We start from the raw sequence: 41969 nt of genomic DNA on the forward strand, positions 1-41969 counted from the left end.
AGCTGGCGCGTGCTGAACCCAGTGCAGCGATGATTATCGAAGCCGAACTGTCGCTCGAAGCCCTACAGGAATACCGCGAGGCGTTTCCGGCGTGGCGCGATGCTGACCGCTTTCAGCATCAAGAGTAATAGCAACAGTGATAAAAGCGCTGTTTGATCAAAAAAGCCTGAGAAGTCGTCGCCATCGTGGCGGCGATAATCAGGCTTTTGCGTTAATGATTCTGATGTTTGCAAAGTGTAAAGCTTTCTCTTTCTGCGCCAGCTGGTGTAATTCTTGCATCCAATACCCCCTGAAAATCATCTGACAGAGGGTAATTCATGACTATCACTTTTATTGCACACACCACACCTGAACCGGCTTTTTATGGTGCGCTGGCGGCGATATTTGCTGAATCACGGGCATTGCCGCTGTGTCACTTGCCGGTCAGCTATGACAGCAAACGTTTCATCAATGCGCGTCAATATATCTCCGCCGAGGGCGAGCAGGTCAGCAGCGGATTACTGTGGCTCGAGCGAATCAGCGGTCACGGCGCGGCGGCGGAATCCGACCTGCAATCTCTATTAAATCGGGCAGTTAAAGAAGATATTGTTGTCCCGCTTTCGCAGTCACTCACCTCGCCGTGCTATCAGGATCTGATCCGCACGATCGCTGAAAAAGGGATCGCGATCGACTCCCTAAAGGTGGTCAAAAGCGGCGATCTTTATCAGCTCGAAGAGTGTGAAGGCGGCAAAATACGCAGCCAAAGCTGGGCAAGAGATAGCTTTGGTCGCTGGGTTTCCCGCACCATGAATCAGCCGGTAATGCGCGCCGGCAAGCACCTGCGGCTGGCATTATTGGGCGAAGCCAGCGAGCATCGCGACAGCTATCCTGCCACTTTGGCTGCACTCGGAGACGCCGCCGATGCACTGGCAATGAACATTGAGGTTATTTACCTTTCGTCTTCGCTGGTCGGCAGTCAGTTGGAAAGCACGCTGTTTGACGTCGATGGCATTATTTTGCCGGGTCTTGTAGTTCAGGGGGGCGAAAACAGTCAGGCCAGCATCGCCAGCCAGCTCACGGTGGCGAAATGGGCGCTGGACAACCAAACGCCGATTTTAGGCCTTAACGGCGGCATGCACCTGCTGGTCGCGGCGCTAGGGCAGCAGATTCTGGGTGAAGAGGCGATCGCCATGCCCGGACCTTCGGCGCTTAACGCGCGACCTTTCAGCCTGCCGCTCGAGCACGAAGCTACGCATCAGGGCAACTATCGCGTGATATTTCAAGCGGGCAGCCGAATGGCGAAGATGATGGGTAAAGAGGCGAAACTGCGCTACAACCAGCGCCGCAGGCTGAATCCGCAGCTGCTCGACGAGCTCGCCTGCGCGGGTTTGCAGGTTAGCGGTAGCGACGAAACGGGCCTGTCGGCAGAGTCGGTCGAGCTGGAAGGTCATCCGTTTTTTGTCGGCGTGCAGGCAAATCCAGAGTTGCAGTCACGGCGCGAACGTCCGCATCCTCTGCTGATGGCGCTGTTGCAGCAAATGCGCCAGACCAACAGAGAGCGGGACGTGAGCCACGATGCGTTTACTAAGAGTGTGCGGTTAAAGCATCCACATTTTTTAATGGGTTAAACAACGCGTTCAACGTCAGTGCTGCCAGGCAGGCGGCGCTAATGCCCGAATGCAGCAGCGTTTGCACCCACGTCGGGAACTGATCGTAGAAACTTGGCATCACGATCGGGATCATCCCGAAGGCGATAGACGTCGCCACCACCACCAAATTCATATTGTCTTTATAATCGACCTTCGACAGCGTGCGAATTCCGCTGGCCGCCACCGATCCAAACAGTACCACGCCCGCCCCGCCCAGCACCGGCGAAGGTATTGCCGCAACAATCGTGCCTAATCCGGGCAGCACGCCGAGCGCCACTAAAATTACGCCACCGGCCGCCACCACGAAGCGACTTTTCACGCCGGTCAACGCCACCAGCCCGATATTTTGTGCGAACGAGCTCTGCGGGAAGGAGTTGAAAACCGGTGATAACGCGCTGCTCAGCATGTCGGCGCGCAGGCCTTTGGCGATGCGTTTTGAATCGACCGGCGAGCCGACGATTTCGCCGATCGCCATTAATCCCGCCGTGGTTTCTGTTAATAAAACCATAACAATCAACAGCATCGACAGAATTGCCGCCAGATTAAACGTCGGCAGGCCGAAAGCAAACGGCGACGGCATCGCTAACATTGGGCCATGACCCAGCGTGGAAAAATGCGTTTTGCCGAGGAAAATCGCCACCACGGTTGCCAGCACCATCGCCAGCAGCACCGAAATTCGGCCAATGGCGCGATTACCAAAACGATTGAGCAGCAGAATAACAGCTAGCGTAAAAGCGGCCAGCCCGATATTCCCCGTCGAGCCCCAATCGGCGGCGTGCGAATTGCCGCCCATCGCCCAGCGCACCGCCACCGGCATTAATGACAGGCCAATAACGGTCACCACCGTGCCCGTCACGACCGGCGGGAAAAAGCGAATAATTTGCGCAAAATAGGGGGCGATCAGCAGGCCGATTAATGAAGAAACGATCACCGCGCCAAACACTTCCGGCAGACCGCCGCCGCCCGTGGCGAGGGTTACCATAGTCGCGACGCCCGCGAAAGAGACGCCCTGCACCAGCGGCAGGCGCGCGCCAAATCCCGGCACGCCGAGCGTTTGCAGCAAGGTTGCCAGCCCGCTTACAAACAGCGCGGCGGTGATGAGCATGCCAATCTGCGCGGTGTCTAAACCGGCCGCGCTGCCAATAATCAGCGGCGGCGCGATAATGCCGCCATACATGGTGAGAATGTGCTGCAAGCCGTAGGCGAAGGTTTTACCCAGCGGCAAACGCTGGTCTTCGGGGGCGAGTGAAACGGCTGTCGGTTTGGTCACGTCATTCATGTTGGCAACTCCCGGCGGTCAATTTTTTGGTAAGCGATTTTTTTGGTAAGCAATTTTTTGGTAAATATGTCTCGACAGTCAGCTAGCGCGATTGGGTCACTTGGGTATGAAAATCAACTGCCGCGATAGGTGGAATAGGAGTACGGGCTGAGCAAAATCGGCAGGTGATAATGAGGCTGACCGGCAGAAATATTGACGTCGATAATCGCCAGGTTATAGAGCGTTTCGCGCCCATCTGCGGAGAAATAGGCACCAACGTCGGCGTAAAGCCGATAATTACCCGCCGCTACGCCGTCTGGCGTTAACGTGGTGACACGCCCGTCGGTGTCTGTGTTGGCTTCACCGATTTTAGTCGCCGTGTCGCCTTCGATTTTCTCCAGCCAGACGCGAACCTGCGCTGCCGGTTTGCCAAGGGAGGTATCTAGAATATGGGTGGTTATTTTGCTCATCAGTTCACTAACTCCTTAAAACGCAGCACGGTAATCTGCTGAAGTTGTTCGGCGGATTCCCGCCATTCCTGCGCGTCGCTGTTTTGCTGGCGGCGATGTAAATGCTCGAGAATTTCAGCGGGCGTGCGGCCTTTTGCGCGGATCAAAAAAACGCGGCCAAAACGTTGTTCATACTGCTGATTGCCCTGCAACAGCGCGTCGGCGGTTTGCTGCTCGCCCAGCCCGAGCGATGCCTGCTCGGCGCGGGAAAGGTCGGCTTCTTTACTGTTGCCCGCCATGCGTTCGCCAATACGCGGATGACTCGCCAGCGCGCGGCTCACCGCCTCGGGCTGCCAATCGTGACTGGCCGTGGTCGCCGCGCTGATAGCTTCATCAACCGAAGCAAACGGCCTTGCCTGAATCATCGCCTCGACCCATTCGGCAATGTTGACGCACGGGGTTAACGCCGCGCGCGCCGCGCTGTCAGGCAGCTGATTAAATTCCTCTAACGTCATCTTTCTTTCCTTGTCATCACGCGTCGTGGCGGAAACTCAGCACCGTGTCGATGTAGGCCTGCGTGGCGTAGGCGACATCTTCGGCGGTCACGGATTCGTCAGGATGATGGCTGATGCCGTCTTTGCAGCGCACAAACAGCATGCCGACCGGCCAGCGTTCGGCGATGGCGATAGCGTCGTGGCCGGCACCGCTCGGCAACAGCATCGCCTCGCCCTGCAAGGCTTCTACGCTTTGCGCCAGCTTTTGCTGGAGCTGTGAATCACAGGCGGTGGCCTGAATGCCGTAAAATTGCTCCGCTGCAAAGGTCAAACCACGGCGGGTGGCAATCTGCTGCGCCTTGTCGAGCAGCGTGCCGAGCAGTTCGGCCAGCGCGCCATCTTCAGGACCGCGCACGTCGAGGGAGAGTTTCACTTCACCCGGAATCACATTCACCGCGCCGGGCAAGGTTTCGAGCTGTCCGACCGTCGCCACCAGATTATTACCGCGCGCGGTGGTCAGCGTTTCAATCGCCACTATCCATTCGGCGGCGGCGGCCAGCGCGTCTTGACGATGGCCCATCGGCACCGTGCCCGCGTGACCGGCGTGGCCGACAAAACCACAGTTCAGGCGGCGCGCGCCGTTAATCGCGGTCACCACGCCCAGTGGCAACTCGGCGGCTTGCAGGCAAGGACCCTGCTCGATATGCAGCTCAAGGTAGGCGCAAAAATCATTCACATCGCGCTGCGCGTTAAGGATGTCGATCGGATTCAACCCCAGCCCGAGCATCGCCTCTGCAACGGTAATTCCCTGCGCATCTTTCCGTTGCAGCCAATCCTGCGGCCAGGTGCCGGTCAGCCCGCGACTGCCCAGCAGCGTAATGCCAAAACGGGTGCCCTCTTCGTCGGCGAAACCAACAATTTCTACCGCCATCGGCAGGCGAATTCCGTGCTCATTGAGGTGAGTGATCACTTCAATGGCGGTGAGCACGCCCAGCGGACCGTCGTAACGTCCGGCGTTGCGCACGCTGTCGAGATGCGAGCCGAGCAGCAAGGCGGGCGCGTCGGGATCAAGCCCCTCATAGCGGCCGCAAATATTGCCGACGCTGTCTTGCCACGTCGTCATGCCCGCCGCCGCCATCCATTCGCCCACCACGCGGTTGGCCTGAATGTGCTGCGCGGAGAGATAAACGCGCGTCAACTGACCCGACGTTTCACTCAGTTCGGCGAGGGTGTCACAGCGCGCCATCACTCTGAGCGCGGCCTGTTCAGCCTCGGTACTCAACGGGAGGGCTGCTAACATTACTGGCCTCCTGCCACGCTGTTTTTGCTGGAATAGTGATCCCACGCGGCCTGCGACCCTGCGCCATATTTGGACGCAAAGCCCATGTGATTCAGCACGGCTTCGAGCGCCACCAGCGTTTGCATCACGCAGTCTTTGCGGGCGTTGTAACCCATCGTGCCGATACGCCAGATTTTGCCGCTCAGCGGACCAAACGAGGTGCCGATCTCGATGCCGAAATCGTTGAGCATTGTTGAACGAACCTGCTCGCCGTGAACGCCCTGCGGAATAACCACGCCTAACACGTTGTTCATTCGATGGTTTAAATCACCAAACACTTCCAGCCCCATGCCCTGAATACCGGCCAGCATCGCGTCGCCGTGCAGTTTGTGGCGCGCAATCGTGGTATCTAAACCTTCTTCAAGGATGACGCGGGCGCATTCGCGGGCGGCAAACAGCATGCTGGTCGCTTCGGTGTGGTGGTTCAGGCGCTCTGGACCCCAATAATCCATGATCATCCCGAGATCAAAATAGTTGGAGTAGATCATCTCATCGTCGCCGTCGGCGTGCGCGGCGGTGCGGATCCCCTCTTCAACACACTTGCGGCGGCGGATCTGCTCCTCAAATTTCGGGCTAATCGTCACTGGCGAGCTGCCAGACGGGCCGCCGAGGCATTTTTGCAGACCGGCGGACACGGCATCGATTCCCCACGCGTCGGTTTCCAGCGCGTTACCGGCAATCGACGCGGTGGCGTCGCAGTAAAACAGCACGTCGTGACGACGGCAGATTTCACCCAACTGCTCCAGCGGTTGCAGCATGGTGGTCGACGTATCGCCCTGCACGGTGAGCAGCCAGCGCGGTTTGACCGACTTAATCGCGTCTTCAATCTGTTGCGGATCAAAGACTTCGCCCCACGGCACTTCAATGGTGTGCACTTCCGCGCGACAGCGGCGGGCAATCTCGCACAGCAGATGTCCGAAACGGCCAAACACCGGCACCAGCACTTTATCGCCCGGACGAATGCCCGACAGCAGCACGGCTTCGATACCGGCGCGCGAGGTGCCGTCAATCAGGAAGGTCCACTGGTTTTCGGTCTTGTAGATGCCGCGATACAGCGCCATCACTTCATTCATGTAGTGAGTCATCGCCGGATCGTACTGGCCGAGCAGTTGGCTCGACATCGCGCGCAGCACGCGCGGATCGGCGTTAATCGGGCCCGGCCCCATCAGCAGGCGGTTAGGCGGATTGATTTGACCAAATTTTGAGATATCCACGATAATTATCCTTTTGAATCGATGAATTTATACGGCTGCCGGGGACTCGTTAAGCCCACGCACGGTAGCAATAAACTGTTTTAATTCCGGGGTTTGCGGGTTAGCAAACAGTGCGCGACTTTCGCCCTGCTCCCAGACGGTGCCCTGATGCATAAACACCACGCGGTCGCCAACTTCGCGCGCAAAGTTCATTTCATGGGTCACCAGCACCAGCGTCATGCCTTCTGCCGCCAGCTGCTCCAATACTTTTAACACTTCTCCCACCAGCTCGGGGTCGAGCGCGGAGGTAATTTCGTCGCACAGCAACACTTTCGGGTTCATCGCCAGCGCGCGGGCAATCGCCACGCGCTGTTGCTGGCCGCCGGAAAGATTGCCGGGATAGTAATCGACCCTGTCCGCCAGCCCGACCTTGGTCAGCATCTGGATCGCCAACTCGCGGCATTCGGCGGCGTTTTTGCCCAGCACGCGGCGCGGGGCGAGCATCACGTTTTCCAGCGCGGTCATGTGCGGGAACAGGTTGAAGTTCTGAAACACCATGCCGACCGAGCGGCTGATTTCGCGCGCCTGCTGGTCACGGCTGGTGATGGTCATGCCGCCAAGCTTGATGCTGCCTTCCTGATAGGCTTCGAGGCCGTTCATGCAGCGCAGCAGCGTACTTTTTCCCGATCCGCTGCGACCGATGATGCAGATAACTTCACCGCCCTCGATATCCAGATCCACGCCTTTCAAAACATGATTCTGACCATAATATTTTTGAACCTGATTGATCGTGATCAGCGGCATTATTTTTTATCTCCAAGCAGGGTTCTTTCCAGATAATGGCTATAAAGGGAAAGCGGATAACACATCAGGAAGTAGCCGCAGGCGACCAATCCAAAGACTTTAAAAGGTTCATAGGTGACGTTATTCAGCATCGTGCCGGCCTTGGTCAGCTCGACGAAGCCGATAATCGACGCCAGCGCGGTGCCTTTAATCACCTGCACCAGAAAACCTACAGTTGGCGCAATCGCGATTCGCAGCGCCTGTGGAGCAACGACGCGCCACAAGGTTTGACCAAAACTTAGCCCCAGACAGCGGCAGGCTTCCCATTGGCCTTTCGGCAGCGCGTCGATGCTGCCGGACCAGATATCCACCAGATAGGCGCTGGAATAGAAGGTCAGCGCGAAGGCGGCGGCGGTCCACGGACTGACGTTGATACCAAACAGTCCGAGGCCGAAAAAGGCCAGAAACAGCTGCATCAGCAGCGGCGTGCCCTGAAAAATTTCGACATAAACGCGGACCACGTTTACCAGCCAGCGGCGGCGGGTCAGGCGCATCAAAATCAGCGGCAACGTCACCAGCGTGCCGCCGATAAACGCCACCAGCGACAGCAAAATCGTCCAGCGCGCGGCCAGCAGCAGGTTGCGCAGGATGTCCCAATCGGTAAAGGCCATCATCAGCTGTAACTCCCAAAGAAGCGGCGACCCACGCGCAGCAGCAGTTGGCGCATGGCGATCGACAGCGCCAGATAAAACAGCGTACACACCAGATAAGTTTCAAAGCTCAGGAAGGTGCGCGACTGAATCAGGCTGGCGACAAAGGTCAGCTCCTGATACGACACCTGCGACACCACCGAGGAACCGAGCATCACGATAATGCACTGACTGACTAATGCCGGATAAATTCGCTTCAACGACGGCGGCAAAATCACCCGTAAAAAGGTTTGGCTGCGCGTTAAGCCCAGCACGCGTCCGGCTTCCCACTGCCCTTTCGGCGTGGCTTGAATGCCGGCGCGAATAATTTCCGTACTGTACGCGCCCAGATTGATCAGCATTGCCAGCAGCGCGGCCTCACCGGCGGTCAGCTTCAGGCCCAAGGTTGGCAGCCCGAAGACGATGAAAAACAGCTGTACCACAAAAGGCGTATTGCGAATCGCCTCAACGTAAACGCCCCACACGCGGCGCAGCGCGACACTGTTTCCGCTACGGATCGCGGCACCGCAAATACCCAGCGCAATGCCGCCAATCGTTGCCATAAACGTCAGCTCAATGGTGGTCCACAGGCCGCTGAGCAGCTGCGGCAAATAGGGCCAAAGTGCAGCGAAATTAAGCTGATAGGTCATGAAGTCTCTCCGTTGCGCACGCGTGTTTCATTCATGACCTCTTAAGCACCCAAATTGGCTGGCAGCGGGGCTTTCATCCATTTTTCAGAAAGGTTGTTCAGCGTTTTATCTTTCAACGCTTCGTCGATCAGCCCGTCAACCTTGGCTTTCAGCGCTGGCTCGTCTTTACGCATGCCGATAAAGCACGGCGAATCTTTCAGCAACACCTTGGATTCCGGCGCTTTTTGCGGATTGGCACGCGCAATGGCCGCCACCACTAAATTACCGGTGGCGATAAACTGCACCTGACCCGACAGATAAGCCGACAGCGTGGTGTTGTTGTCTTCATAACGTTCGATTTTGGCCTCTTTCGGCGCAATATCGGTCAGCACCAGATCTTCAACCGCGCCGCGCGTGACGCCGATAGATTTGCCGGAAAGCTGCTTCACATCGCTGAGCGCGTCGCCTTTCGCGCCAAACACGCCAAGAAAGAACGGCGCGTAAGCCTTGCTGAAGTCGATCACTTTTTCGCGCTCTGGATTTTTACCCAGGCTTGAAATCACTAAATCGACCTTATCGGTTTGCAGATAAGGCACGCGGTTGGCGCTGGAAACCGGCACCAGCTGCAACTTAAGTTTCATCTTGGTGGCCAGATACTGCGCCATGTCGATGTCATAACCCTGCGGCTGCATGTCGGTGCCGATGGAGCCAAACGGCGGGAAGTCTTGCGGAATGGCAACCCGCAGCACGCCGCGTTGTTCGATGTCTTTCAACTGATCGGCCATCGCCAGCGGTGCCTGAACCATCAACATTGCTGCACCAACCCACGCCAACAACCGTTTGTTCATTTTCATTCTCGACTCCCCGGATTAATAGTTTATGAAACGATAGATTCTTATGCCATGCATTCTGCAACTAATGTGCCAATAAATAAAAATGGCGCTGGATAAGGAGTAAACGCAGGGAGAATCAAGGAGGAGAGCGAAAAACAGGCTGGAATCAGCGGCAAAAACTCGCCCCATCGCGGGGCAAAGTGATAGAAATAGGAAAGTTAGCGCGCACTTTAATTGTGCAAAAGCACCAATTCGGGGCTGCGCCTTTTCGGAAACCGAGCGTTTTAGCGCCAATTAGCGCTGTTCAAGCTCATCGAGATCGTTATACAGCTCGGTAATCTGATGAATTCTTTGGCGACCCGATGCCAGCATTTCGTGCAGCAGCGCGTTGCTTAACAGGTTGGCGAGACTCATCGCAGCGGAATAGGAGTCGAAGGCCGACACGCTGTCGAGCGAGGCGGCGAGATGCCAGCGCGCCAGCGGGATAAGCGACTGCGCCTGCGGCTCGCAAATCAGCAATACCGGCACATTCATCTGCTGCAACTGAGTCAAAATGGCCCGCGTGGCGCGCGGACGACGGCGGAAAGCGACCATCACCACCACGTCCTGCGGGGATAAATCGACCAGCTCTTCGGCCAGCGTTTGCCCCGGCTGCGGCATCATCGACACCTGCTGGCGCACCTGCAATAGCTGCTGGCGCAGGTGCAGCGCGACCGGATAACTGTTGCGCAGCCCCACCAGCCGCACCTGACGTGCCAGACTCAGCGCGGTAATAACGGCGGTAAACTGATTGCCGTCAATCTGATTAATCCATTGGGTCAGGTTGGCCATTTCCTGCTTGTAATGGCGCGACAGCAGCGTGTTGCCCTGCACGGCGTCGCGGCTGTCGGTTAGCGGCATTCCGCTCTGGCGCAGGGTTCGCACCTCGTCGCGCATGTCGCGATAGCTCGGATAACCCAAACGTTTGAACAAACGGCTGACGGTGGCTTTCGACACGCCGCTCAGCCGCGCCAGCTCGGCGCTGTTGTAGCTCATCAGGTCGTCGATATGATCGAAAATAAAGTCGGCAACCCGCTGCTCCTGCGGCGTGAGCTCGGCATAATAGCCGCGCAGGCGTTCATCGATCTGTTTCATCTGCTGCATCCTGTAACCAATGTTTCAGCCGAAGATATCACGCGCGGCGATTTTCGGAAGCAGATAATTTTTTAGCGCCGCCTTCTGCTTTTGTTCACAATTTTGAAAAAAGATTGTCTCTCCTACCCGTTTCTGGAACAGCTCTTGCTTATCTTTAAACAGAAAGCAGAAAAACATTAACGAGAAAAAACGGCTCCTTGGAGCAAGAGGACTTGGCATGATTAACAGTAACAGCGCACCGCTCGGCATGGCGGTCACGCCCCACCATCTCGCCAGCCAGAGCGCGCTGGCAGTGCTGCGCGAAGGCGGGAACGCGATTGAGGCGATGGTCGCCGCCGCCGCAACCATTGCCGTGGTTTATCCGCATATGAACGGCTTGGGTGGCGACGGTTTCTGGCTGATCGTGCCGCCGCAGGGTAATCCGGTGGCGATTGACGCCAGCGGGGCCGCCGGTTCGCTGGCATCGCTCGATTTTTATGCCGGTGAATCGCACATTCCGCATCGTGGCCCGAAAGCCGCGCTTACCGTTGCAGGCACCGTCGGCGGTTGGCAGGAGGCATTAAACGTCTCGGCTGAGCTGGGTGGCGAGCAAAAACCGCTTGCCCGCCTGCTGCGCGACGCCGTGCGTTACGCGGCGGACGGTTTTCCAGTCACCGCTTCACAGCAGGCCGCGACCCAAAGCAAGCGCGACGAGCTGGAATCCATCCCGGGTTTCGCCGAGGTTTTCCTGCCGCACGGCGAGGTGCCGCCGTGCGGGCATCGTTTTACGCAACCTAAAATCGCCGCCACCTTATTACAGCTGTGCGACGAGGGATTAGAGAGCTTCTATCGCGGCGAGTTGGCCGCCAGCATAGCCGCCGACATGAAAAAGCTGGGCATGCCGATCACCGAAAATGATTTGGCCGCCTACCGGCCGCAGCGCCGCACGCCGCTGAAACTCAAGCACAGCAAGGGTGAAATTTATAATCTGACGCCGCCGACGCAGGGTCTGGTTTCGCTGGCGATTCTTGGGCTGACCGACAGGCTCAATCTCGCCGCGATGGACGAAGGCGCGACCATTCACTCCATCGTCGAAGCGACCAAGCTGGCGTTTGGCCTGCGCGACCGCTTTATTACCGATCCGCGCATGATGACCCAAGACGCGCAGGCGTTGCTGGACCCTGCCTATCTCGACGCGCTGGCAACCCGCATTAATCCGCATCGCGCCGCCGATTGGGGCAAAGGCAAAGGTCCGGGCGACACGGTTTGGATGGGCGTGATGGACAGCAGCGGGCTTGCCGTCTCCTTTATTCAGAGCATTTATCACGAATTTGGCAGCGGCGTGGTGTTACCCAACAGTGGCGTAATGTGGCAAAACCGTGGCGCATCATTCTCACTCGACGCCGAACATTTGCTGGCGCTGGCCCCGGGCAAACAGCCGTTCCACACCTTGAATCCTGCTGCCGCGCGCCTGTATGACGGCCGCACCATGGTCTATGGCTCGATGGGCGGCGACGGTCAACCGCAAACGCAGGCGGCAGTGTTTATCCGTCACGTGATGCAGGGGAAATCGTTGCAGGAATCGATTAGCGGGCCACGCTGGCTGCTCGGACGCACTTGGGGGCAAAGTTCAGATTCATTAAAACTCGAAAGCCGTTTCAGCCACGCCACGCTGGCAGGTTTGCGTCAACGTGGTCACGAGGTCGAAATGCTGCCGGAATTCAGCGAGGCGGTAGGTCACGCGGGCGCGATTGTCCGTCACACCAACGGTATGTTTGAAGGCGCGTCAGACCCTCGCAGCAACGGCAGCGCGGCCGGTTTTTAATCCGTAGCCAATCGTACCCAATCCGTACCTAATCCGTACCTGATTACGTCATCAGAAAAGAACATAAGACAGCAATGAAAGGAGACATCATGAAAACCCCCTCTTCTAAATCGGCGACGCCGACAGCCGATTGGGCAGCCTACGTCACTCAAATGGAAGCCGTGTTGGCGCTGGATCTCGACGACGCGCGCCGTCAAGAGTTGCTGACCCAATTTACCCGCATCGCGCAGATGGCGCAGCCGTTGATGGATTTGCCGCTCGATTCACGCCTTGAAGTTGCGGGAGTATATCGCGCATGAAATCTTTAGCTCAGGCCAGCATTCACGACATTCAGCAGGCATTAAAAAGCGGCGATATTTCGGCGCAGGAAATCGCCCGGCAGACGCTGGAAAATATCGACAAGGCTAACCCGTCGGTCAATGCCTACACGCACGTCACGCACGAGCGAATGCTGAGCGAAGCGGAAAAAATCGATAAACTGCGGGCCAGCGGCGCGGCCCTGCCGCCTCTCGCGGCGGTGCCTTACGCGGTGAAAAATCTTATCGATGTCACCGGCGAAGTGACCTTGGCGGGCGCCAGCCTTAACAGCAGTAATCCGGTTGCCAAACAGGATGCCTTTGTCGTCTCGCGCCTGACCGAACAAGGCGCGCTGCTCTCCGGCATGCTCAACATGGATGCCTACGCCTACGGTTTCACCACTGAAAACAGCCATTACGGCGCGACGCGAAATCCGCGCGACCTCTCTCGAATCGCAGGCGGATCGTCGGGCGGATCGGCCGCTGCCGTGGCTGCCGGTTTAGTGCAATTTACTTTAGGCAGCGATACCAACGGCTCGATTCGCGTGCCTTCTTCGCTCAGCGGCATTCTCGGCTTGAAACCGACCTTTGGCCGAATTTCGCGCCATGGCAGCCAGCCGTTTATCGCCAGCCTCGATCATTTAGGGCCGATGGCGCGCAGCAGCAGCGACCTGTCGCTGGTCTATGACGCGCTGCAAGGAACAGATCCGGCCGATAATTTTCAAGCCGACAAGCCGACGCGCATGACATTTTCCGAGCTGTCGCGCGGGCAGGAAGGGCTGCGCACGGCGGTACTCGGCGGATTTTTCAATACCTGGTGCGACGATAATGCCAAAGCGGCGGTGAAAAGAGTCGCGCAGGCGCTCGAGGCGCAGGATGAAGTCGAGATGCCGCAGGCTGAACTGGCGCGTTCGGCGGCGTTTATTATTACGGCGTCGGAAGGCGGCAACCAGTATCTGCCGCTGTTGCGCACGATTCCCGAGCAGTTTGAGCCGCTGTCGCGCGAGCGTTTGCTGGCCGGCGCGATGATTCCGGCGGCGTGGTATGTGCAGGCGCAGCGTTTCCGCCAGCAATTTCAGCAGCAGGTGTTGCCGATGTTCGAGCATTGGGACATTCTGATCGCCCCTTCCACGCCATGTCCGGCGACCCTGATTGGTCAAGAAACCATTGATATCAATGGCGTTGCGTTGCCAACCCGCGCCAGCATGGGCATGCTGAGTCAGCCGATTTCGTTCCTCGGCACGCCGGTGGTTTCTGTGCCGTTAACTACGGCCAACGGTTTGCCAATCGGCCTGCAATTGATTGCACCGCCGTGGCGTGAAGATTTGTGCCTGCGCGCGGCGTGGGCGTTGGAACAGCAGGGGATCGTCAGCGTCAGCAGCTCGCCGATTGTCTGACAGAAACGTTTGAACGAACCTAAGCGTTTAAACGAACCTAAACGTTTGAACACATAGACTAAAGTTAAAAGATTAAAAGTTAACGCACTATTAGCCGTTAGCGAACAACCGAGATAATCATGAAAAGTGAACATATTGATCGCCCTGCTATTTTGGCCGAGGTTAACGCAGCGTTCTATCGTTATGAAAAGGCGTTAATTACCAACGACACTGTGGTACTCGACGAGCTGTTTTGGCACGACCCGCGTACCGTTCGCTATGGCGCGAGTGAGAATCTGTACGGCATTGAAGAGATCCGCGAGTTTCGCGCCTCGCGCCCGTCGCAGGGTTTGGATCGCGCCTTGCAGAATACGGTGATCACCACGTTTGGCGATGACATGGCGGTTGCCAGCACGGAGTTTACGCGCGAAGGCAGCGACAAGATCGGTCGTCAGATGCAGACGTGGGTGAAGATGCCGAGTGGCTGGAGGATAGTGGCAGCACAAGTTAGTTTGATGGTTTGACCGATCCATTTCGGTTTTAGATTTGGAATCTAAAGGCAATTTTCTTAGGTCAAAATCTTTTGGGTCAAAGTCTTTTGGGTCAAAATCTTTTGGGTCAAGGTCTTTGAATTCAACTGCATGCGCTTCGCTTACTGGGCGCTGGCCCAGACCAGGCAGAAGGTGCTTTAACGAGCACCCTCTGCACTCCCGCGTTTTTCTTCCACAGCTGCAACTTGAGGACTAAATCCGTAGATCTTTCCAGTTGCCACAGCGAGTGGCGTTGGTCGCGGTGCTTCGCACTCCCTTCATTACGTTCGCAAGCCAAAAACGTCTTGCTCGACTCCATTCCGCGCCGCCCTGAGGCCGCCAATTACAACACTTAAAGTAAGGGCGGATACTCTTGGGCGGTCAAGGGCCGATCCTTCAACCCTTCAACCCTTCAACCCTTCAACCCTTCAACCCTTCAACCCTTCAACCCTTCAACCCTTCAACCCTTCAACCCTTCAACCTAAAATTTATTGTTTATTGAGAAGACTTAAAGTTAAAAACTTTTATTTACCTAATTTTCATACTGATAATCAACTGAGTTTTTCCTGATTTTTATCCGATGTTGCTGATTCTTCAAACAAAGGTTGAGCGAGCGGCCCCTGACCGCTTAAAAGTATCCGTTTTCTCTTGTTGAGCTGTAATTGGCGGGATCAGGGCGGCGCTGAATGGAGTGATTTGAGACGTGTTTGGCTCAAATCCGTAATGAAGGGATGGCGAAGCCGCGCGACCTACGCCACGCGCGGGAATTTCTGGAAAGATCTCCCTTTGTAGTCCTCAAGTTGCAGCTGTGGAAAAAAAAGCGTGGGATTCTCAAGGGTGTTCGCTTTGGAACATCCTTGAGGCGGTCTGCGCCGCCGCGCAGTAAGCGAAGCGCATGCTTTTGATTTTGATTTTGATTTTAAAGAAATTGAATCTAAAGATTTTGACCTAAGAAAATTGCCTTTAGATTCCAAATCTAAGATCAGGAGCTTGGGTGCTCCCGCACCCAGTGTTCCGCTATATCCTGCCGTTTGCAGATCCACACCTGCTCGTGTGACTGAACATAATCCAAAAACCGCTGCAATGCGCGGAAACGCCCCGGGCGGCCCAAAATCCGGCAGTGCATGCCTATCGACATCATCTTCGGTGAGGTTTCTCCCTCGGCATACAACACGTCGAAACTGTCTTTGAGATACGTGTAAAACTGCTCCCCCGTGTTGAAACCCTGCGGCGAAGCGAAACGCATGTCATTGGTTTCAAGGGTGTAAGGGATAACGAGATGCTGCTTAACCTCGCCGGAATCGAGGGTGACAGGCGTCCAGAAAGGCAGATCGTCGCCGTAGTAATCGCTGTCATACTGGAAACCGCCGTGTTCGGCCACCAGCTTGCGGGTGTTGGGGCTGTCGCGGCCGGTGTACCAGCCAAGAGGCTTGTTGCCGAACAGGTCGCCGAGAATGGCGACGGCTTTGCGCATGTGTTCCGCCTCTTCGGCTTCGCTCATGTCTTGATAATGAATCCAGCGCCAGCCGTGGCTCACGACATCGTAATCGGCCTGCTTGATCGCTTCCACCACCTCGGGATTACGCGCCAGCGCCATGGCAACACCAAACACGGTTAACGGTAATTCGCGTTTTTGGAACTCCTGATGAATACGCCAGAAACCGGCGCGCGAGCCGTATTCATACAGCGAATCCATCGACATGTGGCGATCGGGAAAGCTTGCCGCGCCAATAATATCAGAGAGAAACTGCTCGGAACCCGCGTCGCCGTGCAGCACGTTATTCTCGCCACCTTCTTCATAATTAAGCACAAACTGCACGGCTATCCGCGCGTTATTCGGCCAGTTGGCGTGAGGCGGACGACCGGCGTAGCCAATCAGGTCGCGTGGATAATCGCGGGTAAAGCCGTAATCAATATCAGACATAAGGTTCTCTGCTCATCGCGGGTTGTTTGGTTTTTTAAACTTTTCAGGAACAAGATTAGCTATTTAAGTCTTTGAGACGTCCAGACAGCGGTTTGGCCAGCGGATAATCGAGGTCGCCAAATTTGCTGGTGGTTAAACGTAAGGCGTGCAGCGATTCGATCAGTTTTACTGCGGCGCTCACGCCGTCAATCACCGGAATACTAAGCTCAAGCGTCAGCTCCTGTGCCAAATCGGCCATGCCGCCACAGCCGAGCACGATGGCGCCGCTGCCGTCCTGCTGTTTGGACTTGATGCACTGCTCGCGTACTTTTTGCTGCGCCAAGCCGCTGCCGTCGTCGAGAGAAAGCACGGGCAGGTCGATGGCGTGCAGCGCGGCGCAGTGGCGATCAAAACCGTATTGATGCAATAAATGACGGGCGATCGTCAGCGTACGGGGCAAGGTAGTGACGATGGAAAAACGCGTCGCCACCAGCGTCGCCATGTGCATCGCGGCTTCGGCAATGCCCACCACCGGCGCGCGGGCCAACTCTCTCGCCGCCAATAAACCCGGATCGCCGAAACAGGCAATAATGTGTCCATCGACGCCGGCTTCGCGCCCGACTTTTACCTGCTGCAAAACGCCTAGCGTGGCGATTGCCTCATCAAAATGCCCTTCTATCGACGGCGCGCCCTCTTCGGGACACACTGCCACAATTTCCGTTCCCGGCGAGGCGACCTGACGCGCGGTTGCGGCCATGACTTCGGTCATGCCGAGGCTGGTATTGGGATTAATTAATTGTATACACAGCGGCGAAGACATCAGTGAGTTTCCTTATCTTTGGCGGGTTGCAGCGCCACGCCGGAAAACAGCTGGCTGAAATCGGGGGTCGGGCCTTCGCTGCTCTCGAAACGCAGGCTGGCGACGATAGTGTCAAAATGGTGCGCCATTTTTTCGGCCAGCGCGGCGGCGTCACGTTTTTTAAGCAGCGCGAGCAGTTCGTCGTGATCGTTACAGCGGCAACCCTGCTGCCACGGCGCGCCCCAGGCGGCAATCGCCAGCGAGGAACGCAGCGTGAGCTGCGAAACCGTTTCGGTCAGCACTTTATTACCGGAAATGGCCTGCAACTGAACGTGGAACGCGGCTGAAAGACGGATCGCCGCGGTGCCGTCACGATCTTCATGGGCGCGCTGCTCTTCAAGCAGGATCTTTTTCATCGCGGCAAGATGGGTGGACTGGCAGTGCGCTACCACTTCCGTCATGTTGGCGCATTCCAGCAGCTTGCGGGTGGTGAATACGCTGCGTGACTCTTCTTCGTCTGGCGTGGTGACGTGCGCACCGCGTTTGGGCAACAGCGTGACTAATTGCACTGCGGCGAGGCGTTGCAACACGCGGCGGATGCCGGTTCGGCTGACGGAAAATGCCTCGGCCAACGCTTCTTCAGGCAATTTATTACCGGGCAAAAGCTTGTGTTCGACGATGGATCTTACCAATGCGTTGTAGATGTGGTCGTCCTTATCCTCAGTAAAATAAGCCGTATTCAGGCCGTTCCAGCTGGTCATCTTGACTACTCCGTATACCGAACAGATAACTTATCGTATACATGAAATTATTTTTTTGTATACAAAAAATGAAATTTGGCCTAATTCCTGCAACCCGATTTGGGTGATGTGAATTTAACTGATTTTTTTGGATTACCGATTGCCGGTTTCCCACTTATCAAATTGTTCTTTATGACAGGAGCACGATTTATGCCAAAACAGAATAATACCTCTGAACAGAGCGCAGGCATCATCAAGCCGCACTACAGCCCAAGGCTCTGCAATGACGATTTGGCGCCAACGCGCGACCAGAATTGGAGTTGGTACAATATTTTCTCGTTCTGGATGTCGGACGTGCACAGCATGGGCGGTTACGTGGTGGCCGCGAGCTTCTTCACGCTCGGGCTGGCGAGCTGGCAGGTGCTGATTTGTCTGCTGTGCGGCATTTGCATCGTGCAACTGTGTGCCAATCTGGTGGCGAAACCGAGCCAGCAGGCGGGCGTGCCGTATGCCGTTATCTGCCGTCAGGCGTTTGGCGTGTTCGGGGCGAATATTCCGGCGGTGATCCGCGGGCTGATTGCCTTTGCATGGTACGGCATTCAAACCTATCTGGCCGCCAGCGCGCTGATGCTGGTGATGCTGAAGTTTTTCCCGTCGCTGAATCCGCTGACCGTGCCGCATTGGCTGGGTCTGTCGGCGCTCGGCTGGATCTGCTTTGGCGTGATGTGGGTGCTGCAGGCAATCGTGTTCTGGAACGGCATGGCGGCGATTAAGCGTTTTATCGATGTTGCAGGTCCGGCGGTTTACGTGGTCATGCTGGCGCTGGCAGGCTGGATTGTGTACAAAACCGGCTTCAGCAACATCTCTTTCACGCTGGGCAGCAAGACGCTGACCGTGGGACAGCAAACGTGGGAGATGATTACCGCAACCGCGCTGGTCGTTTCCTACTTCTCCGGCCCGCTGCTGAACTTTGGTGACTTCTCGCGTTACGGTAAAAGCATGAGCGAAATCCGTCGTGGTAATCGCTGGGGCCTGCCGTTTAACTTCCTGCTGTTTTCCATCGTCACTGTGGTGATTGTTTCGGGTACGCAATCGCTGTTTGGCACCATGATTACCGATCCTATCGAAACCGTAAGCCGCGTAGGCAGCAGCGTTGCCGTCGCATTGGGCTTGCTGACGATGATTATCGCCACCATCGGCATCAACATTGTGGCTAACTTCGTCTCACCGGCCTTTGACTTCTCCAACTGCTCACCGCAAAAAATCAGCTTCCGCACGGGCGGGATGATTGCGGCAGTAGGTTCCGTGCTATTAACGCCGTGGAACCTGTTCCAGTCGCCGGAGCTGATTCACTACACGCTCGACGTTTTGGGTGCGTTTATCGGGCCACTGTTTGGGATTCTACTGGTGGATTACTATCTGATTAAACGCGGACAGCTGGACGTTGACGCGCTGTTTAACGCGACGCCGTCGGGCCGCTATTGGTATCGCAACGGTTTCAACCCGAAAGCCATCGGTTCGTTGATTCCTGCGGTGGTGATTGGTTTGGTCATCAGCTTTACGCCAAGCCTGCACGCGGTGGCCAACTTTAGCTGGTTTATCGGTGCTTTCCTGTCGGGCGGCTTCTATCGCGTTATTGCCCGTCACGATCGCGTGGCCGATCACTCCCTGGATTTCGTCAAAGCCGAGTTGGGTAAAGAATGAGTTTTGAAGCTTTCTTTTTGAAAGTGAAAAGTTTGGAAGTAAAAAGTTTGAAAGTGAAAAGTTTGGAAGCAAATAAATAGAAGGGAGTAAAAACAGCGAAGCCCTGAATCATTGCTGATTCAGGGCTTCTGAATGTGGCGGAACGGACGGGGCTCGAACCCGCGACCCCCTGCGTGACAGGCAGGTATTCTAACCAACTGAACTACCGCTCCACTTTACTGCTGTTTACTGCTGTTCCGTGTCACTGGAACGAGGCGAATATTACGGTTGGACGTGAGTTCCGTCAATCTCTTTTCTGCCAGAAAAATCTGATTGCTCAGTATTTCCGCAGCCTGCTTAAATTGACGTCACAAACGCGTTACTTTCTATTCAATTAACAGTCAGCAACCAGCAACTAACACCCCATCTAGCCAACCAACGTATTCACTATTCGCTTATCGGCCTATTCGCTGGCTGGCTCTTCAGGACGCCACAGACAGCTGCCGCCCTTTTTCATCACTAAATCCAGTCGTGATTCATGCGCGGTCAACTCTTCATCGCTGGCAAGCAACACTTTCAAACCCGACGCCGGACGCAAAATACGCTGGATATCCTGCCCGTCCGCGCCGGTATTCTGTTCGCCTTCGTGCGAGAATTTAATGATAGTCTGCCCGCCGGTCATCATCAGATAGACTTCGGCCAGGATCTCGGAGTCAAGCAAGGCGCCGTGCAGCGTTCGCTTACTGTTGTCTATCAGATAGCGATCGCTCAGCGCGTCAAGGTTGTTGCGCTTGCCGGGAAACAGCTTGCGCGCCATGAACAGGCTGTCGGTTATCTTGCAGAATGTCTCGGTTTTGGGAATATCGCGGCCAAGCATGCCGAACTCGTAATCCATAAAGCCGATGTCAAAGTTCGCATTATGGATGACCAGCTCGCCGCCGCGAATAAACTCGAGGAACTCGTCGGCGATGTCGCCAAAGGTCGGCTTGTCGGCAAGAAACTCGTCGCTGATGCCGTGTACGTTAAAGGCTTCAGGATCGATCAGGCGATCGGGCTTGAGATAGACGTGGAAATTGCGACCGGTCAGACGGCGGTTGATCACCTCGACGGCGCCAATTTCAATAATGCGGTGCCCTTCATAATGGACACCCAGCTTGTTCATACCGGTGGTTTCGGTATCGAGAACAATCTGTCGGGTTGGAGTAGTTAGCATATTGCAGTGCTCATAGCGCTCGTTTATGTCAGACTTGGCTTTTACATTCTGATGGAAGAGTCTACCAGAGATGCGCAAACAGGTAGAAATTTTCACCGACGGATCTTGCCTTGGCAATCCGGGACCCGGTGGTTACGGCGCAATTTTGCGCTACAAAGAGCATGAAAAACCGTTCAGCGCGGGTTATCGGCTGACGACAAATAATCGAATGGAACTGATGGCCGCCATCGTGTCGCTCGAAGCGCTGACTACGCCCTGCGACGTGACGCTAAGCACCGACAGCCAGTATGTGCGTCAGGGGATCACGATGTGGATCCACAACTGGAAAAAGCGCGGCTGGAAAACGGCCGACAAAAAACCGGTGAAAAACGTCGACTTATGGCAGCGCCTCGACGCCGCGATTCAGACTCACACGCTGAACTGGCTGTGGGTGAAAGGCCACGCCGGACACCCTGAAAACGAACGTTGTGACGAACTGGCGCGCGTTGCGGCGGGTAATCCAACGCTCGAAGATGTGGGTTACGAGCCGACAAAGTAACGCCGTCTATCGCGCACGGTGCTTTTGCTGAAAGCTTTTTGGTTAACGCTTTTTGCTAAACGTTTTTCACGTATAAAAACAGGGCCGTGCGCGCTATTACTTTTTCAAACTTCTTTTATCGTCGCCTATTTGCGGCGATCGTCGTCGTGTTCTTCGCGATAACTCTTGCTGGCTCCCACCGTTTGCGTTAGCGATTGTCGTCGGGCATGGACCTTTTTAGCCGTCGGAAGCAGCGGCAGCGTTCTTTTACGCGCAACAATCACCGTCATACATCCTAGCGCCGGCAGGTGATCGCCGAGCAGACGCCCGCCGTGCCGATGCCAAGGCAGCACCTGAAACCGCGATTTAAACATCACCTCGTAATTGAGCAGGCTAAGCCAGTCGATAAGCCGCGTCTGACTAAACATCCGGCTGGCAAAAGGCTGGCGTTTGCGCAAAAAAGGCAGGCACTTTCCCATTCCGAGCAGGCTGAAAGGGGTAAATCCGCTGATAACGAGCCAGCCATCATCAATTAAAACCCGGTCGACCTCGCGCAAAATACGGTGCGGATCGGTGGCGTAATTCAGGGTATGACACAGCAGGCAGGCATCTACCGACTTCTGCTCGAAGGGTAAATAATACGGGTCGCCGCGCACCTGCAGGTTGTTGCCTTCGGGCGCAACGTTGACCTGATGCGAGATAGGACAGGCCTCGCTGTTGATTTCGGCACTTAAATTGCCCACTTTTAATAGATGAAAACCGTACAACTTGCTCCACCAGGGTTGCAGTTGTCGTTCAAGCGCGGCACGGTAGTACTCACCACGGGGAATTTCATCCCAGGATGAAGGCACCACCAGCATTTTGCGAATATGTGCTGACTTCATAATTTGTATTCAACTTTCAGGTGTTTGCCCAACAGGAGTTTGTCATGAATCTTATCAGTATTCCGGCCTTGCAGGACAATTACATTTGGTTGCTTGATGACCAGAAAGGTCACTGTGTGATCGTCGATCCGGGTGAAGCGCAGCCCGTTCTCGATGCCTTGACCGATCGGAATTTAACGCCTACGGCAATCATGTTGACTCATCATCATGGCGATCACGTTGACGGCGTACGGGCAATTATTAAGCAATTTCCTGCTGTAAAAGTGTACGGCCCTGAAGAAACTTCGAGCAAGGGCGCTCAGATAATTCTTAAAAGTGGCGATCAGGTCGAAATCGGTGGGGTAAAGTGGTCTGTTTTTGCTACGCCCGGACACACTTTAGGTCACATTTCATACTATAGCGCGCCTTACCTTTTTTGTGGCGATACGATGTTTTCGGCGGGTTGCGGTCGGCTGTTTGAAGGCACGCCCGAGCAAATGTACCAATCGTTTCAACGCCTAGCGGAACTTCCTGACGATACGCTTGTCTGCTGCGCGCATGAATATACAGTCTCAAATCTTAAGTTTGCACGCTCGATTCTACCGGACGATTCCGATATCGCGGCACATGAACAAACCGTTCTGGATAAGCGCAAAAACGGACAATCATCCCTGCCTACAACCCTCGGTTTAGAACGTAAAATCAACCTTTTCTTACGCTGTGATGACGTTGATTTACATAACAATTTAAACGTTAACACAACCATTACACCTGACTGGCAGGTTTTTGCCCGTTTACGTCAACTCAAGGATAGCTTCTGAAGCTTTTAGTTGTCTTTTTTGGCAAGGCAAAGTAGTATTGCTCGTCTTTTAAGCAACTATGACACACACATGAAGGCTAAAGCGATTATCTTCGCCTCCTTGCTGTTAGTGGGTTGCCAGGCGTCCAGGCAGGACGTCAAGGTGCCAGTACAACATGCACAGAGTTTGTCTTCGGCAAGTCAAAGTGAAGCAGGAGAGTACACAGAGGATGGCACTACGCCGTCATCGCAGTGGTTGGGCAGCAATGACCCCAATGCGCAAAAAAATCTGTGGAACTTCATTGGCGACGAGCTGAAGATGAAGGTTCCGGATAATCCCCGGATCCGTGAGCAAAAAGTAAAATATTTAAAACAGAAGAGCTATCTCCACGATGTAACATTACGGGCAGAGCCGTACATGTACTGGATCACCGAGCAGATTAAGAAACGCAATATGCCGATGGAACTAGTACTGCTACCCATAGTGGAGAGCGCTTTTGATCCGAAAGCAACGTCATCGGCTAATGCCGCTGGGTTATGGCAGATTGTGCCAAGTACGGGTCGCAACTATGGTTTGAAGCAAAATCAGTGGTATGACGGTCGCCGCGATGTTGTGGCATCGACAACTGCTGCGCTTGATATGATGCAAAGCCTGAACAAGATGTTTGGCGGTGACTGGTTGTTGACGGTCGCGGCTTATAACAGCGGTGAAGGTCGCGTGATGCAGGCGATAAAACAGAATAAACGTAAAGGTCGACCGACAGATTTCTGGTCATTGGCGCTTCCTCGCGAGACGTCGATTTATGTCCCGAAAATGTTAGCCCTGAGCGATATTCTTAAGCATAGTCAAAAATACGGGATTAGCTTACCGAAACCTGACGAAGATCGTGCCTTGGCGCGTGTCGAAGTGGGTCAACAGATGCAGTTAACTCAGGCGGCTGAGATGGCGGGCATGTCAGTGACTAAGCTGAAATCCTTTAATACCGGTTACAAACGTAATGTCACGGCGCCTAACGGCCCACATTACATTGTGTTGCCAAAGGCGCATGCCGACCAGCTCAAAGACTCACTGGCTGATGGAGACATCACCGCAGTGCAGGAAACGCGACTGGCCAGCAACAGCACGTCTGGTTCAGCTTCCTACAAGGTTCGCTCCGGCGACAGCCTCGGTGGAATTGCAGCCAAACTGAATGTGAAGTCTAGTGATTTACAGCGTTGGAACAATTTACGCTCGGCAAGCGTGCTAAAAGTTGGGCAAACACTGCAAGTGGCAGACAACGGCGCAAGCGGTAGCAACAGTGGCAGCATTACGTACAAGGTACGCAGAGGCGATTCCCTCTCGAGTATTGCCAAGAACAACGGCGTGAACATCAAAGATGTGATGCGCTGGAATTCAGGCCTCGACGGTTTGCAGCCAGGCGAGAAGCTGACACTTTATGTGAACGGCAAGCAAAGTCCAGACAGCTAGGACTCAGCTCATTTCCCGTCTTGTTACCTGTTAACGTGACATGAGAGAAAAGCACCTTCGGGTGCTTTTTTTTTGCTTTTAATCGGGCCGTTCTTACGCGGTTAGAGATCGATACCTTCTGGCGGTTTTTGAGCTAAAAACTCTACCAGCAAAGGATTGTGATCGGAGGCGCGGGTTTCCAGCACCTTGGCGTCGGTCACGCTTAATCCGCGATAAAAGATGAAATCCAGCGGGCGACCAAAAGCCTTGCGGCGCAGGTCGGAAGGGAAACGCACTTCCTGAAGCGAGACATTACGCGAGAAGCTGTACAACGCGTGAATTCGCTGGCGGCTCCAGGCGTTAAAATCTCCGGCCATCACCACCGGCCCTTTGTGGTTGGCGATTTGTTCGCTGATCGGATCAAGCTGCTTGCTGTAAACATCCACGCCGAGGCTGAAATTGACGGCGTGAATATTCACCACCATCAAAAGACGACCATCCAGCAGCGGATAAACCGTCACCAGCGCAGATTTGGACAGGCGAAGTAAAGGCTCACGCTCGCGCAGCGGGCAGCAATAGACCGGATGCGCGGCGGCCAGCGTCATGACGCCGGAAGGATGCTGCGGCAGATCAAAGGCCGGAACCTGATCGGCAGCCAGATAGTTGGAGGTAGCAAAGCGAATCAGCTCGGGCGTGGTTTGTGCTTCCTGCAATAAAACCAGCTGAGCATCTTTGCCAAAACTTTGCAGTACAGAAAGCCAGTCAGCGCGCTGCTGCTTGAAGATATTCCATACCATGACGCGTAAAATATTCGAATTGGGCAGTGCAGCTCCCGGTGGCAGATCGGGTCCGAGATGTGCTAACACACCCGGGAAAATTTGCTCGACCGGTTGACCTGCAACATACCTCATTGCATACGTTTTTTTCGGCACACTGTTAACCCATTCTACCCAGCATTTTTCCACGAGACCGAATGCTGGCGATATTCATCGTGAATCTGCTGTGCGGAAAAATTTCCCTTCAGCGGTATCTTCCAGTATACGCCGCCGTTGCCGAACACCCAATGTGTTTACATTGGTATACAACGTTCAACCTAATTTCACGATTATTCTCAATAAATTCAGTCAAACTATTAACGGCATTGAATCTTATCGAAACTCAAGCTCATCAGTTTAGTCGCTGGCTGCGTTGGGGATCCCTATGGTTAAATGTTTCAATCGCCATGTTTGAAAAAGAATAGTTGAAAGTTATTTTTGCTGGAGAAGCAATAATGAAAGCAACGTCGGACGAATTGCTGGTGTTTGTAACGGTGGTTGAAAGCGGCAGTTTTAGTCGCGCTGCCGAGCAGCTCGGGCAGGACAATTCGGTAGTCAGTCGAAGCGTTAAACGACTGGAACAGAAGCTGAATATTCAGCTGCTCAATCGTACCACCCGACAAATCAGCCTCACGCAGGAAGGCGAGCGCTATTTCGGGCGAGTACAAAAAATTCTTCAGGACATGACCGCCGCCGAAAATGACCTGCTTGAGAACCATAATGTGCCGCAAGGATTGCTGCGCGTCGATGCCGCGACGCCCGTCGTGCTGCATATTCTCACGCCGCTGGTGGCCGAGTTTTCAGAACGTTATCCTAAAATCAGCCTGTCGCTGTTCTCTTCGGAGAGCAATATCAATTTGATTGATCAGAAAGTTGACGTGGCGATTCGTATTGGCGCGCTGGAAGATTCCAGCCTGCGCGCCCGTGAATTGATGATGAGTTATCGCAGCGTGCTGGCCTCTCCGGCCTATCTACAGAAGTGGGGCACGCCGGAAACTGTCGATGATTTGGCGCGTCATCGCTGCATTGGATTTAATGAAGTGGTGGCATTAAACAAATGGCCGTTACTGTGTGCCGACGGCCAACAGTTAACGATTAAGCCTTTCGTCAGCGCAGGGAGTGGTGAAACGCTGCGCCAACTCTGCCTCGCGGGCAACGGCATCGCCTGTCTCTCCGATTTTATGTGCCGCAAAGATATTGAACGAGGCGACTTGGTTGAACTGTTAATTCCCGATGTGATGCGCATTGCGATGCCAATCCACGCCGTTTATTACAGCGATCAGGCCGTCAGCACGCGGATCCGCTGCTTTATCGATTTTCTCACTGAGAAGCTGGGGAAAACGGCCTAAATCTTGCGATCAGTTCTTCTAGCGTCGTTGCTGATAGCATTGCCAATCTTGCGGCGGTGCTTCTATTAATTGGTTGTTTTCCGAAGAAAAATTCCACAGCTGGATATCATTCACCTTTGCAGGCACGGCTAACGCCAAAAGAGCGTGGTGATTTACGGCGTGATAAAGCTGAAGATCTTGGTCTGGATTACTGAATTTCTTATTGCAGAGTGATGTGGTAGAAAACGTTCTCTGCTGCGGTTGCAGACTGACGTTTGCCATCGACCAAATTCCCTGCCCCTGCTGCTTGAGCAGCGCTTCCCGCTGACACCAGAGCTGCCAGAAAGCCGTCAGAGGATCGGCCTGCTTCTTCAACCACTGATTCTCTTCCGCACTAAAAAAAGCCTCAGCCAGCGCAGACGTGCCGCGTCGCGCACGAATAATTTCCACATCACAGCCGACCGGGCCTGCGTCGGAAACGGCCACCAGCAGTTGGTTCCCGCTATGGGCAAGATTGAAAAAAGGCAGCGCGTTATCGACAAACGCCGGTTTGCCGCCAGAATGAATTACGATAGCGGGAAGCGTTGCGCAGTCAAAGAGTTGCGACATTAATTCCGCCAGCAGCGCTCTGGCAGCCAAAAACGTGGCGGCCCGTTTTGCGCCCATTTGCTCGGCTTCGACCAATAACGCCGGTGATAAACGTCGAGTGTCTAATTCAGCTTGCAAGGTTGCCGTAGCGATCGCGGTGACTTTCTTCATTAAGGAGCTGCTTAAGTCATTTACGGCCAGCGACGGAAAACCAGCGAGGTATTAATGCCGCCAAAGGCAAAATTATTCGACTGGATAAATTCCGTGTCGATATGGCGCGCTTCACTCATCAAATAGTCGAGATCGCCGCACAGCGGATCAGGTTCGGACAGATTAATGGTCGGGAAGAAACGCTGCTCATTCATCATTTCCAACGACATCCAGGCCTCGAGCGCGCCACAGGCTCCCAAGGTGTGGCCGAAATAGCTTTTCAACGAAGAAATTGGCGTCTGATTGCCGAAGACTGCCGCCGTTGCCTGACTTTCGGCGATATCTCCGCGATCGGTGGCCGTGCCGTGGGCGTTGATATAACCAATTTCCGCCGCCGAAATACCGGCCTGTTGCAGCGATTTGGCGATGCAAATCTGCATGGTTTCGCGCTGCGGCTGGGTGATATGCGCCGCGTCGCAGTTAGTGGCAAAGCCGACGATTTCGCCATAGATTTTCGCGCCTCGCGCCTGCGCGTGATCTAATGATTCTAAAATCAGCGCGCCCGCGCCCTCGCCGATTACCAGTCCGTCGCGTTGTGTGTCGAAAGGCCGTGGCGAAAGTTCTGGCGTGTCATTTTGCTGGCTGGTGGCAAAAAGTGTATCAAATACAGCAGCCTCTGACGGACAGAGCTCTTCGGCACCTCCCGCCACCATCACCGTTTGATAGCCGTGTTTAATGGCTTCAAACGCATAACCGATTGCCTGACTGCCCGAGGTACAGGCGCTGGAAGTCGGAATAACGCGCCCTTTCAAACCGAAAAACAGCCCTGCATTGACCGCCGTGGTATGTGACATCATCTGCACGTAAGTCGTGCCTGTTATGTTGTTGGTGTGCTGCTCGGTAAGCATGGTGGCAAATTCGCTCACGGGTTTGGTACTGCCGGTCGACGAGCCAAAAGCGATGCCGGTTTCGCCATTGGTCAGCACCGGCGAACCGAGTAACCCGGCCTGTTCCAGCGCAAGTTCGGCCGCACGGGTTGAGAGCAGCGAGACGCGGCCCATCGAGCGGATGCGTTTGCGGGTGTAATGCTCCGGAAGCACAAAGTCGTCGATAGGGGCGCCTAAATGCGTGTTTAATCCTTGATAAATCAGCCATTCATCCATGTGGCGCACGGCATTTTTTCCGGCCTGCAAACGCGCTGAAACCTGTTCCCAGCTGTTGCCAAACGCAGTAACGCCTTTCATGCCGGTGATAACAACGCGCTGAATGCTCATACCATGCCCCCGTTAATCGAAATCACCTGTCGGGTGACGTAACCGGCAATGTCTGACATCAGATAGCTTGTCAAACCGGCGACTTCTTCCGCCGTGCCCATGCGTTTTAGCGGGATCATGCTCATTGCGGCGTCCAACGCGTGAGGTTCCATCTCCAGCATGCCGGTATCTACTAACCCCGGCGCGATACAGTTTACGGTGATTTTACGTTTGGCCAACTCAAGCGATAAGGCTTTGCAGGCGCCGATGATTCCGGCCTTGGCGGCGCTGTAATTTACCTGTCCGCGATTGCCGGTAATGCCCGAAACCGAAGAGAGGGCAATGATGCGGCCGCCCTGACGCAGGCCAATCATCGGCATGACGCACGGATGCAAAACGTTATAAAAGCTGTCGAGATTGGTGTGAATGACGCCGTCCCAATCGCTGTCGCTTAACGCCGGAAACGCGCCGTCACGGGTAATGCCCGCGTTATTGACCACGCCGTAATAGGCACCGTGCTGCTCGATATCGGCCTCGAGGATTTCGCGGCACTGTAAACGATCGCTAATATCAAAACAGATCGTTCTGGCGCTGCCGTCCTCCTGAAGGATCGACTGCACCGTGTTGTCGGCACCTTGTTGATCGCTGTGGTAATGCACCACTAGAGCAAATCCGTCTTTCGCCAATTGCAGCGCGATGGCCCGACCGATCCCTTTGCTGGCACCGGTGACTAATACTGAACGTGTCATGTTGCTGACCCTTGAAGTGGTGTTTCTTGGCGTGGTTTTTTTAAAAACAGCGTTTGCAGCTCTTCGGCGTCAGGCTGATAAGTATTTAACCCAGCCTGTGCAACAGATTTACTTTCTGGATTACCTCGTTGATTCATTGAGATAGTGCACTCAAAGCTTGCCAGCTTCTCATCTTGAAGCAGCATGCTGGCGCTCACCGTCAGCAAGGCGTCGGCTGGAAATGTTGGCAGACTGCATTTCAACCCGCGTCCGCCGAGTAACATCCCCAGGCGCGGCGCGCTGCCACCTTGACTGGCGTGCCAGCCACTCCAGACGCCAATCGTCTGCGCCATCAGTTCAAGTGCAAACCACGAAGGTAATCGCCCTTGTTCATCTAAAAATGGTGCCAACACGCCCTCTTTTGACACCCGTACCTGACAACGCGCCGCGTGTTCTTCTACCTCAAGCACCTGTTCAAGCATCACCATTGGCGCGGCGTGCGGCAAATAACATTCTGCGGCTAAATATTTCATCGCGGTTCTCCCAGCAAAATACTGGCGTTATTGCCGCCAAAGGCAAAAGAGTTCGACAGAATAGTCGCTTTTGTCAGCCGTTGAGGCTGGGTTATCAGGCCAATATCTGCCAGTGAAGCATCGACTTTAGAGCTCGAAAAATCTTGTGGCGGCAGCGGAAGATTGCGGGTCAAAATTAGCCAGCCGAGTGCGGCCTCGGTAGCGCCCGCTGCGCCCAACGTGTGACCCGTCAAATGCTTAGTTGAACTGCACGGCACGTGATTGCCGAACATTCTTTGAATAACCTGCCCTTCGACCCGATCGTTTTGCTCCGTCGCCGTGCCGTGAAGATTGATATAGCCGAGATCGTCGCGGCTCATGCCCGCCTGCTCAAGCGCCATCATCATCGCCCGTTCCGCTCCTTCGCCCTGCGGATGCGGCGCCGACATGTGCCAGGCGTCGGATGACTCGCCTACCCCGAGCAGCGCCACCTGCGCGGGTTCTCGCGTCAGTAATATCAGCGCTGCACCTTCGCCAATATTAATGCCGTCTCTTTCGGCGGCGAACGGCGTGCAGCGTCCTTCGGAGAGCGCCTCCAGACTGGCAAAGCCGTTAATCGGCATCCGGCAAAGGCTATCTGCGCCGCCCACCAGCGCTACGTCTGCCAGACCGGCCGCTATCAGCCGCTGCCCGCTGATAATGGCTCGCGCACTGGAAGAGCAGGCCGTGGACAGGGTATAGGCCACGCCATTCAGGTCCAGCAGTTTGCGCAGAAATTGCGAGGGGTCGCCCAACTCTTGCTGTTGATAGTGATATTCGCTTGGCAACGCGCCCGTTCGCTGGCTAGATAGCACCGCGTCTTCGCCTTCGGCAATTCCGGAGGTGCTGGTGCCCATAATCACCGCCACGCGGCTTTTACCATACTGAGCAATGGCGCGATCAACGTCTGGCCGAATTTGTTGCAACGCGGCCATCAGCAGCTGGTTGTTACGGCTGCGATGAGGCGCGAGAGAGGCGGGAATAGACGGCAGCGGCGAAAGGACTTGTCCGAGCCACAGCGGTTTTTTACTGGTCAGCCAGGCGTCCTGTAATTGCATGCCCGGCGAACGGCCTGCGACCAGATTATCGGCTATTTCGTCCAGCTCGCCACCCAACGCGTTGACCATGCCAACGGCGGAAAAATAGATCACGCATCACCTCCGACGTTCTGGATAGTGATGTGATAGTGGAACGCGAACTGCGTAATCGACACCGGCTGGCGCTTGCCCTGCTGCATCTGGTATTCGATTCGACTAACCGGCTGGCCCGTGGCGTCTGCCAGCACGCGGGTGGTGCCGTTATCGACCAGCGTCCAACCCGCAGGTAACAGCGGCTGCCAGCGGTTTATTGGCCAATAGCTCAGCATAATATCGGCAAGGACCTGATTAGCGGGCGGCAGTTGCGCAATTTTGATCGCCTGCTCGGTATGAATACCCTGCTTGTTGTAAACCACTTTAAACAGGCGAATGCCGAGCGGAGAAAGTCCTGCCAGCTGCAGGCTTTGGCCGTCGGCGTTTAAAAGCACCAGCATCGACTGCTGTTTGCCATCGACGGTGCCCGTCAACAGCTGCTGCTGGTCGAGCTTTTCATTTAACAAGGGAGCGGGTAATGCCACGCGAACTCCCGGCTTTAACCAGGCCTGCGGCAAGGCATCGGGTTGAGGAGCGGCTGCACAACCGGCAAGTGTCAGGCTGACAAGAAGCCACACGGCGCGAAAGGCGATCATTTTTTGTTCCTTTTATTCCGGCTTGGAAGTGTAAGAGGCGAGAGCAGGAAGGCGGTAAAAATGCCGCTGCTCAGCACAATGCCAAAACTGCTGATAGCCTGAGTCGAACTGAAAACCAGCATCCCAAAAGTTAATTGGGTGGTCACCACCGCCATAAAAATGGCAAACATCGAAGTCGTGGGTGTGCCATGCGGATTGGTGAAAAACAGGGTGTAATTGATACCAATGCCCAACACCAGAATCAGCGCCAGCATTGAGAAAAGATTGAGGCTGTGCCCGCTAAAGCCAAGCGCCGCAAGGCCCATCGCCAAAGATAACAGCGTGGGAACGCAGCAAACCAGTCCGTGAGGCCAGCGAAAACGCCACAGATAAATTGCGCAGATTACCCCTGCGGCGAGCAATAACAGCCATGAAAGCATGACGCGATACTGTTCGAACAGGCCGCTAAACTCTGTTTTGCGATCGATCCAGCCTACGCCTGTCATAGACTGCGCCAGCGTTTGCATCGCTGCGCCGTCTTTCACGCCGTTGACCGGCACCAGTGCGGCGCTGCGACCGTCGGCCATTGAGAGCCAAAGCAGTCGCCAGCCCTGACTGATGACGCTGTTTTGCCACGCAGCAGGCGTCACCCACTGCGTTGAAATATCGGCAGTTTTGACGTTTAGCCCGGCCTGTTGCAACTGAGCGGCCACCTCGGGCGCACGCTGGGCAAGTAAAGTAAGATCGGCCCGTTGCTGTTTTAGAGAAGGTAAACCGAGCAGCCGATAACTGCTGAGATTGCCCTCGGTTTTCGCCGCTCCAAGCTTCAGATGCAGCAATTCAAGGCGTTGCAAAGTCTGTTCGGCACTGTTGCCGTAAACCACCAGCCATTTCTGATCGTTGGACTGGCCGGTTAAGGCAGCGATCTGCTGTTCCTGTTTAAGCAGTGAAACAGGTAATGCCTGAAGTTGACCAATGTCATCGTTAACCTGTAAACGCGCCACGCCGACGGTTGCCAGAATCAGTACTACCAGCGGCAGGCCGATACGCAGCGGTTTTTTGCTTCGCCAGGCGTGCAGCCAACGCAGGATAAGCGTCAGGCCGGGCGTTGGGCCTACAGGCAAATATTTAGACAAATAGGGATACCAACAGATGACCGTGATGCAGGCGGCGCTCAGCCCCGCGGCGGCAAACACGGCCAACTGCTGCATTCCGGGGAATGGGGCAATCAAAAGCATTAAATAAGCGGCGACGGTGGTGAGCATCGCCATCGATAACGCAGGAAACAGCTTTTGCAGGCTTTGTAGCGGCGTTGACTGCTGCCCATGAACGCGGCGTTCGGTAAGAAAATAGAGCGTGTAATCCGCCGAAATGCCAACGATGCTGGTGCTCAATACCAGCGTCATGACGTGGATTTCGCCAAAGGCCAGCAGCGTCATGACGGTGCCCGAAAGCGCGCCAATAGCGATCGACAGAACGCTGAGCAGCATCGGCACGATAGAACGAAACATCAGTAAAATCAGGGCGAAAACGCCTAGAACAGAAGCCAGCCCAAGGGTGGAAATATCATGTTCGGCCTGCTGGCTGGCATAGTTGCTGTAAAAAACGGTGCCGCGCTCGAGCACCTGCGCGCCCGGCCAGCGGCTTTCGAAATGATTTTTTAGAGCATCGAGCTTGCCTACAATCTGCTTGCTGCTGGTGATGTCATAAGAAGAGGCGCGCAGCTCGGCGTGCAGCAGATACCAGCGTTGGCCCTCCGGGTCTTTCGCCATCAGCCAGCCGTTGTCCAGCGTCATGCCTGCGCCGTTTTGCTGCTGCGCCATTTGTGATGCGCGCACCAATAATAGCGGATCGCCAGCCAGCTCTTTACCACTGACACCGGCAAAGGCCGAATAGACCTGGCCCAGAATCCACTGCGACTGACTCTCGGCTCCGGCGGCAAGGCGTGCTCGGGTTGCGTCGTCGATTAAGGCGTTGCGATGAATATAGAAAAATTGGCCCCACTGCTGTTGCTGCGCCTCATCCATCGGGCCTTGCACCTGCTGCAATTCGGGTATCTGACGAAGCTGCGTGAGCCAATCGTTTAGCGCCAGCGCGCTGTTTTCATCGGCAGGTGGCTTGACCAGCCACATCAGCTGGCGATCGAGCCGCTGACTAAAAGCCGTCGTGAGATCGTCGGGCACGCTTGCCAGCTGCTGCTTGGGCAACAGTGCCAATACGCTGCTATTGATTTGGCTGCGTGGCAATAGCCAACACAGCGCAGCAATCAGCACAAGGCAGACGACCAACCAGCCAACGGCCAGCTGGCGGTGTCGGTTAGGAAGAAAAATGCTGCTTTTCGGCATCGGTTAGCGTCTTGGGTTCTGTGCGTTGATTGAAAAACTGAATTTGGGTGCTGTCGCCTTGCATATCGTCGATATTGATATGATTGAGAAAATCCTGACCGTCCAGCGTGATAGTTTTAAACAGCTTGTTTAGCGGCGAGGTGGTGGGCTTCAAAATCAGCACCCATTTCCCCTGCCCTTTATCGCTAAAATCTAGCGCAAAGTTCTGCGCCAGTGCGCGGTGATCGGCGTGGAACAGCGCGCTCAGCAGGCCGTTGAACTGGAACATCTGCGGATTATTTTGTGCGGTAACCACCTGCGGTGCCTGCCCGGCCATGGTTTGCACCATCCGGTTATTAGTGAGCAGAAGGCTCAACGCGAAGGGTTTTTGCTGCTGCCACCACAGCCCTTCTTCGCGGGAAATCAGTAAATTACCGCTAGAGTTGAGCTTTTGATCCATGCCGCTGACGGAGCGCTGCTGGATAAACTCGGCGCGTAAAACGGGCTGTTCACTGAAACGCTGCTGTAGAGAGTCAAGCGTAACGGCCTGCGCGCCGAGGCTAAACAGGGCAAGTAGACAGATTAAAAAATGCTTCACGGTTTCACTCCCATTTTCTCAAACAGTATTGGCGGCGAGACAAAGCACATCTCTTTGGATTCGATATGCACGGCGACCTGAAGAGTAAAGCCGCTGGTGGTGCGTTTGCCGCTCTGGGCATCAAAAATTTGATAATTGATCCGCAGGCGATTTTCAAATTCCACCAGTTCGGCCTGAACGATAATTTGCTGTTCAAAAGTGACCGGTCCGCTGTATTTCAGGCGAGTATCGACGATAGGCCAAACATAGCCGGACGCTTCCATTTGCCGATAGCCATAGTCGAACTGTTTAAGTAACGCTTCACGAGCCACTTCGAGGTAGCGAAAATAGTTACCGTGCCAGACAACGCCCATCGGATCGACGTCGTGAAAAGGCACGGTCATCTCGACGCGTATAGAAAAGCGTGGATCAGCTAAGCGTGGATCGGCTAAACGTGAATCTTTTTTCTCGGCCATAGCAGTCAAACTCTCTCTTTGGGGTCAGCATCGGGACGCTGCCAAAAATCGTAAAAATTGAACCAGTCGTGAGGTGCCAACAGGCTGTAATGTTCAAGCCGCTGGGCATAACGGTCGACAGCATTCTGTAAACATTGCTGTCGTGTTGCACGCGCAAGCAATAAAGGATCGGCAAAAGGCTCGAAATAGATGTTCAGCTTTCGATTTTGCATGATGCCGAACATCAGGAAAACTGGCACTCGCAACGCCGCCGCCAGTATAAATGGCCCCTGCGGAAAGGCTGCCGGCTCCCCGAGAAAATCGCTGTAAATCACGCGCTGCTTTTCGGTTAGCGGCAGATTGTCGGTTGGTGGCAGCTTGCTCGTTTGAGTCGAGGTACGCTGATAACCATTGGCGGAGGTGCGATCGCCGACAATGGCGACCCACTCCCCGAGGTCCAGCTTTTCTTTTAACAGGATGGCCGTTTCTGGCCCCATGCTGGCGACCTGAATCAGATTCACATTGGCGAGAGGATTCACCTCTTTCATTAGCTGATTAAATCTTTCGGCATGTTGGGTAAATACTAGCGCATTGACCTTAACATCATGATTTAACGCACCTAACGCGCGGCACGATTCAATATCACCCAAATGGGAACCAAGAATAAGCGTGCCTTTGCCGCTGGCAATCTGGGCTTCGCAACGTGCAGCATCGACGATAATGGCGTCGCGGTTCAATTTTGTATCGCCCTGCCAGCTCGCCAGTTTGCTTAAGGCTGCCTCGCCGAAACGCATGAAATGACGAAAACTGCTTAACGGGTAAGGCAAGCTGATAGCCCGTGCTGTGGCAACTGCTGCGACTTTTTGCAGGTAATCTTGCGACGCTCGGCGCTGGCGTGCGCCACTCAGCCAGAAGTAGCCAATCACCGGATACAGCAGCAGTTGAAAGGCACGACGTCCCAATAAATGATAAACGCGCAGCATCAGGCGTAATCCCCACAGCCCTTTACGCTCCTGCGTTCTGGACCAATGTGGTGATGCACTGTTTTTGTTGCGCATTCTCAGTAGCTTAGGGATGCGTGGCAGCATGCCGAAAAACAGCCGTGTATGCATCCAGGAGATCCGTAGGTTATCTTTGAGGGCATCGAAATGTGACAGGCCGTCTGGAGGATAGATAACTTGCGTGGAGATAAAACGGCTGCGGGTGCCCTGCCAGTAGAGGCGCACCATGATTTCGGTATCAAAATCCATTCGTTCGCCAATCGCGTGTTGCTTTAACAAAGCAAGTGAAGGGCCGAGCGGATAGACCCGAAAACCGCACATGCTGTCTTTCAATTCCAGCGATAAAGTTTCGATCCACACCCAAACGTGCGTCACATAGCGACCATAGAGTCGGGCTTTAGGCACCGAACTATCGTAAATCGGCCGGCCAGAGATTAAATATTCAGGATATTTTTCAGCGTCTGCCAGTAATCTGGGAATATCCGCCAGCTGATGCTGGCCGTCGGCATCGACCTGCAACGCGTGGCTAAATCCTTTCTGGGCAGCTACGGTCAGCGCATGAATTACGGCTGCGCCTTTGCCTCGATTCACCGGAAACGTTTCAAGAATCAGCCAGCCATTTTCCGCTGCAAGACGGGACAGTTCATTGGCCGTTTCAGATTCACTGCCATCATCGACGACAATGCACGGCAGCCCAAATGGCTGAATACGCGCAATAACGTCGGCCATGGTCGCGCCGTGGTTATAGCAGGGAATAATAATGCAGGGGCGAAAACCGTCACTTATGGACATAGGATGATTTTTCCACTGCTGGCCTGCTGTTCACCTTCAACGTAACTAAAAATCAGCCTGTTTCTCTCGCGGACCCATTGAATATCAAGCGTTAATTGGGCGCCGGGCAACAGTGGCTGTTGAAACTTCATCACCTCGAAACCACCGAATTCGCCGCAAAGTCCGAGCGCCTGACGGGCAAAAATCATCACCCAGTTGAGCTGGGTAACGCCGGGTAAAATAGGCTGCTGCGGAAAATGTCCCTTGAACCAGAAAAGCTCGGCGGGCAGTAGCAGCTCAAGGTGTAGGCTGTCTCCCTGAACTTGTTGAGTGAGTATTTGCGGTAACATCATACAAAGAGTTCCTGTAGTTCGGCGTAAGCTCTTTTACCTTGCTGATTCAGTGGGATAGCAGGCAGGAATCGCCAAAATCGCGGTAAGGCCACCGGCGCAAGCCAAGGACGCAATGATTGACGCAGCGCCAACGTGAGTGCGGTGTGCGACGATTTATCTTGCGTGCCGCGCAAAACAATTACCGCGGCGATATAGCGACGCCCCTTTCTTTCAATGGCGATTGCACAGGCCTCTTTTACATTCGGCAACTGGCATAAGCGATGCTCGATTTCATCGAGCGATAGCCGCTGCTCGGCAATTTTCACTATCCGGTCTTGTCGGCCCAGCAGGTGAAACTCTCTACCGCCCGGCAATATTTGGATTTTATCGGTTAATGCTACGCCCTGCGGCTCGGCAATAATCGTCGACGTCACGCGATTTGACGGTAAAAAGTCGACACCGTCGAACAGCGTCCACGGCGTATTTTCATGCTGCTGCTGGCGGCTCGCCATAATACCGGTTTCTGTCGCGCCATATATATCAGTAGGATAAACACCACACGATTGATATATACGTTTCGTTTCGGTGGCAGAAAGCGGACCGCCCGCCGAGAAAATTTGCACACAGTTTATCGACGGTAAAAGGTCGTCCAATCGCTGCAAGAAGGTCGGGCTGCTAATCAATGTGAGCGGAAAATGCTGCGCCATGGTGATGAGCTGCTCGTGAACTTCGAGATTTTCGGAAAAAAACGGCACGCCCAAGCTAAATGGCAACATTACTCGAAACGTCAGGCCGTACAGATGCTGGGAAGAAACGGTGGCAATGAGCCGCGATTTCTTCAGCATATTGCCCCAGCGCTGCGCCAGCCACTGACTTTCAATCTGCAAACTTGAAACAGGCTTAACGACTTTTTGCGGCTTTCCTGTTGATCCAGAGGTAAATAGAATCAACGACGCATTTTGCGGGAACGCGGGTAAAGGCCGTTCAGGGAGGGAATCAGCAGGCGTAACATCAATGGGCATGATGATTGTCGGGCAAGTAAGCGCTAACTCACTGTCGGTGAGAAGCGCATCGAACTCACCCCGCTGTTCTTGCAATAGCGCATGACGCATATGGCCTGGCAGCACGGGAGTCTTGCCGCAGTAAAGCACTGCGAGCAGAGAAACGGTAAACGCGTAGCTGTCATGGAAACACAGCGCCCAACGTTGAGCAGGCATAGACTGAAGGCGAAAAATAAGGCTGCTCACCTCGCGTCGCAAGTCATCTAAATACCACTCACGCGTGCGGCTCCAGGCAATAAGCCGGTTGCCTTCTACACCAGACGTCAACCATTGATCTATCGGCAAGCTTATGTTTTGCGTACTCTTTTCCTGACTATCCATTCGATACCCATCAATAAGCCAATCAGCAGATAACTCACTCCGCCATTATAAAATGTCCACAGGGCCAAATTGCCTTTTAAACAGGTATAAAGAGCAATGCCGCCGTTGAAAATAAAAAAGAGGCACCAGACTTGGGTTACTCTTCGCGTATAGCGGACGCCCTGTGGAGATAAATCAGGTTCTGTAAGTCTGGCGAGTCGCTCGATTATGGGTGGCGATGAAAAAAGCGAGTACCCAAATAACAGTAATAATAATCCGTTCACCGCAACCGGATAATAGAGCAGCATCTGAGTTTCATGCAGTAACCCGCTTGCAGCAGCTAACAATAACCCTGTAATGGCAATAGATTTACCCAGCGCCGTTAATTGGCTTAGCTTGCCACGAAAGGTAAGCAGGCGGAGAAGAAATACGGCGATCAGCAGCGGCGCAAGGATCTCAACGCCCCACTTCTTCAGTCCAAAATTAACGGCTAGCGGATAAGCAATAAGAACCAAGACCATCAACACATGTAATAATGTATTAAGTCGAAAAGAGCGAGGCGGCCGGTCTTGATTCATGGCTTATTTAAGACTGTTCAGAATTAAGTAATTCATCGATAGCATCAACAACGTCTTGAACAGTTTTTACCGATTTAAACATCTCGGGCTTAATTTTTCGACCCGTCGATTTTTGCAGATGCACGACTAAATCGACGGCATCGATACTGTCTAAATCGAGATCTTCATAGAGTCGAGATTCCGGTGTTATATCAGCGGCATCAAGCTCGAATAACTTAACCATGAGATCACTAATCTGTTGATAAATATCTTGCTTCTGCATAAAACCTTCTAAAAGTATTAGCTTGAATAATTGTTATTTTGATTGCTCGCCAATAAAACGGGCGAGAGTCGCTACCGAATAAAAATGCTGACGCATTTCTTCGCTTTCTGCAGAAAGCACGACACCATACTTATTTTTTAATGCCAATCCCAATTCCAGTGCATCAATTGAATCGAGACCCAAACCATCATTAAATAGCGCCGCCTCGGTATCTATTTCTTCAGGCGTCATCCCCTCAAGATTCAAGGTGTCGATGATAAGCTTTTTTATTTCGTTACTTATTGAATCCATTACTTATTTCTCGTTATTCTTCAACATTAACTCTGAACGCAGGCGATGAGTCAGACGTCTCGCGGCCATCGCAAGTGACAGATCGTCCGGTTCAATAAATTCTCGGGCTGCAATTTTGTCTTTCACCCGAATAACAAAATGCGGTTTATTCGGTGGAATATTATACCATCGGCCCTGTTTTGTTAGCATGGGTGGATGACAAGAAATCTGCACCACCCTAATATCGCAGTCGGCCCTTAACGCAATATTTGCTGCGCCGCGCTGCAAGACTATCGCTTTACCTTCGGGAGTTCGCGTACCCTCAGGAAAAATGAGCAGGCTTCCGCCCGCATCGAGCCTCTGTTTACAGGATTCCAATAATGCATTGGAGCCTGAATTAACCAGATATCCCGCTGCCTTGATGACACCTTTTACGAAAGGATTTTTCAATAGCGCTGCTTTAACAATGCAATCACAACGCGGCATGCACGATGCCAATAAAACGTAATCTAGCAGGCTCGGATGATTGGCCACGATCAGACAACCTTTATCCTGATCGAAAAGATCTGCGCCTTCGATACGATAATCCATTACCCCAGCAACACGCAGTAAATTCAGAAAAAATTTAAAGCTGTATTTAATGCTGTTAAGCGTCAATCTATTTAGGCGATTAGGGTCGCGAACAACCAGCCTCAGCAGAGTAAACCAAATAAGCGAAAGTATCAGTCCACCTAATCCGAAAACCAGGAAAAATACGCCGGTTGCTAACCAACGCCAAAGGCGATTAAACAGGCTGGCACGCTTCATTAATGTCTAATCCCGAGTGTTATTTTCACATTGCCATTGCCAGGAATAATCGTCGGCCGCAATAATAAAATCGTTATCCTTAAGGAGATAATGACGTAAAAATTGCAGACTCTGTGGCATGGGGCTAGTTTTTGCTTCTTGAATAAGATGACAGGTCGACGTATCGCCCTTTGTCAAAACGAGAGCAACGCAATATGGCGCATATTGGCTATTCTGATTTGGCGCATAAATATCTGGCACGCAACCATCAAAATCAACCAGCAGAACCGTATTCACGCCGTCAACGGAAAGCATTGCCCGCGCTTCTAGCAACCCCTGCTGGAAACTGTCGCTTCCTGCTGCCAACGAGGTGACCGGCAAGGTATTTTTCGCGGCAATAGTGAGCCATCCAGCGGCCGTATTATGTACCGACATCGAGAAATCGGTGGGCGATACCTGCTGTTGCTGCGCTAAAGTCTGAAGAATTTTATAGGTTCTTTCGAGTTCGCCATGCCGACTGGTAAATACTGCTCTATCAAACTGATATTTCTCGATTAATGCGAGCGACGACTCAACGGCAATACGACTTACCGGACTCATTCGACGAGCTGACATCATTGGAATGCGCTGGCTTTTAGCGATCTCTCCCTTGAAAGCCTGATCAGCTGATAGCAAAGCCCATTGATTCCAGTCTTCTGATGTACTCAGGCCGGGCGCTAGTGCATGCCAATCAAGTACAGCTAATGAGTAATTCATTTTAACGCGCTCTCGGATCACCTTTTTATCGAATGCAGACTGTATTCGATTTTAGGGGTAAGTGCATCTATAAATGCGAATTATCCTAAGTTGCGTTGTTGATAGCGATAATAACAGGATCCAGGAAAAAAAATATCGTTACGCCATTAATTAAGAAACTACTAATTACTAAGCATAAATAGAGGTAGCCTGCTAATTTATCAGGAGATTAAGTTTTATCTAATATTTAAATAAGATTAAGGAAAGGATATTCATTCATTAAAACTGTTCGAACCCTTCTCAAGGATGTATTTTGTAAACTGAGATAAAAGGGTAAGTTTAATTAAATGATATTTAACAATATGGGTTTTAAATGAAATTTAATAAAGGGTTTCTAAAGATAGCTATTTGCACTGCCTTACTGACCGGTTGCATAAGCCATACGGCACCGATTCACAATGTGAACGAGGCGGTGATAGCGAGCCATAGCTCAATGCAGGTCAAGCAAGCTATTTTAATGGCGGGAGCGAAACGGGGATGGCAAATGAGTACGCCACAGGATGGAATAGTTATGGCGACATTAACGCCGCGCGGTCATATAGCGAATGTCAAAATAACCTATTCGTCTACAGAATATAAAATCGAGTATGTGAGCAGCAGTAATTTGGATGAGAATAAGGGTAAAATCCATAAAAATTACAATCGCTGGGTCAATAACCTGGATCAAGATATCAAAGCGCAGCTTAGCGTTGCGAATATGCAGTAAATTGCCACTGATCAGGCGTATTTTTAGAAAAATATGCCTGACTTTATCATTATTTTTGCTATTTACCGTCACCCTTACAGCGCTAGAAATGCAAAAAGCTATAAATGCAAAGTCTATAAATGCAAAAAACCCTGAATCTTTCGATTCAGGGTTATGCAATTAGTGGCGGAACGGACGGGGCTCGAACCCGCGACCCCCTGCGTGACAGGCAGGTATTCTAACCAACTGAACTAC

At 53.7% G+C, this 41969-nt stretch carries 45 protein-coding genes and 1 tRNA gene (1 of these 46 only partly in view); 12 read left to right on the forward strand and 34 right to left on the reverse strand.

The window, feature by feature from the left end; genetic code table 11:
* Together SC206_RS12690 and SC206_RS12695 are read left to right on the forward strand one after the other, a co-directional pair.
* Positions 1-128 carry the final stretch of an amidohydrolase gene (locus SC206_RS12690; RefSeq protein WP_332737772.1) on the forward strand. It extends 646 nt beyond the left edge of the window, so 128 of the gene's 774 nt are visible here — the last part of the coding sequence; its start codon lies off the left edge, out of view; its stop codon occupies positions 126-128.
* A 189-nt stretch (positions 129-317) separates the two neighbouring features.
* Positions 318-1607: a glutamine amidotransferase-related protein gene (locus SC206_RS12695; RefSeq protein ID WP_332737774.1), complete on the forward strand. Its 1290-nt coding sequence runs from the start codon at positions 318-320 to the stop codon at positions 1605-1607.
* On the opposite strand, the gene SC206_RS12700 is transcribed toward SC206_RS12695, so the two are convergent.
* From SC206_RS12700 to SC206_RS12745, 10 genes are all read right to left on the reverse strand, one after another.
* Positions 1564-2907, reverse strand: a complete 1344-nt coding sequence (locus SC206_RS12700) for a nucleobase:cation symporter-2 family protein (protein ID WP_332737776.1) — start codon at positions 2905-2907, stop codon at positions 1564-1566. The genes SC206_RS12695 and SC206_RS12700 overlap by 44 nt on opposite strands.
* Before the next feature lie 113 nt (positions 2908-3020).
* Positions 3021-3356: a hydroxyisourate hydrolase gene (uraH, locus tag SC206_RS12705; RefSeq protein ID WP_332737778.1), complete on the reverse strand. Its 336-nt coding sequence runs from the start codon at positions 3354-3356 to the stop codon at positions 3021-3023.
* The gene (gene uraD, locus SC206_RS12710) at positions 3356-3850 is read right to left on the reverse strand and encodes a 2-oxo-4-hydroxy-4-carboxy-5-ureidoimidazoline decarboxylase (RefSeq protein ID WP_332737780.1); all 495 of its coding nucleotides are present in this window, start codon (positions 3848-3850) and stop codon (positions 3356-3358) included. Before uraD ends, uraH begins: the two co-directional genes overlap by 1 nt.
* 16 nt (positions 3851-3866) lie before the next feature.
* Entirely contained in the window at positions 3867-5129 is a 1263-nt protein-coding gene (hpxK, locus tag SC206_RS12715) for an allantoate amidohydrolase (RefSeq protein WP_332737782.1), read from the reverse strand.
* Positions 5129-6385 (reverse strand): pyridoxal-phosphate-dependent aminotransferase family protein, encoded by a 1257-nt coding sequence (locus tag SC206_RS12720; protein WP_442976087.1) that lies wholly within the window; start codon positions 6383-6385, stop codon positions 5129-5131. Before SC206_RS12720 ends, hpxK begins: the two co-directional genes overlap by 1 nt.
* A 24-nt stretch (positions 6386-6409) precedes the next feature.
* On the reverse strand, positions 6410-7165 hold the full coding sequence (locus tag SC206_RS12725) for an amino acid ABC transporter ATP-binding protein (protein ID WP_332737784.1): 756 nt from the start codon (positions 7163-7165) through the stop codon (positions 6410-6412).
* Positions 7165-7815, reverse strand: coding sequence for an amino acid ABC transporter permease (locus tag SC206_RS12730; protein WP_332737844.1), 651 nt, complete (start codon positions 7813-7815; stop codon positions 7165-7167). Before SC206_RS12730 ends, SC206_RS12725 begins: the two co-directional genes overlap by 1 nt.
* A 2-nt stretch (positions 7816-7817) precedes the next feature.
* Entirely contained in the window at positions 7818-8483 is a 666-nt protein-coding gene (locus SC206_RS12735; RefSeq protein WP_332737786.1) for an amino acid ABC transporter permease, read from the reverse strand.
* Between the two features lie 41 nt (positions 8484-8524).
* A complete protein-coding gene (locus tag SC206_RS12740) occupies positions 8525-9310 on the reverse strand; it encodes a transporter substrate-binding domain-containing protein (protein ID WP_332737845.1) in 786 nt (261 codons plus the stop codon).
* 279 nt (positions 9311-9589) lie between these two features.
* Positions 9590-10429, reverse strand: a complete 840-nt coding sequence (locus tag SC206_RS12745) for a MurR/RpiR family transcriptional regulator (RefSeq protein WP_332737788.1) — start codon at positions 10427-10429, stop codon at positions 9590-9592.
* A gap of 217 nt (positions 10430-10646) precedes the next feature.
* Here SC206_RS12745 and SC206_RS12750 point away from each other — a divergent pair, with 217 nt between their 5' ends.
* From SC206_RS12750 to hpxZ, 4 genes are all read left to right on the forward strand, one after another.
* Positions 10647-12233 carry a gamma-glutamyltransferase family protein gene (locus tag SC206_RS12750; protein ID WP_332737790.1) on the forward strand — a complete coding sequence of 529 codons (1587 nt, stop codon included), beginning with the start codon at positions 10647-10649 and terminating at the stop codon, positions 12231-12233.
* A gap of 89 nt (positions 12234-12322) precedes the next feature.
* Positions 12323-12532, forward strand: a complete 210-nt coding sequence (gene hpxX, locus SC206_RS12755; protein ID WP_332737792.1) for an oxalurate catabolism protein HpxX — start codon at positions 12323-12325, stop codon at positions 12530-12532.
* Positions 12529-13926: an AtzE family amidohydrolase gene (locus tag SC206_RS12760; protein ID WP_332737794.1), complete on the forward strand. Its 1398-nt coding sequence runs from the start codon at positions 12529-12531 to the stop codon at positions 13924-13926. Before hpxX ends, SC206_RS12760 begins: the two co-directional genes overlap by 4 nt.
* Before the next feature lie 119 nt (positions 13927-14045).
* Positions 14046-14429, forward strand: a complete 384-nt coding sequence (hpxZ, locus tag SC206_RS12765; protein WP_332737796.1) for an oxalurate catabolism protein HpxZ — start codon at positions 14046-14048, stop codon at positions 14427-14429.
* 988 nt (positions 14430-15417) lie between these two features.
* On the opposite strand, the gene puuE is transcribed toward hpxZ, so the two are convergent.
* From puuE to SC206_RS12780, 3 genes are read right to left on the reverse strand one after another with little or no spacing between them, the layout of a single operon-like run.
* Entirely contained in the window at positions 15418-16359 is a 942-nt protein-coding gene (gene puuE, locus SC206_RS12770; RefSeq protein ID WP_332737798.1) for an allantoinase PuuE, read from the reverse strand.
* 55 nt (positions 16360-16414) lie between these two features.
* Complete coding sequence (locus SC206_RS12775; protein ID WP_332737800.1) at positions 16415-17158, reverse strand: aspartate/glutamate racemase family protein; 744 nt, start codon at positions 17156-17158, stop codon at positions 16415-16417.
* Complete coding sequence (locus SC206_RS12780; RefSeq protein WP_332737802.1) at positions 17158-17898, reverse strand: GntR family transcriptional regulator; 741 nt, start codon at positions 17896-17898, stop codon at positions 17158-17160. The genes SC206_RS12775 and SC206_RS12780 overlap by 1 nt, the downstream gene beginning before the upstream one ends.
* 189 nt (positions 17899-18087) lie before the next feature.
* Here SC206_RS12780 and SC206_RS12785 point away from each other — a divergent pair, with 189 nt between their 5' ends.
* Positions 18088-19581, forward strand: coding sequence for an NCS1 family nucleobase:cation symporter-1 (locus tag SC206_RS12785; protein ID WP_332737804.1), 1494 nt, complete (start codon positions 18088-18090; stop codon positions 19579-19581).
* 135 nt (positions 19582-19716) lie between these two features.
* Here the strand turns inward: SC206_RS12785 and SC206_RS12790 are convergent.
* Positions 19717-19793, reverse strand: a tRNA-Asp gene (locus tag SC206_RS12790).
* Positions 19794-20023: 230 nt separating this feature from the next.
* Positions 20024-20773, reverse strand: coding sequence for a DNA polymerase III subunit epsilon (gene dnaQ / locus SC206_RS12795; protein WP_332737806.1), 750 nt, complete (start codon positions 20771-20773; stop codon positions 20024-20026).
* Positions 20774-20843: 70 nt separating this feature from the next.
* Between dnaQ and rnhA the strand changes: the two genes are divergently transcribed.
* Entirely contained in the window at positions 20844-21311 is a 468-nt protein-coding gene (gene rnhA / locus SC206_RS12800; protein WP_332737807.1) for a ribonuclease HI, read from the forward strand.
* Positions 21312-21436: 125 nt separating this feature from the next.
* Here rnhA and SC206_RS12805 read toward each other — a convergent pair whose 3' ends face one another.
* A complete protein-coding gene (locus tag SC206_RS12805; RefSeq protein ID WP_332737809.1) occupies positions 21437-22174 on the reverse strand; it encodes a class I SAM-dependent methyltransferase in 738 nt (245 codons plus the stop codon).
* Between the two features lie 44 nt (positions 22175-22218).
* On the opposite strand from SC206_RS12805, the gene gloB reads away from it, so the two are divergent.
* Entirely contained in the window at positions 22219-22974 is a 756-nt protein-coding gene (gene gloB / locus SC206_RS12810) for a hydroxyacylglutathione hydrolase (protein ID WP_332737811.1), read from the forward strand.
* A gap of 69 nt (positions 22975-23043) precedes the next feature.
* Positions 23044-24420 (forward strand): murein transglycosylase D, encoded by a 1377-nt coding sequence (gene mltD / locus SC206_RS12815; RefSeq protein ID WP_332737813.1) that lies wholly within the window; start codon positions 23044-23046, stop codon positions 24418-24420.
* 101 nt (positions 24421-24521) lie between these two features.
* On the opposite strand, the gene SC206_RS12820 is transcribed toward mltD, so the two are convergent.
* Positions 24522-25331, reverse strand: coding sequence for an endonuclease/exonuclease/phosphatase family protein (locus SC206_RS12820; RefSeq protein WP_332737816.1), 810 nt, complete (start codon positions 25329-25331; stop codon positions 24522-24524).
* A 338-nt stretch (positions 25332-25669) separates the two neighbouring features.
* On the opposite strand from SC206_RS12820, the gene yafC reads away from it, so the two are divergent.
* Complete coding sequence (gene yafC / locus SC206_RS12825; RefSeq protein ID WP_332737818.1) at positions 25670-26563, forward strand: DNA-binding transcriptional regulator YafC; 894 nt, start codon at positions 25670-25672, stop codon at positions 26561-26563.
* A gap of 18 nt (positions 26564-26581) precedes the next feature.
* On the opposite strand, the gene SC206_RS12830 is transcribed toward yafC, so the two are convergent.
* The 17 genes from SC206_RS12830 to SC206_RS12910 are packed head-to-tail and all read right to left on the reverse strand — an operon-like array spanning position 26582 to position 40990.
* On the reverse strand, positions 26582-27301 hold the full coding sequence (locus SC206_RS12830; RefSeq protein WP_332737820.1) for a 4'-phosphopantetheinyl transferase family protein: 720 nt from the start codon (positions 27299-27301) through the stop codon (positions 26582-26584).
* 20 nt (positions 27302-27321) lie between these two features.
* Positions 27322-28554, reverse strand: coding sequence for a beta-ketoacyl-ACP synthase (locus tag SC206_RS12835; RefSeq protein ID WP_332737822.1), 1233 nt, complete (start codon positions 28552-28554; stop codon positions 27322-27324).
* Complete coding sequence (locus SC206_RS12840; RefSeq protein WP_332737824.1) at positions 28551-29282, reverse strand: 3-ketoacyl-ACP reductase FabG2; 732 nt, start codon at positions 29280-29282, stop codon at positions 28551-28553. The genes SC206_RS12835 and SC206_RS12840 overlap by 4 nt, the downstream gene beginning before the upstream one ends.
* Positions 29279-29794, reverse strand: coding sequence for an ApeP family dehydratase (locus SC206_RS12845; protein ID WP_332737826.1), 516 nt, complete (start codon positions 29792-29794; stop codon positions 29279-29281). The genes SC206_RS12840 and SC206_RS12845 overlap by 4 nt, the downstream gene beginning before the upstream one ends.
* Complete coding sequence (locus SC206_RS12850; protein ID WP_332737828.1) at positions 29791-30963, reverse strand: beta-ketoacyl-[acyl-carrier-protein] synthase family protein; 1173 nt, start codon at positions 30961-30963, stop codon at positions 29791-29793. Before SC206_RS12850 ends, SC206_RS12845 begins: the two co-directional genes overlap by 4 nt.
* On the reverse strand, positions 30960-31538 hold the full coding sequence (locus SC206_RS12855) for a DUF3261 domain-containing protein (protein ID WP_332737829.1): 579 nt from the start codon (positions 31536-31538) through the stop codon (positions 30960-30962). The genes SC206_RS12850 and SC206_RS12855 overlap by 4 nt, the downstream gene beginning before the upstream one ends.
* Positions 31535-33862: an MMPL family transporter gene (locus tag SC206_RS12860; protein ID WP_332737830.1), complete on the reverse strand. Its 2328-nt coding sequence runs from the start codon at positions 33860-33862 to the stop codon at positions 31535-31537. The genes SC206_RS12855 and SC206_RS12860 overlap by 4 nt, the downstream gene beginning before the upstream one ends.
* The gene (locus tag SC206_RS12865; RefSeq protein ID WP_332737832.1) at positions 33834-34439 is read right to left on the reverse strand and encodes a LolA family protein; all 606 of its coding nucleotides are present in this window, start codon (positions 34437-34439) and stop codon (positions 33834-33836) included. The genes SC206_RS12860 and SC206_RS12865 overlap by 29 nt, the downstream gene beginning before the upstream one ends.
* Positions 34436-34894 (reverse strand): acyl-CoA thioesterase, encoded by a 459-nt coding sequence (locus SC206_RS12870; protein WP_332737833.1) that lies wholly within the window; start codon positions 34892-34894, stop codon positions 34436-34438. Before SC206_RS12870 ends, SC206_RS12865 begins: the two co-directional genes overlap by 4 nt.
* Positions 34895-34899: 5 nt before the next feature.
* A complete protein-coding gene (locus tag SC206_RS12875) occupies positions 34900-36666 on the reverse strand; it encodes a glycosyltransferase family 2 protein (RefSeq protein ID WP_332737834.1) in 1767 nt (588 codons plus the stop codon).
* Positions 36657-36998, reverse strand: a complete 342-nt coding sequence (locus SC206_RS12880; protein ID WP_332737835.1) for a 3-hydroxyacyl-ACP dehydratase FabZ family protein — start codon at positions 36996-36998, stop codon at positions 36657-36659. The genes SC206_RS12875 and SC206_RS12880 overlap by 10 nt, the downstream gene beginning before the upstream one ends.
* Positions 36995-38305 (reverse strand): AMP-binding protein, encoded by a 1311-nt coding sequence (locus SC206_RS12885; RefSeq protein ID WP_332737836.1) that lies wholly within the window; start codon positions 38303-38305, stop codon positions 36995-36997. The genes SC206_RS12880 and SC206_RS12885 overlap by 4 nt, the downstream gene beginning before the upstream one ends.
* A 20-nt stretch (positions 38306-38325) precedes the next feature.
* Positions 38326-38916: a hypothetical protein gene (locus SC206_RS12890; RefSeq protein WP_442976086.1), complete on the reverse strand. Its 591-nt coding sequence runs from the start codon at positions 38914-38916 to the stop codon at positions 38326-38328.
* Positions 38917-38923: 7 nt separating this feature from the next.
* A complete protein-coding gene (locus SC206_RS12895; RefSeq protein WP_332737837.1) occupies positions 38924-39178 on the reverse strand; it encodes an acyl carrier protein in 255 nt (84 codons plus the stop codon).
* A 33-nt stretch (positions 39179-39211) separates the two neighbouring features.
* Positions 39212-39469, reverse strand: a complete 258-nt coding sequence (locus tag SC206_RS12900; protein WP_332737838.1) for a phosphopantetheine-binding protein — start codon at positions 39467-39469, stop codon at positions 39212-39214.
* A 3-nt stretch (positions 39470-39472) separates the two neighbouring features.
* Entirely contained in the window at positions 39473-40255 is a 783-nt protein-coding gene (locus tag SC206_RS12905) for a lysophospholipid acyltransferase family protein (RefSeq protein ID WP_332737839.1), read from the reverse strand.
* 6 nt (positions 40256-40261) lie between these two features.
* On the reverse strand, positions 40262-40990 hold the full coding sequence (locus SC206_RS12910; RefSeq protein WP_332737840.1) for a beta-ketoacyl synthase chain length factor: 729 nt from the start codon (positions 40988-40990) through the stop codon (positions 40262-40264).
* Between the two features lie 352 nt (positions 40991-41342).
* Between SC206_RS12910 and SC206_RS12915 the strand changes: the two genes are divergently transcribed.
* Positions 41343-41735: a hypothetical protein gene (locus SC206_RS12915; protein WP_332737841.1), complete on the forward strand. Its 393-nt coding sequence runs from the start codon at positions 41343-41345 to the stop codon at positions 41733-41735.
* Positions 41736-41969: the final 234 nt, after the last annotated feature.

Source organism: Rouxiella sp. T17, from assembly GCF_036663475.1.
Classification (GTDB): domain Bacteria; phylum Pseudomonadota; class Gammaproteobacteria; order Enterobacterales; family Enterobacteriaceae; genus Rouxiella.

Excerpts from the sequence above, each read along its gene's own strand:
- SC206_RS12695 (WP_332737774.1), top strand. The coding sequence starts at position 318 with ATGACTATCACTTTTATTGCACACACCACACCTGAACCGGCTTTTTAT.
- SC206_RS12700 (WP_332737776.1), bottom strand. The coding sequence starts at position 2,907 with ATGAATGACGTGACCAAACCGACAGCCGTTTCACTCGCCCCCGAAGAC.
- uraH (WP_332737778.1), bottom strand. The coding sequence starts at position 3,356 with ATGAGCAAAATAACCACCCATATTCTAGATACCTCCCTTGGCAAACCG.
- uraD (WP_332737780.1), bottom strand. The coding sequence starts at position 3,850 with ATGACGTTAGAGGAATTTAATCAGCTGCCTGACAGCGCGGCGCGCGCG.
- hpxK (WP_332737782.1), bottom strand. The coding sequence starts at position 5,129 with ATGTTAGCAGCCCTCCCGTTGAGTACCGAGGCTGAACAGGCCGCGCTC.
- SC206_RS12725 (WP_332737784.1), bottom strand. The coding sequence starts at position 7,165 with ATGCCGCTGATCACGATCAATCAGGTTCAAAAATATTATGGTCAGAAT.
- SC206_RS12730 (WP_332737844.1), bottom strand. The coding sequence starts at position 7,815 with ATGGCCTTTACCGATTGGGACATCCTGCGCAACCTGCTGCTGGCCGCG.
- SC206_RS12735 (WP_332737786.1), bottom strand. The coding sequence starts at position 8,483 with ATGACCTATCAGCTTAATTTCGCTGCACTTTGGCCCTATTTGCCGCAG.
- SC206_RS12740 (WP_332737845.1), bottom strand. The coding sequence starts at position 9,310 with ATGAACAAACGGTTGTTGGCGTGGGTTGGTGCAGCAATGTTGATGGTT.
- SC206_RS12745 (WP_332737788.1), bottom strand. The coding sequence starts at position 10,429 with ATGAAACAGATCGATGAACGCCTGCGCGGCTATTATGCCGAGCTCACG.
- SC206_RS12750 (WP_332737790.1), top strand. The coding sequence starts at position 10,647 with ATGATTAACAGTAACAGCGCACCGCTCGGCATGGCGGTCACGCCCCAC.
- hpxX (WP_332737792.1), top strand. The coding sequence starts at position 12,323 with ATGAAAACCCCCTCTTCTAAATCGGCGACGCCGACAGCCGATTGGGCA.
- SC206_RS12760 (WP_332737794.1), top strand. The coding sequence starts at position 12,529 with ATGAAATCTTTAGCTCAGGCCAGCATTCACGACATTCAGCAGGCATTA.
- hpxZ (WP_332737796.1), top strand. The coding sequence starts at position 14,046 with ATGAAAAGTGAACATATTGATCGCCCTGCTATTTTGGCCGAGGTTAAC.
- puuE (WP_332737798.1), bottom strand. The coding sequence starts at position 16,359 with ATGTCTGATATTGATTACGGCTTTACCCGCGATTATCCACGCGACCTG.
- SC206_RS12775 (WP_332737800.1), bottom strand. The coding sequence starts at position 17,158 with ATGTCTTCGCCGCTGTGTATACAATTAATTAATCCCAATACCAGCCTC.
- SC206_RS12780 (WP_332737802.1), bottom strand. The coding sequence starts at position 17,898 with ATGACCAGCTGGAACGGCCTGAATACGGCTTATTTTACTGAGGATAAG.
- SC206_RS12785 (WP_332737804.1), top strand. The coding sequence starts at position 18,088 with ATGCCAAAACAGAATAATACCTCTGAACAGAGCGCAGGCATCATCAAG.
- dnaQ (WP_332737806.1), bottom strand. The coding sequence starts at position 20,773 with ATGCTAACTACTCCAACCCGACAGATTGTTCTCGATACCGAAACCACC.
- rnhA (WP_332737807.1), top strand. The coding sequence starts at position 20,844 with ATGCGCAAACAGGTAGAAATTTTCACCGACGGATCTTGCCTTGGCAAT.
- SC206_RS12805 (WP_332737809.1), bottom strand. The coding sequence starts at position 22,174 with ATGAAGTCAGCACATATTCGCAAAATGCTGGTGGTGCCTTCATCCTGG.
- gloB (WP_332737811.1), top strand. The coding sequence starts at position 22,219 with ATGAATCTTATCAGTATTCCGGCCTTGCAGGACAATTACATTTGGTTG.
- mltD (WP_332737813.1), top strand. The coding sequence starts at position 23,044 with ATGAAGGCTAAAGCGATTATCTTCGCCTCCTTGCTGTTAGTGGGTTGC.
- yafC (WP_332737818.1), top strand. The coding sequence starts at position 25,670 with ATGAAAGCAACGTCGGACGAATTGCTGGTGTTTGTAACGGTGGTTGAA.
- SC206_RS12830 (WP_332737820.1), bottom strand. The coding sequence starts at position 27,301 with ATGAAGAAAGTCACCGCGATCGCTACGGCAACCTTGCAAGCTGAATTA.
- SC206_RS12835 (WP_332737822.1), bottom strand. The coding sequence starts at position 28,554 with ATGAGCATTCAGCGCGTTGTTATCACCGGCATGAAAGGCGTTACTGCG.
- SC206_RS12840 (WP_332737824.1), bottom strand. The coding sequence starts at position 29,282 with ATGACACGTTCAGTATTAGTCACCGGTGCCAGCAAAGGGATCGGTCGG.
- SC206_RS12845 (WP_332737826.1), bottom strand. The coding sequence starts at position 29,794 with ATGAAATATTTAGCCGCAGAATGTTATTTGCCGCACGCCGCGCCAATG.
- SC206_RS12855 (WP_332737829.1), bottom strand. The coding sequence starts at position 31,538 with ATGATCGCCTTTCGCGCCGTGTGGCTTCTTGTCAGCCTGACACTTGCC.
- SC206_RS12860 (WP_332737830.1), bottom strand. The coding sequence starts at position 33,862 with ATGCCGAAAAGCAGCATTTTTCTTCCTAACCGACACCGCCAGCTGGCC.
- SC206_RS12870 (WP_332737833.1), bottom strand. The coding sequence starts at position 34,894 with ATGGCCGAGAAAAAAGATTCACGTTTAGCCGATCCACGCTTAGCTGAT.
- SC206_RS12875 (WP_332737834.1), bottom strand. The coding sequence starts at position 36,666 with ATGTCCATAAGTGACGGTTTTCGCCCCTGCATTATTATTCCCTGCTAT.
- SC206_RS12880 (WP_332737835.1), bottom strand. The coding sequence starts at position 36,998 with ATGATGTTACCGCAAATACTCACTCAACAAGTTCAGGGAGACAGCCTA.
- SC206_RS12890 (WP_442976086.1), bottom strand. The coding sequence starts at position 38,916 with ATGAATCAAGACCGGCCGCCTCGCTCTTTTCGACTTAATACATTATTA.
- SC206_RS12895 (WP_332737837.1), bottom strand. The coding sequence starts at position 39,178 with ATGCAGAAGCAAGATATTTATCAACAGATTAGTGATCTCATGGTTAAG.
- SC206_RS12900 (WP_332737838.1), bottom strand. The coding sequence starts at position 39,469 with ATGGATTCAATAAGTAACGAAATAAAAAAGCTTATCATCGACACCTTG.
- SC206_RS12905 (WP_332737839.1), bottom strand. The coding sequence starts at position 40,255 with ATGAAGCGTGCCAGCCTGTTTAATCGCCTTTGGCGTTGGTTAGCAACC.
- SC206_RS12910 (WP_332737840.1), bottom strand. The coding sequence starts at position 40,990 with ATGAATTACTCATTAGCTGTACTTGATTGGCATGCACTAGCGCCCGGC.
- SC206_RS12915 (WP_332737841.1), top strand. The coding sequence starts at position 41,343 with ATGAAATTTAATAAAGGGTTTCTAAAGATAGCTATTTGCACTGCCTTA.